57 protein-coding genes and 1 tRNA gene (2 of these 58 cut by a window edge) are annotated in these 56,526 nt (G+C 54.2%); 38 read left to right on the top strand and 20 right to left on the bottom strand.

Annotated elements, in window-relative coordinates:
• From FHI25_RS11395 to FHI25_RS11370, 6 genes are all read left to right on the top strand, one after another.
• Nucleotides 1–318 carry the 3' portion of a YceD family protein gene (locus FHI25_RS11395; protein ID WP_210517907.1) on the top strand. Its footprint begins 261 nt before the window's first position, so 318 of the gene's 579 nt are visible here — the last part of the coding sequence; its start codon lies beyond the left edge, outside the window; the stop codon is at nucleotides 316–318.
• Nucleotides 319–573: 255 nt separating this feature from the next.
• Complete coding sequence (gene plsX, locus FHI25_RS11390) at nucleotides 574–1,653, top strand: phosphate acyltransferase PlsX (RefSeq protein ID WP_063089467.1); 1,080 nt, start codon at nucleotides 574–576, stop codon at nucleotides 1,651–1,653.
• A gap of 41 nt (nucleotides 1,654–1,694) precedes the next feature.
• Nucleotides 1,695–2,666, top strand: coding sequence for a beta-ketoacyl-ACP synthase III (locus tag FHI25_RS11385; protein ID WP_063089468.1), 972 nt, complete (start codon nucleotides 1,695–1,697; stop codon nucleotides 2,664–2,666).
• A 155-nt stretch (nucleotides 2,667–2,821) separates the two neighbouring features.
• Entirely contained in the window at nucleotides 2,822–3,112 is a 291-nt protein-coding gene (locus tag FHI25_RS11380; RefSeq protein ID WP_008891097.1) for an integration host factor subunit alpha, read from the top strand.
• Nucleotides 3,113–3,124: 12 nt separating this feature from the next.
• A complete protein-coding gene (locus tag FHI25_RS11375; RefSeq protein WP_064781428.1) occupies nucleotides 3,125–3,607 on the top strand; it encodes a MerR family transcriptional regulator in 483 nt (160 codons plus the stop codon).
• 68 nt (nucleotides 3,608–3,675) lie between these two features.
• Nucleotides 3,676–3,752 (top strand) — tRNA-Pro (locus FHI25_RS11370).
• 46 nt (nucleotides 3,753–3,798) lie between these two features.
• Here FHI25_RS11370 and FHI25_RS11365 read toward each other — a convergent pair.
• Nucleotides 3,799–4,377: a histidine phosphatase family protein gene (locus tag FHI25_RS11365; protein ID WP_210517904.1), complete on the bottom strand. Its 579-nt coding sequence runs from the start codon at nucleotides 4,375–4,377 to the stop codon at nucleotides 3,799–3,801.
• Nucleotides 4,378–4,495: 118 nt separating this feature from the next.
• On the bottom strand, nucleotides 4,496–4,741 hold the full coding sequence (locus tag FHI25_RS11360; protein WP_063089473.1) for a hypothetical protein: 246 nt from the start codon (nucleotides 4,739–4,741) through the stop codon (nucleotides 4,496–4,498).
• 103 nt (nucleotides 4,742–4,844) lie between these two features.
• On the opposite strand from FHI25_RS11360, the gene cutA reads away from it, so the two are divergent.
• Both cutA and FHI25_RS11350 read left to right on the top strand, forming a co-directional pair.
• Nucleotides 4,845–5,201, top strand: coding sequence for a divalent-cation tolerance protein CutA (gene cutA / locus FHI25_RS11355; protein WP_008891093.1), 357 nt, complete (start codon nucleotides 4,845–4,847; stop codon nucleotides 5,199–5,201).
• A gap of 63 nt (nucleotides 5,202–5,264) precedes the next feature.
• A complete protein-coding gene (locus FHI25_RS11350) occupies nucleotides 5,265–5,828 on the top strand; it encodes a septation protein A (RefSeq protein WP_120226037.1) in 564 nt (187 codons plus the stop codon).
• An 84-nt stretch (nucleotides 5,829–5,912) separates the two neighbouring features.
• Here FHI25_RS11350 and FHI25_RS11345 read toward each other — a convergent pair whose 3' ends face one another.
• Nucleotides 5,913–7,118, bottom strand: coding sequence for a bifunctional 2-C-methyl-D-erythritol 4-phosphate cytidylyltransferase/2-C-methyl-D-erythritol 2,4-cyclodiphosphate synthase (locus tag FHI25_RS11345; RefSeq protein WP_210517901.1), 1,206 nt, complete (start codon nucleotides 7,116–7,118; stop codon nucleotides 5,913–5,915).
• A 116-nt stretch (nucleotides 7,119–7,234) separates the two neighbouring features.
• On the opposite strand from FHI25_RS11345, the gene ccsA reads away from it, so the two are divergent.
• The 11 genes from ccsA to FHI25_RS11290 all read left to right on the top strand — a co-directional run bounded on the left by ccsA (nucleotide 7,235) and on the right by FHI25_RS11290 (nucleotide 20,402).
• Nucleotides 7,235–8,041: a cytochrome c biogenesis protein CcsA gene (ccsA, locus tag FHI25_RS11340; protein WP_210517898.1), complete on the top strand. Its 807-nt coding sequence runs from the start codon at nucleotides 7,235–7,237 to the stop codon at nucleotides 8,039–8,041.
• 275 nt (nucleotides 8,042–8,316) lie between these two features.
• Nucleotides 8,317–9,327: a tRNA dihydrouridine synthase DusB gene (dusB, locus tag FHI25_RS11335; RefSeq protein ID WP_210517888.1), complete on the top strand. Its 1,011-nt coding sequence runs from the start codon at nucleotides 8,317–8,319 to the stop codon at nucleotides 9,325–9,327.
• 56 nt (nucleotides 9,328–9,383) lie between these two features.
• Nucleotides 9,384–10,529 (top strand): ATP-binding protein, encoded by a 1,146-nt coding sequence (locus FHI25_RS11330; RefSeq protein WP_008891088.1) that lies wholly within the window; start codon nucleotides 9,384–9,386, stop codon nucleotides 10,527–10,529.
• Nucleotides 10,526–11,974, top strand: coding sequence for a nitrogen regulation protein NR(I) (ntrC, locus tag FHI25_RS11325; protein WP_008891087.1), 1,449 nt, complete (start codon nucleotides 10,526–10,528; stop codon nucleotides 11,972–11,974). Before FHI25_RS11330 ends, ntrC begins: the two co-directional genes overlap by 4 nt.
• Nucleotides 11,971–14,247, top strand: coding sequence for a PAS domain-containing sensor histidine kinase (locus FHI25_RS11320; RefSeq protein WP_210517886.1), 2,277 nt, complete (start codon nucleotides 11,971–11,973; stop codon nucleotides 14,245–14,247). Before ntrC ends, FHI25_RS11320 begins: the two co-directional genes overlap by 4 nt.
• A gap of 47 nt (nucleotides 14,248–14,294) precedes the next feature.
• Nucleotides 14,295–15,674: a sigma-54 dependent transcriptional regulator gene (locus FHI25_RS11315; RefSeq protein ID WP_008891085.1), complete on the top strand. Its 1,380-nt coding sequence runs from the start codon at nucleotides 14,295–14,297 to the stop codon at nucleotides 15,672–15,674.
• 42 nt (nucleotides 15,675–15,716) lie between these two features.
• Nucleotides 15,717–17,096: a Trk system potassium transporter TrkA gene (gene trkA, locus FHI25_RS11310; protein ID WP_008891084.1), complete on the top strand. Its 1,380-nt coding sequence runs from the start codon at nucleotides 15,717–15,719 to the stop codon at nucleotides 17,094–17,096.
• Between the two features lie 62 nt (nucleotides 17,097–17,158).
• The gene (locus FHI25_RS11305; RefSeq protein WP_064789174.1) at nucleotides 17,159–17,845 is read left to right on the top strand and encodes an HAD family hydrolase; all 687 of its coding nucleotides are present in this window, start codon (nucleotides 17,159–17,161) and stop codon (nucleotides 17,843–17,845) included.
• 121 nt (nucleotides 17,846–17,966) lie between these two features.
• Nucleotides 17,967–18,224, top strand: a complete 258-nt coding sequence (hfq, locus tag FHI25_RS11300; RefSeq protein WP_008891082.1) for an RNA chaperone Hfq — start codon at nucleotides 17,967–17,969, stop codon at nucleotides 18,222–18,224.
• A complete protein-coding gene (gene hflX, locus FHI25_RS11295) occupies nucleotides 18,184–19,563 on the top strand; it encodes a GTPase HflX (RefSeq protein ID WP_210517884.1) in 1,380 nt (459 codons plus the stop codon). The genes hfq and hflX overlap by 41 nt, the downstream gene beginning before the upstream one ends.
• A 14-nt stretch (nucleotides 19,564–19,577) precedes the next feature.
• Nucleotides 19,578–20,402, top strand: coding sequence for an inositol monophosphatase (locus FHI25_RS11290; protein ID WP_349238008.1), 825 nt, complete (start codon nucleotides 19,578–19,580; stop codon nucleotides 20,400–20,402).
• A gap of 6 nt (nucleotides 20,403–20,408) precedes the next feature.
• On the opposite strand, the gene mazG is transcribed toward FHI25_RS11290, so the two are convergent.
• The 5 genes from mazG to ectA all read right to left on the bottom strand — a co-directional run bounded on the left by mazG (nucleotide 20,409) and on the right by ectA (nucleotide 25,408).
• Nucleotides 20,409–21,233 carry a nucleoside triphosphate pyrophosphohydrolase gene (gene mazG, locus FHI25_RS11285; protein WP_210517882.1) on the bottom strand — a complete coding sequence of 275 codons (825 nt, stop codon included), beginning with the start codon at nucleotides 21,231–21,233 and terminating at the stop codon, nucleotides 20,409–20,411.
• A 159-nt stretch (nucleotides 21,234–21,392) separates the two neighbouring features.
• On the bottom strand, nucleotides 21,393–22,898 hold the full coding sequence (locus FHI25_RS11280) for an aspartate kinase (protein WP_063089486.1): 1,506 nt from the start codon (nucleotides 22,896–22,898) through the stop codon (nucleotides 21,393–21,395).
• A gap of 83 nt (nucleotides 22,899–22,981) precedes the next feature.
• Complete coding sequence (locus FHI25_RS11275; protein WP_008891076.1) at nucleotides 22,982–23,383, bottom strand: ectoine synthase; 402 nt, start codon at nucleotides 23,381–23,383, stop codon at nucleotides 22,982–22,984.
• 66 nt (nucleotides 23,384–23,449) lie between these two features.
• On the bottom strand, nucleotides 23,450–24,733 hold the full coding sequence (gene ectB, locus FHI25_RS11270) for a diaminobutyrate--2-oxoglutarate transaminase (RefSeq protein WP_210517880.1): 1,284 nt from the start codon (nucleotides 24,731–24,733) through the stop codon (nucleotides 23,450–23,452).
• A gap of 126 nt (nucleotides 24,734–24,859) precedes the next feature.
• A complete protein-coding gene (gene ectA, locus FHI25_RS11265) occupies nucleotides 24,860–25,408 on the bottom strand; it encodes a diaminobutyrate acetyltransferase (RefSeq protein WP_008891074.1) in 549 nt (182 codons plus the stop codon).
• A gap of 322 nt (nucleotides 25,409–25,730) precedes the next feature.
• On the opposite strand from ectA, the gene FHI25_RS11260 reads away from it, so the two are divergent.
• Together FHI25_RS11260 and FHI25_RS11255 are read left to right on the top strand one after the other, a co-directional pair.
• Nucleotides 25,731–26,219 carry a MarR family transcriptional regulator gene (locus tag FHI25_RS11260; RefSeq protein ID WP_008891073.1) on the top strand — a complete coding sequence of 163 codons (489 nt, stop codon included), beginning with the start codon at nucleotides 25,731–25,733 and terminating at the stop codon, nucleotides 26,217–26,219.
• A gap of 197 nt (nucleotides 26,220–26,416) precedes the next feature.
• Nucleotides 26,417–27,355, top strand: a complete 939-nt coding sequence (locus FHI25_RS11255) for an MBL fold metallo-hydrolase (RefSeq protein ID WP_246879042.1) — start codon at nucleotides 26,417–26,419, stop codon at nucleotides 27,353–27,355.
• Between the two features lie 19 nt (nucleotides 27,356–27,374).
• Here FHI25_RS11255 and FHI25_RS11250 read toward each other — a convergent pair whose 3' ends face one another.
• The 3 genes from FHI25_RS11250 to FHI25_RS11240 form a co-directional block, all read right to left on the bottom strand.
• Nucleotides 27,375–28,469, bottom strand: coding sequence for a YeeE/YedE family protein (locus FHI25_RS11250; protein WP_210517876.1), 1,095 nt, complete (start codon nucleotides 28,467–28,469; stop codon nucleotides 27,375–27,377).
• 110 nt (nucleotides 28,470–28,579) lie between these two features.
• Nucleotides 28,580–28,942: a metalloregulator ArsR/SmtB family transcription factor gene (locus tag FHI25_RS11245; RefSeq protein WP_040823953.1), complete on the bottom strand. Its 363-nt coding sequence runs from the start codon at nucleotides 28,940–28,942 to the stop codon at nucleotides 28,580–28,582.
• Between the two features lie 113 nt (nucleotides 28,943–29,055).
• The gene (locus FHI25_RS11240; protein ID WP_210517874.1) at nucleotides 29,056–29,430 is read right to left on the bottom strand and encodes a transcriptional regulator; all 375 of its coding nucleotides are present in this window, start codon (nucleotides 29,428–29,430) and stop codon (nucleotides 29,056–29,058) included.
• Between the two features lie 120 nt (nucleotides 29,431–29,550).
• Between FHI25_RS11240 and FHI25_RS11235 the strand changes: the two genes are divergently transcribed.
• From FHI25_RS11235 to FHI25_RS11185, 11 genes are all read left to right on the top strand, one after another.
• Nucleotides 29,551–30,285 carry a cytochrome c biogenesis protein CcdA gene (locus FHI25_RS11235; RefSeq protein ID WP_210517872.1) on the top strand — a complete coding sequence of 245 codons (735 nt, stop codon included), beginning with the start codon at nucleotides 29,551–29,553 and terminating at the stop codon, nucleotides 30,283–30,285.
• 10 nt (nucleotides 30,286–30,295) lie between these two features.
• On the top strand, nucleotides 30,296–30,913 hold the full coding sequence (locus FHI25_RS11230) for a thioredoxin family protein (protein WP_210517870.1): 618 nt from the start codon (nucleotides 30,296–30,298) through the stop codon (nucleotides 30,911–30,913).
• A 196-nt stretch (nucleotides 30,914–31,109) separates the two neighbouring features.
• Entirely contained in the window at nucleotides 31,110–31,571 is a 462-nt protein-coding gene (soxX, locus tag FHI25_RS11225; RefSeq protein ID WP_210517868.1) for a sulfur oxidation c-type cytochrome SoxX, read from the top strand.
• Nucleotides 31,572–31,590: 19 nt separating this feature from the next.
• Nucleotides 31,591–32,046, top strand: coding sequence for a thiosulfate oxidation carrier protein SoxY (gene soxY / locus FHI25_RS11220; RefSeq protein ID WP_210517866.1), 456 nt, complete (start codon nucleotides 31,591–31,593; stop codon nucleotides 32,044–32,046).
• 20 nt (nucleotides 32,047–32,066) lie between these two features.
• A complete protein-coding gene (soxZ, locus tag FHI25_RS11215; protein ID WP_063089497.1) occupies nucleotides 32,067–32,393 on the top strand; it encodes a thiosulfate oxidation carrier complex protein SoxZ in 327 nt (108 codons plus the stop codon).
• Nucleotides 32,394–32,454: 61 nt separating this feature from the next.
• Complete coding sequence (gene soxA / locus FHI25_RS11210; RefSeq protein ID WP_210517864.1) at nucleotides 32,455–33,315, top strand: sulfur oxidation c-type cytochrome SoxA; 861 nt, start codon at nucleotides 32,455–32,457, stop codon at nucleotides 33,313–33,315.
• A gap of 118 nt (nucleotides 33,316–33,433) precedes the next feature.
• A complete protein-coding gene (gene soxB / locus FHI25_RS11205; RefSeq protein WP_210517862.1) occupies nucleotides 33,434–35,128 on the top strand; it encodes a thiosulfohydrolase SoxB in 1,695 nt (564 codons plus the stop codon).
• Between the two features lie 94 nt (nucleotides 35,129–35,222).
• Entirely contained in the window at nucleotides 35,223–36,518 is a 1,296-nt protein-coding gene (gene soxC / locus FHI25_RS11200; protein ID WP_210517860.1) for a sulfite dehydrogenase, read from the top strand.
• A complete protein-coding gene (locus tag FHI25_RS11195) occupies nucleotides 36,502–37,602 on the top strand; it encodes a c-type cytochrome (RefSeq protein ID WP_210517858.1) in 1,101 nt (366 codons plus the stop codon). The genes soxC and FHI25_RS11195 overlap by 17 nt, the downstream gene beginning before the upstream one ends.
• Nucleotides 37,602–38,048, top strand: a complete 447-nt coding sequence (locus FHI25_RS11190; RefSeq protein WP_210517856.1) for a hypothetical protein — start codon at nucleotides 37,602–37,604, stop codon at nucleotides 38,046–38,048. The genes FHI25_RS11195 and FHI25_RS11190 overlap by 1 nt, the downstream gene beginning before the upstream one ends.
• 49 nt (nucleotides 38,049–38,097) lie before the next feature.
• Entirely contained in the window at nucleotides 38,098–39,372 is a 1,275-nt protein-coding gene (locus tag FHI25_RS11185) for an NAD(P)/FAD-dependent oxidoreductase (protein WP_210517854.1), read from the top strand.
• Between the two features lie 27 nt (nucleotides 39,373–39,399).
• Here FHI25_RS11185 and FHI25_RS11180 read toward each other — a convergent pair whose 3' ends face one another.
• The 6 genes from FHI25_RS11180 to FHI25_RS11155 form a co-directional block, all read right to left on the bottom strand.
• Complete coding sequence (locus FHI25_RS11180; RefSeq protein ID WP_210517852.1) at nucleotides 39,400–40,521, bottom strand: AbrB family transcriptional regulator; 1,122 nt, start codon at nucleotides 40,519–40,521, stop codon at nucleotides 39,400–39,402.
• Complete coding sequence (locus tag FHI25_RS11175) at nucleotides 40,521–42,203, bottom strand: HAMP domain-containing methyl-accepting chemotaxis protein (RefSeq protein ID WP_008891056.1); 1,683 nt, start codon at nucleotides 42,201–42,203, stop codon at nucleotides 40,521–40,523. Before FHI25_RS11175 ends, FHI25_RS11180 begins: the two co-directional genes overlap by 1 nt.
• 34 nt (nucleotides 42,204–42,237) lie before the next feature.
• Nucleotides 42,238–43,776 carry a tripartite tricarboxylate transporter permease gene (locus tag FHI25_RS11170; protein WP_008891055.1) on the bottom strand — a complete coding sequence of 513 codons (1,539 nt, stop codon included), beginning with the start codon at nucleotides 43,774–43,776 and terminating at the stop codon, nucleotides 42,238–42,240.
• Nucleotides 43,769–44,257: a tripartite tricarboxylate transporter TctB family protein gene (locus tag FHI25_RS11165; protein WP_008891054.1), complete on the bottom strand. Its 489-nt coding sequence runs from the start codon at nucleotides 44,255–44,257 to the stop codon at nucleotides 43,769–43,771. Before FHI25_RS11165 ends, FHI25_RS11170 begins: the two co-directional genes overlap by 8 nt.
• Nucleotides 44,258–44,301: 44 nt before the next feature.
• Nucleotides 44,302–45,300: a tripartite tricarboxylate transporter substrate-binding protein gene (locus FHI25_RS11160; protein ID WP_210517850.1), complete on the bottom strand. Its 999-nt coding sequence runs from the start codon at nucleotides 45,298–45,300 to the stop codon at nucleotides 44,302–44,304.
• Between the two features lie 317 nt (nucleotides 45,301–45,617).
• On the bottom strand, nucleotides 45,618–46,298 hold the full coding sequence (locus FHI25_RS11155) for an IclR family transcriptional regulator (RefSeq protein ID WP_210517848.1): 681 nt from the start codon (nucleotides 46,296–46,298) through the stop codon (nucleotides 45,618–45,620).
• Nucleotides 46,299–46,417: 119 nt separating this feature from the next.
• Here FHI25_RS11155 and FHI25_RS11150 point away from each other — a divergent pair, with 119 nt between their 5' ends.
• Nucleotides 46,418–47,635, top strand: a complete 1,218-nt coding sequence (locus FHI25_RS11150; protein WP_210517846.1) for a CoA transferase — start codon at nucleotides 46,418–46,420, stop codon at nucleotides 47,633–47,635.
• Nucleotides 47,632–48,477: a citryl-CoA lyase gene (locus FHI25_RS11145; RefSeq protein WP_210517844.1), complete on the top strand. Its 846-nt coding sequence runs from the start codon at nucleotides 47,632–47,634 to the stop codon at nucleotides 48,475–48,477. Before FHI25_RS11150 ends, FHI25_RS11145 begins: the two co-directional genes overlap by 4 nt.
• A 26-nt stretch (nucleotides 48,478–48,503) precedes the next feature.
• On the opposite strand, the gene FHI25_RS11140 is transcribed toward FHI25_RS11145, so the two are convergent.
• Nucleotides 48,504–49,562: an ABC transporter substrate-binding protein gene (locus FHI25_RS11140; protein WP_246879041.1), complete on the bottom strand. Its 1,059-nt coding sequence runs from the start codon at nucleotides 49,560–49,562 to the stop codon at nucleotides 48,504–48,506.
• A gap of 209 nt (nucleotides 49,563–49,771) precedes the next feature.
• Between FHI25_RS11140 and FHI25_RS11135 the strand changes: the two genes are divergently transcribed.
• Nucleotides 49,772–50,437: a response regulator transcription factor gene (locus FHI25_RS11135; RefSeq protein WP_008891048.1), complete on the top strand. Its 666-nt coding sequence runs from the start codon at nucleotides 49,772–49,774 to the stop codon at nucleotides 50,435–50,437.
• Nucleotides 50,434–51,855, top strand: a complete 1,422-nt coding sequence (locus FHI25_RS11130; protein WP_210517841.1) for a sensor histidine kinase — start codon at nucleotides 50,434–50,436, stop codon at nucleotides 51,853–51,855. The genes FHI25_RS11135 and FHI25_RS11130 overlap by 4 nt, the downstream gene beginning before the upstream one ends.
• Before the next feature lie 38 nt (nucleotides 51,856–51,893).
• On the opposite strand, the gene FHI25_RS11125 is transcribed toward FHI25_RS11130, so the two are convergent.
• Both FHI25_RS11125 and FHI25_RS11120 read right to left on the bottom strand, forming a co-directional pair.
• The gene (locus tag FHI25_RS11125; protein ID WP_210517839.1) at nucleotides 51,894–52,628 is read right to left on the bottom strand and encodes a response regulator transcription factor; all 735 of its coding nucleotides are present in this window, start codon (nucleotides 52,626–52,628) and stop codon (nucleotides 51,894–51,896) included.
• On the bottom strand, nucleotides 52,609–53,814 hold the full coding sequence (locus tag FHI25_RS11120; RefSeq protein WP_120226053.1) for a sensor histidine kinase: 1,206 nt from the start codon (nucleotides 53,812–53,814) through the stop codon (nucleotides 52,609–52,611). The genes FHI25_RS11125 and FHI25_RS11120 overlap by 20 nt, the downstream gene beginning before the upstream one ends.
• Nucleotides 53,815–54,253: 439 nt before the next feature.
• Here FHI25_RS11120 and FHI25_RS11115 point away from each other — a divergent pair, with 439 nt between their 5' ends.
• On the top strand, nucleotides 54,254–55,366 hold the full coding sequence (locus tag FHI25_RS11115; RefSeq protein ID WP_210517837.1) for a substrate-binding domain-containing protein: 1,113 nt from the start codon (nucleotides 54,254–54,256) through the stop codon (nucleotides 55,364–55,366).
• 74 nt (nucleotides 55,367–55,440) lie between these two features.
• On the top strand, nucleotides 55,441–56,526 hold the 5' portion of the coding sequence (locus FHI25_RS11110) for a sugar ABC transporter ATP-binding protein (protein ID WP_210517835.1). It continues 480 nt past the right edge of the window; only the first 1,086 of its 1,566 coding nucleotides appear in the window; the start codon lies at nucleotides 55,441–55,443; its stop codon lies beyond the right edge, outside the window.

Below are 56,526 nucleotides of genomic sequence, written 5' to 3'. Positions count from 1 at the left end.
GTTGAAGATACGGTCGAGGTTCTTTTCTCACCGCATGTTTCCGAAGAAGACATGCCGTCAAACCCGGACGACCTTGAAAATCTGTCAGAAGCCGAATTGATGGCGCTGCTTGAACAGCCCGAGCCGCTTGTCGATGGCATGATTGATCTGGGCGAGGTTGTGGCACAGTTCCTTGCCGTTGCGATGGACCCGTATCCGCGCAAGGATGATGCAGAACTGCCGGACTCGATCCAGACCGAAGAAGAGGCCGACGCCGACAAACCCAACCCGTTTGCGCAGCTTGCAGGCCTTAAAGAACAGCTTGAAAAGAAAAAATAGTGGTCATCCGGGCGGGAACGTCTGATGATTAGGCTTGTTGAATATGCCGGTATTTACCGGCATTTCACGTTTTGACTGCACTATGATCGCGTTCACGCTGTTATGGTGTGGGCAGCCGGAATGTGCTTTACCTTGTATCTGGTGGAGAATTCCGGTAATTACGGGCGTTCCGGCCCATTGATGACAAGCTTTGCCTATTGGCTTGCCTGCCGGATATCCGGTTCAGAGATTTTAGAACAACCATAAGAGAATACGTTGCCTGAACAGGTTTGCATATCACTTGACGCGATGGGAGGAGACCACGCGCCTGAGATGGTTTTGGCTGGTGCCGAAATTGCGCTCAAGCGTTTGCCCCATCTCAAGTTTCTGATGTTTGGTGATGAAGCGAAACTCAAACCGCTTTTGGCCAAATATCCAACACTGGAAGCTGTCAGCGACATCCGCCACGCTTCGCAGGAAGTCATGATGGAAGACAAACCTTCCGTCGCGCTTCGCCAGCGCCGTGATTCCAGCATGCGTCTTGCCATCAACGCCGTCAAAGAGGGCGACGCTCAGGGTGTTGTGTCTGCCGGGAATACCGGTGCGCTGATGGCGATGGCCAAGTTCGTTTTGAAAACTGTCCGCGGCATCGATCGCCCGGCAATCGCCACCTATATGCCGACACAGCGCGGCGAGACGGTGATGCTTGACCTTGGCGCAAACATCGAATGTGACGAACACAACCTTGTACAGTTTGCCCTGATGGGTGAAGTGTTCACACGGATCCTGTTTGGCCTTGAAAAACCGTCTGTCGGTTTGCTCAACGTTGGTATCGAAGAACTCAAGGGGAATGAGTCGGTCAAGAAAGCCGCGGCGATTTTGCGCGACATTGATCTGCCGATCCGTTTTGAGGGCTTTGTTGAAGGGGATGACCTGGCCAAGGGTACGGTCGATGTGATCGTGACTGACGGGTTTACCGGCAACGTTGCGCTGAAAACTGCAGAAGGTACTGCGCGTCTGCTGGTGCATTTCCTGCGCGAAACGTTCAAAAGTTCGTTCTTTGCCAAGATCGGTTATCTTCTTGCCCGTCGTTCGCTTCAGCGTTTCCGTGATCGCATGGATCCGCGCCGTTATAACGGGGCCATGTTGCTTGGCCTTAATGGTATTGCGGTCAAAAGCCATGGCGGCACCGACGCGCTTGGATTTTCCAACGCTATCGGGGTTTGCCACGATCTGATCGTGAACAACCTCAATGACAGCATCAAGCACGAGCTTGCACTATTTGAAGAGGCCATGAGCGGTCTTGAAAATGCGGAGCAAGAAGACGTTGCCGTTCCTGTTGGTCAAGCCAACTGATTAACCCACCAGAAAAACAGAAAACCGGCGGTCCCCAAATCATGACAACTCGTTCTCGCATTATTGGTTGCGGTTCATATTTGCCTGCAAACGTTGTAACCAATGATGATCTGGCCAAGCGCGTTGACACGTCAGATGAATGGATTGTTGCCCGCACGGGCATTCGTCAGCGCCACATCGCAGCCGAAGGTGAAACCACCAGTGATCTTGCCTTTGCTGCTGCCAAAAGCGCGATGGAACATGCCGGTGTCACATCTGATGACATCGATCTGATCATTGTTGCGACCGCGACCCCGGACAACACATTCCCGGCAACAGCCACCAAGGTGCAAAATCGCCTTGGGGTCAAAGGGTTCGCCTTTGACGTGCAGGCAGTTTGCTCTGGCTTTATCTATGCGCTGACGACGGCGGATATGTATATCCGTAACGGTCAGGCCAAAACCGCGCTTGTCATTGGTGCAGAAACCTTTTCGCGTATCCTTGATTGGGAAGACCGCCGGACCTGCGTGCTGTTTGGTGATGGTGCGGGGGCTGTCGTCGTGCAGGCCGTTGAAGGCACGGGCACGATTGAAGACGTGGGTATTCTTGCCAACCGTCTGCATTCCGATGGCAGCAAGTATGAACTTCTTTATGTTGATGGCGGGCCATCTGCGACGCAGACCGTCGGGCATTTGCGTATGGAAGGTCAGGAAGTCTTCCGTCATGCTGTGACCAACCTTGCCAGCGTTATCCGCGAAGTTCTGGCCGATACCGGCCTGGAACCGGGCGATATTGACTGGCTGGTGCCGCATCAGGCCAACCAGCGCATTCTCGATAGTACGGCGCGCAAGTTTGGTATTTCCAAGGATAAGGTGGTTGTGACGGTTGATCGTCACGCCAACACGTCTGCGGCGTCAATTCCATTGGCACTGGCCGAGGCGGTCCATGACGGACGTGTCAAACGCGGTGATATTGTCGTGCTGGAAGCCATGGGCGGCGGTTTTACCTGGGGCGCATCACTAATGCGTTGGTAAAGTCGGACCATTTGTGCGGAATGACACAAATTCACGTGAAATTCTTATTTTTCACAACATTCCGTCAAAAAGCATTGTATCCTGTTGATATTGAGTGATTTCGCTACCAGATATAGCCTTGTAAATTAAGTCCCGTAATTAGGAGGCGGCCTGTCATGTCGGAAACAACGATTACCCGTGCGGATCTCGCGGAAGCCGTTTATCAGGAAGTTGGTCTGTCGCGGAATGAATCCGCCCAGCTGCTTGAAACTGTTCTCGATGAAATTTCATCGGCACTGATCAAGGACGAAGTTGTAAAAATTTCCTCTTTCGGAAGTTTCTCTGTTCGTCAGAAAGGTCAGCGTATCGGACGAAACCCGAAAACGGGTGAAGAAGTACCGATCCTTCCGCGTAAGGTGCTTGTCTTCCGGCCTTCACAGGTCCTGAAAGCCCGAATTAACGCTTAAGAAAAAGAAGTCATGAAAACGAACTTGGGGGCTGCGGCGGGAACTTCCCGCCGGACAGCAAAGTCTGACTCTGCTTTTCGCACAATTAGCGAGGCTGCAAAGGAGCTTGGTCTTCAGCAGCACGTCCTGCGGTTCTGGGAATCCAAGTTTCCCCAGATCCAGCCGATGAAACGGGCAGGGGGCAGACGTTATTATCGTCCAGAAGATATTGATTTCCTTGCCCATATTCGCACGCTGCTGCACGATCAGGGCTTTACGATCAAGGGGGTGCAAAAGCTCCTTGATCAGAACAAGGGCAAGTTGCCATCGGAAATCGCTGTAACCGGCCAGGACGCAGAGACGGGCGCATCGGATATGGCGCCTGGATCCACTGTGTCTGGAATGACCAGTGTCTCCGGTCCGGACAAAACAGCGCTGAAAGCTGTTTTGGGCGAACTCGAAGAACTTCAGGCGATCCTGCGCACAGGCCTGCAGGACGTTAAAAAAAATCCATAAAAACCATTTGCGTCTTTGGCGTGGCGCCGCTATTTATCGAGCCGCGCCAAACGGCGCAACTCTACGGTCGGAGCGTGGCGCAGCCTGGTAGCGCACCTGCATGGGGTGCAGGGGGTCGGAGGTTCGAATCCTCTCGCTCCGACCAATTATCTCCCCTTTGATATTATTGCGAAATTTCGCGTCTTGGGATGTTACGGCATCAGGCGCGCAAGCACTTTTAGTTCCTTGCCATCATCAGACATCCTGAACAGAATGATTTCACCGGACCGCGGGAAAATGTCGGTCAGGGCGGTGATGTTCACCTGATGGGTCACCAGTAACAGCTTTTCATCACCGGGAAGGCTGGCAAGCTTTGCTTTGATTTCGGCGGTCTGTTCGGATTCTGTGCTGCGATTGCGGAAAAAGGAATTCAGTGCGGGCTCCTCAGTCACCGGGCCAAGATCAAGCAACCGTGCGGTATCAACGCATCGGCACCACTGGCTTGTCAGGATTGAGGTTAATTCAATCCCCATTGCGCGGATGCGATCGCCTGTTTGACGTGCTTGTTGGCGGCCGGTGTCGTCCAGATTGCGCTGTGTCGTGCAATCGCCAAGGGTGAAGTTTGCCGGATCACCAGTGCCCGGCGCAATGGCATGGCGCATCAGGGCATGAACACCGTCAGACTGCCAGATCTGCCATGCTTCGTCGGAGGCGGTAGCCGCGTGCGGAAGGCATAGAAAAGCACCCAGAACGGTGACGACGCGGAACATAGTTCGCAGCGATATCGGCATGATCTTTACCCATCTGTTGCCATCAGAAAGATGAGTCTGATACCCGCAATCGTCGGGATCGGATCAGATCGGTCAGGATTTTGCGGGTTTGGCAGGCCAAGGGTATGGGGAGCGTGCGTTAATTGCCTGCGCTGGCGACCCGACGCCCTTCGTCAGTCAGCTTGCAGATCAGCCAATCGGGTTTGACAGGGTTGTCAAACCACGGTGCCGCCCAGCCATGATCAATACAGCTTCGAACCGTTTTTTCGCTGATCTGTTTGCCATTGCCGTCAAAAAGCGGCAATTTGCCACCGGGCTGGCTGAGACCACGGCGCAGCCATTCAAGCTGCACATCGGTCGGTTTCGAATGTTTTTTCCCCGCCATCGGTACTCCTCGCACCGTTATGATATGATTGGTGATACAAACATCGGATGTTAGGTCCTGACCCTGATCAGTGTGACGGATTATCAACCATGGAGCAATCGCAATGACGCCAGAAGAGTTCCAACCAAGTGAGATGTCATTTCTGTATGTTACGGTGCCTGACATGGATATGGCGCGTGTGATTGCGGGTGGTGCTATTCGCGAAAAACTGGCGGCCTGTGCCAATGTCTTGCCTCATATGACGGCGATCTACGAATGGGATGGCGATGTCGAGGAAGAAACCGAGGTGGTGGTTATTCTGAAAACGTCAAAAACCAAGGCGCTCGAATTGGCGCAATGGGTCGAAGATCACCACCCTTATGAGGTCCCCTGTATTCTTGAGCTCCCGTTGGGGCGAGGCAATCATGATTATGTTTCATGGCTGCAAACCCAGTTGGGATCCGGATCACGGCTGATGTGATTGCATCTGGTGGGTATGCCCCCTAGGATGGCGCAAATTTATTCCATGGGATGATACGAGTTAATGAACCAGCTTACCAAAATGGCCCTCGAAATGGGGCCGTTGGTCCTGTTTTTTGCGGTGAATGCAACGACCAACCTGATGACAGCAACGGCAGTGTTTGTCGCCGCCACCGTCGTCGCACTTGCGACGTCATACGCGCTGGCGCGAACCATCCCGGTGATGCCGCTGATCGGTGGGGTGTTTGTCATCGTGTTTGGCGGCCTGACGCTGTATCTCGATGATGAATTGTTCATCAAGATCAAGCCGACCATTGTGAACTTGCTGTTTGCCAGCATCCTGTTTGGCGGACTGGCAGCAAGGAAACTGTTCCTGAAGCTGGTTTTGGAAAGTGCGTTCAAGGCAACCGATGAAGGTTGGCGCATTTTGACCTGGCGTTGGGCGTTCTTCTTTGTGTTTCTGGCCGTGGTCAACGAAATCGTCTGGCGCAATTTCTCGACCGATACCTGGGTGGCCTTCAAGGTCTGGGGCATTATGCCGATCACCATGGTGTTTGGCATGGCGCAGGTGCCGGTGCTGATGAAACACCAGTTGCCAGAAGAAGAGGGCGACAAGGCAGCGTCCTAAGTTTCTGATGCGCGCATATATCCTTGAAATGCAAAAGGGCAGGATTTTGATCCTGCCCTTTGTTTTGTTGGTCTTCTCGGTTGATCAGTTGATCGGAAGGGCAACACTGACGGCCGCCTGAGCCGCAATGCCTTCTTCGCGCCCGGTAAAGCCAAGTCGTTCGGTCGTCGTGGCCTTGACGTTGACGCGGTCTACATCAATTCCCAGAATTTCTGCGACTTTTTGACGCATGGCAGGGGTGTGTGGCCCGATTTTCGGACGTTCACAGATGAGCGTCACGTCGACATTCACAATCCGCCCGCCACGCTTGCGCACAAGGTCTGCCGCGTGTCTGAGGAAGATGTCAGACGCCGCACCTTTCCATTGCATGTCGCTTGGCGGGAAGTGTTGGCCAATGTCGCCAGCACCAATCGCCCCCAAAATGGCATCGGTCAGGGTATGCAGGCCGACATCGGCATCGGAATGGCCTTCAAGGCGCGCGCTGTGCGGGACTTTTACGCCGCAAAGGATGCAATGATCCCCCGGCGCGAAGCGGTGAACGTCAAATCCGGTGCCAGCCCGATATTCTTCTTGCGACATGTGCGCTGTTTCCTTGTCTGTCGTATTTGCCCAGCTTTGCGCCCGGCCAAAATCATCCCGATGGGTGATCTTGTCATTGTTGGTGGTGCCGGCAACGCAGATCACATCAAGCCCGATGGCCTCAAGCAGAGCTGCATCGTCGGTAAATTCCTGGCCTTCGAATTTCTGATGCGCATCGAAAATCGTTTTGAAATCAAACCCCTGTGGGGTCTGCGCACGTTGCAGGGTTTCGCGTGCAATCGTTTTGGTGATGACGCCATCGCGATCTGCCTGTTTGATGGTATCCGCCACAGGCAGGGTGGGTATCGCCCCTGGATGGGTGCGAAGTGCTGTCATAACCCGATCAATCACGTCATCGGATATTCCCGGGCGTGCTGCGTCGTGGATCAGAACGATATCCGGTCCCTTGGACTCAAGGGCGCGCAATCCGTTCAGAACCGATTGCTGTCGGGTGTCACCACCTGGCACCGGCGCGGGGAGCAATCCGGTTTCATTCAAGGTCGCTGTTGCGCTTTCATACCAGTCCTGATGGGCGGGATTATAGACCACCTGAATAAGGTCGGGATCGGTATGTCGTGCAAAGCATTCGATGCAATGTGCAAGAATGCTTTTGCCGCCAAGCATGTGATATTGTTTTGGTATCGGGTCGCCAAATCTGCTACCGCTGCCGGCAGCGACGATGACAACGCCTGTTTTTTGGGTCATAAACATAAAGCCATGGCTTGTCGTGAGTGCGCCGCAGGCTATCTTTCTGCGGAGGTTTTGCCAAGTCGGCAAATGCAATATCGGGGTCGCGATTGATCCCGGAGACTGAAACGGGTTTCAAGATGCTTGCAGCATATATCCATATCCTTGCCCTGTTGCCCCTGACCGGACAGATCATGCGCCCTGAACCACGGCGTGATATCTGGCTTTATGCATCCATTTGTCTGGCGGCTGTAGGCACGATGGTGTTGCTGGGAGTTGCCGGCGAGGAAGTTCAGTCGCGTGGCTTTGCCGCAGCCCTGCATTGGTCGGAACTGACTGTGATCCTGATCTTTGGTGGTCTGGTAATTTGCAAAGGCCCGCATCAGGTCTGGCGATTGGCCGGGTATATTGGCGGTTATCTGCTTCTTTTCGCGGTTTTGGCGGCGGTCTTCCGGGTATTTGGCAACAACGTTGCTGAAACCGTGGATGGGCCGGCACTTTATTCAGGTTGGCTTTGGGCGCATATCGGCAGTTCACTGATCACCTATGCGCTTGTGACTTTGGCTGCGATTGCGGCGATGGCTTATGTCGTTCAGGAATATGCCCTGAAAAAACGCAAGCCGACCCGCTGGAGCCGACGTCTGCCGCCGCTGCGCGACAGTGAATACATGTTGGTCGGGTTTTTGAAATGGTCGGCCTGGATCCTGATCATCGGGATCATTTCGGGCTTTGCGCTTCGATATGTTGAAGGCCAGAGCCTGTGGGAAATCGACCACAAGATGCTTCTGACCTTGCTGGGTTTTGCGACCATTTGTGTGCTGATCTTTATCCATGAACGCTCTACCTTGCGTGGGCGCATGGCCGTACGCTTTGTTCTTGGCGCCTGGTTGCTTCTGACCTTGGCGTTTCCGGGCGTTCGGTTGGTAACCGGATATATCATCGGCTAGTCCGGAAACAGTGCGACCAGATAGCCCTGCCGGATTGTGGCTTGCTCAATTTTTACGATCATCCTTTTGATGTATGCATAATTGCTAGTCATTATTCAGGGACGGGCGCGCATTCCTGATCGGATGGTTAGTCCCGGCAATGTTGAACTTTCGTCGGATTTTCCTAGAATTTTCAGGTTTGAAACAACGATAATTGCATCAACAGGCTGAGAGTTGTTGCATGTCGTGGCCAGTTTTATTAATCTGCCCAAGTTTTAGGCAATTGGAATTCCTTCATGTCATTGCAGATCGGTTCTGTACATGTGCCAGAGAATGTTGTGCTGGCACCGATGTCAGGTGTGACTGACCTTCCGTTTCGGCAACAGGTCCGCCAATTTGGCGGACATCTTGTTGTGTCCGAAATGATTGCGTCGGATGCTATGACCCGCATCCAGCGGCATGAAAAAGAAGTCCGCAAAATGAACGGCGACTGTGCCGCCGAAAGCCCGCTTTCAGTTCAGCTTGCCGGCACCGAACCCGAAGAAATGGCCGAGGCCGCCAGGATGAACGAAGCCCGCGGGGCGATGATCATCGATATCAATATGGGGTGCCCGGCCAAGAAGGTGACCAAGGGCTATGCCGGCTCGGCACTCATGCGTGATGAAAAGCTGGCTGCCGATATCATCAAGGCGACGGTGGATGCGGTGTCGGTTCCGGTGACGTTGAAAATGCGTCTTGGCTGGGATGATGATAACCGTAATGCTCCGAAGCTTGCCCACATTGCCGAGGATCTGGGTATTGCGATGCTGACCATTCATGGGCGCACGCGCTGCCAGTTCTATAAGGGTGATGCCGACTGGGATGCGATTGCACTGGTCAAGGAAGCGGTTTCCATCCCGGTTCTTGGCAACGGTGATGTAAACACCGAAGAAGATGCCAAGGAACTGCTTGAACGATCGGGTGCAGACGGGGTCATGATCGGACGTGGGGCACAGGGGCGTCCCTGGTTCCTTGCACAGGTGTCACACTATCTTGCGACGGGGAAAAAGCTTCCGGCGCCAACACTTGAAGTTCAGCTCCAGACCATTCTGCGTCACTATGATGCGATGATTGATCATCATGGCCGTCAGGGTGTGCGCATCGCGCGCAAACATCTGGCATGGTATTGCAACAGCCTGAGAAATGCGACGGAATTTCGTCGCGTTGTCAATGTGTTGGATGATCCAGCCGAAGTCAAAAATCAAATCCGGTCGTTCTATGAACCGTTGATCGAAAACGAAATCAAACTGGATCAGGCAGCCGCCTGATTACCTCATAACAATAATATGGCGACGGTCAAAAACTGTTGTCGGGGAAGATATGCATGAGACTGGGATTTGGAAAAGGCAATGGGGTCGACCCGACCGGTGTTCTGAACGCGATTGCGAGTGCTGTTGTCGTGGCCAACCGGGATGGCAAAATCAAGTTTGTCAATCAGGCCACTGAGCAACTGTTTAACACCAGTGCCGCCGTGTTGTGCCGCAGTGACCTGACGGATTTCATCCCACAGGACAGCCCGGTGTTTTCCCTGATCAGACAGGCCGTTGATGAGGCAACTTTGGTTGCAGATCATAATCTTCTGATCGAAAGCCCTAAAATTGGCAAGCACACCGTTAACCTTACCGTCGGGTCCATGCCCGATGACAGCGATTGTGCGGTTTTGACCTTTGAGCCGCGGTCGATTGCGCAAAAGATCGACAACCAGTTGCTGAGTCGAAATTCTGCACGCTCTGTCAGTGCCATGGCGGCCATTCTGGCGCATGAAATCAAGAACCCGCTTTCAGGTATTCGTGGTGCCGCGCAATTGCTTGAGCAAACCAGCAACGAAGATGATCGCGTGCTGACGCGCCTTATTTGTGATGAAGCCGACCGTATTGTTGAGCTTGTTGACCGGATGGAGATTTTCTCTGACAAGCCGCTGGAGCGTGGGGCTGTCAATATCCATACGGTTCTTGAGCATGTGCGTCGTCTGGCGGAAAACGGCTTTGCCAAGAACCTGACTTTCGAAGAAATCTACGATCCGTCCTTGCCGCCGGTATTTGGCAATCGGGATCAGCTTGTTCAGGTGTTTTTGAACCTGATCAAGAATGCCGGTGAGGCAGTCGATCCCAAGGATGGTGTTATTACCATTTCGACCCGCTATCAGCATGGGATCCGCCTTGCCGTGGCCGGTGGTGACGCACGTGTTCACCTGCCGCTGGTGGTGTCGGTACGCGATAACGGGCCGGGTATTCCGCAAGACATGCGTGAAAGCCTGTTTGACCCGTTTGTGACGACAAAACCGACCGGATCAGGACTTGGCCTTGCGCTGGTTGCGAAAATTATCAATGACCATGGCGGTGTGATTGAAGTGAAAGATGTGCCCGGGGGAGGTGCAGAGTTTCAAATCATGCTGCCAATTTACAATCGGGCATTGGCCGAGGGGGCCGCTGATCCGATCATAATCAATAACAGGGAAGAAACCGCATGAGTACGAGCCCTGCGAGAATTCTGGTTGCCGACGATGATCGGGCCATTCGCACTGTCCTGACGCAGGCATTGTCGCGTCAGGGACACGAAGTCCGCAGTACTGGCCATGGCCGCACACTTTGGGACTGGATCGCCGATGGGGATGGCGATCTGGTAATTACCGATGTGATGATGCCTGACGAGAACGGGTTGGATATGGTGCCGCGCATTCGCAAGCTGCGCCCGGACCTTCGCGTTATTGTCATGAGTGCTCAGAATACGCTGATGACGGCGGTGAAGGCCGCCCAGCGCGGCGCGTTTGAATATCTTCCAAAACCGTTTGATCTTAATGAGTTGATGGGGATTGTTGATCGCGCACTTGAGACGCCGCAGGCCAATGAAACCGGTAAGTCCGAGGATGAGGAGGGCGATGATCGCCTGCCACTGATCGGCCGTTCGCCGGCGATGCAGGAAATTTATCGTGCGCTGGCGCGTTTGATGAATACCGACCTGACGGTGATGGTGACCGGTGAAAGCGGTACCGGCAAGGAACTGGTTGCGCGCGCACTGCATGAATATGGTGGACGCCGTCATGGTCCGTTTGTTGCCATCAACATGGCCGCCATTCCGCGCGAATTGATCGAAAGCGAACTGTTCGGCCACGAAAAAGGTGCCTTCACCGGTGCAAATGAACGCAAGGTCGGCCGGTTTGAACAGGCCGAGGGCGGCACGCTGTTTCTTGATGAAATCGGCGACATGCCGCTTGAAGCCCAGACCCGCTTGCTGCGTGTTTTACAGGAAGGTGAGTACACCCGCGTTGGTGGGCGCACGCCCATTCGGGTCAATGTGCGCATTGTTGCTGCCACGCACCGTGATTTGCGCAAGCTGATCCGTGAAGGCACGTTCCGTGAAGATTTGTTCTATCGCCTGAATGTCGTGCCGATCCGTCTGCCGTCGCTGCGTGAACGGCTCGAAGACATTCCGGAACTGGTCAATCACTTCCTGATGCAGGCCAGCGAAGAAGGTCTTCCGCGCAAGACGCTGTCGTCCGAGGCCATGGCGCGCCTAAAAGCGCACCGCTGGCCGGGCAACATCCGCGAACTTGAAAACATGGTGCGTCGCCTGACGGCACTTTATTCGCATGATGTCATCGGTGTCGATGTCATCGAGACCGAGTTTTCCGAGAACAATATCAGCGAAGCCGCACCGACTGCGGAACCACAGTCACTTTCAGAATCCATTGAACGCCATGTTCGCGAATATTTTGATGCCCATGATGACGATCTGCCTGCGAACGGTCTTTATGATCGCATTTTGCGGGAAATGGAGCGTCCGCTTTTGAACGTGACACTTGAAGCAACACGGGGCAATCAGGTCAAGGCCGCAGAGGTTCTTGGCCTTAACCGCAATACGCTGCGCAAGAAAATCCGTGATCTTGGACTGGAAGTCGTCAGGGGCACGAAATGAATAATACCGACCGTTCGATCTCCAACCGGTTCTTGCGGTCGGGCTTTGTACGGTTTCTGGGGCGGCTGGGACAGTCACGGCGTTTTGCGTTTGGATTGGTTACGGCTGCCCTTGTTTCGGTAACGGCGACCTATCTGGCGATGACCGGGACGGCGCCATTTCGGCCTGACCCGCGCCTGATTTTGTTACTGCTAAACATCGACCTTGTCTTGGTGTTGCTATTAGCGACGCTCGTGGCGCGCAAGCTTGTCCAGATCTGGGTGGAACGTCGGCGCGGGGTTGCCGGGGCGAAGCTTCATACCCGTATGGTTCTGATGTTCTCGCTGGTGGCGGTGACACCAGCGATTGTGGTTGCAATATTCTCGGCACTTTTCCTGCATTTCGGTATTCAGGGCTGGTTTAGCGACCGCATCAGAACGGCCGTTGAAGAAAGTATGGTGATTGCCGATGCCTATTTGCGCGAACACCAGGAACTGATCCGCGCGGATGCCTTGGCAACCACCAGTGACTTGCAGCGTTTCGGGGTCAATTTTTCGACCAGTCCGGACCGCATTTCGAACTTTCTGACTGACCAGGCGCTGGCGCGCGGGTTGCCGGAAGTGATGATGGTCGACGGATCCGGTCAGATTATCGCCCAATCCGAATACAGTTTCTCCTACGATGCCAATCAGGTTTCGGTGCCACCGGAAGTCTTTGACGAAGCACGGCAGAAAGACGTCGTGCTAATGATCGGTTCAAGCGATAACCGCATCCGCGCAATCGCCAAGATCCCAAGCTTTATTGATGCTTTCTTGCTGGTTGGTCGGTTTGTCGATCCCAATGTTCTGGATCGCATCGACAAGGCACGGCGTGCTGTTGACGCCTATGAAAGCCTTGAAGGTGAACGTTCGGGGATTGTGATTACCTTTGTCATGATCTTCGTTCTGATCTCCGTGGTGCTGCTTTTGGCGGCTGTGACGTTGGGGCTTATGGTGGCAACCCGTTTGGTCCAGCCTGTGTCGCAGTTGATTACTGGCGCGGAACGCGTGCGCGACGGAGATTTGTCTTTCCGTGTGCCGCTTGACGGGCAGGGGGATGAGCTTGAGGCGCTTAGTCGTGCGTTTAACCGCATGACAGCCCAGCTTGAAACCCAGCGAAATGAACTGATTGCGGCCAACCGGCTGAATGATGAACGGCGGCGCTTTACCGAGGCGATCCTGGGCGGGGTTACCGCCGGTGTGATTGGCCTTGATCCGGCACGCAAGATTGATCTTCCAAACCGCAGTGCATCGGATCTTCTTGGTGTCGATCTTGAGGATTACCTGGCACAGGAACTGACCGACGTTATTCCGGAGTTTCAGCCGCTGTTTGACGATTTTGCCCGCGACGGGGATCGCAGCAAGCCACGCCAGATCGAAATCCGGCGTGATGGGGTTAACCTGACACTGATGGCGCGTGTGACCGCGGAATGGGCCGATGATGGCACGGTGTTTGGCTATGTCGTGACATTTGATGATGTCACCGAACTACAGACCGCACAGCGTATGGCGGCCTGGGCTGATGTCGCGCGCCGTATCGCTCATGAAATCAAAAACCCGCTGACACCGATCCAGCTTTCAGCAGAACGTTTGAAGCGCCGCTATCTGAAACAAATCACCGACGATCAGGAAGTATTTACGACCTGTACCGATACGATTATCCGACAGGTGTCCGATATCGGGCGGATGGTCGACGAGTTTTCCAGCTTTGCCCGCATGCCATCGCCAACCATGCGATTGGAAAATATTGGTGAGCTGGTGAAAAGTGCGGTCTTCCTGCAAAAACAGGCACACAGCAATATCACTTATGATTTTGATCGCAGTGGCATCGAAGATCTGCAAATTTCATGTGATGCGCATCAGGTCAATCAATGCCTGACCAATACGCTCAAGAACGCGGCAGAGGCGATTGAAGGCCGTGAAAAGCCCGAAGAAGGTGAACTGCCACCTGGCAAGATCGAGATTTCAGTCGCGGTGTCGCCCGATAATCAACGTGTTTTCGTTGCTGTGTCGGATAACGGCAAAGGTCTTCCGGCAGAACATCGCGAACGTCTGACCGAGCCCTATGTCACGACCCGATCAAAGGGAACCGGGCTTGGATTGGCGATCGTAAAGAAAATCATGGAAGACCATGGTGGAGAGCTTATACTCTCCGACGGCGTTGAAAGCGGAGCTACGATTACGCTATCTTTCCCAAAGGTTGTAGAAGCCGAAATTGATAGTGTGGCTTCGGACGCACATTCCTCAGGCAATTGATTTAGTTGTCAAAATCGAAACAAGAAAAAGATTGATTTGGTCACGACATGGCGCACGACATTCTTATTGTCGACGATGAAGAAGATATCCGGGCTCTGATATCAGGCATTCTCGAGGACGAGGGGTATACAACCCGTCAGGCAGGATCAAGCCAGGGCGCGCTGTCAGAGGTTGCAGCACGCCGCCCAAGCCTTGTGGTGCTTGATATCTGGATGGATGAAAGCGATCACGATGGCATCGAGACGCTTAAGCTGATCAAGCGCGAGCACAGCGAAGTCCCGGTCGTGATGATTTCCGGTCACGGAAATATTGAAACGGCACTCGAAGCGTCGCGCATCGGCGCATATGATTTTATCGAAAAACCGTTCAATACTGACCGCCTGCTAATGGTGGTCGAACGCGCCATTGACGATGCGCGCCTGCGTCGTGAAAACCGCGAACTGACTTTGCGGGCCGGTGGTGATACCGAACTTGTTGGCAAATCATCGGTTTTGAACAACTTGCGCCAGTCGGCCGAACGGGTTGCGCGTACCGGCAGCCGCATTCTGATCCATGGTCCGGCCGGATCGGGCAAGGAAGTTGTCGCGCGCCTGATCCATCAGAAATCCGCCCGTGCGGAAGCACCGTTTGTCGTGCTGAACTGTGCCAATATTTCGCCCGACACCATGGAAGAATCGCTGTTTGGGGCGGTTGCGACTTCGGATCGTGAGGCGCGTACAGGTGTGCTTGAGCTTGCGCATGGCGGGACCTTGTTGCTTGATGAAGTGGCTGATATGCCGCTTGAAACCCAGGGCAAGATTGTCCGGGTTTTGCAGGATCAGACGTTTGAACGCGTTGGCGGATCTGTGCCGGTCAATGTTGATGTGCGCGTTATCGCAACGACTGCGCGCGATCTTGAACAACGCATCGCCGAGCAGAAATTCCGGCAGGACCTTTATTACCGACTGAATGTTGTGCCGCTTGAAGTGCCATCCTTGCAGCAGCGTCGGGAAGATATTCCGATGTTGGCAGAAATGTTCCTTGATCGTTATGCCGACGCGACCGGTCTTCCGAAACGGAAACTCTCGCCCGAAGCAATGGCAACCCTGCATGCCTATGATTGGCCGGGCAATGTGCGCCAGTTGCGCAATGTCATCGAAAGATTGATGATCATGGCGCCCGATGATGACGACAAGGTTGATCTGATCAGTGGTAAAATGCTGCCATCAGAGCTGTTTTCTGACGTGCCGACGTCGCTAAGTTTTGACAAGACCAGTGAAATCATGGCATTGCCGCTCCGCGAAGCGCGGGAGATGTTTGAAAAAGAATATCTCCAGACACAGATCGACCGTTTTGGCGGGAATATCTCCAAAACGGCAAGCTTTGTCGGCATGGAACGCTCAGCCTTGCATCGCAAGCTGAAAAGCCTTGGTGTGAACGGGCAATAAGCCCAAACTCATCATGGACTGTTGTGAACGGGAGAATTCGAAATGAAGGTCATCATTTGCGGCGCCGGGCAGGTGGGGTTCCACATTGCCAAATATCTGGCTGCGGAAAACAATGATGTAACCGTGATTGACCAGTCCGAAGAACTGGTGCGCAAGATTTCCGACACCCTTGAGGTCAAGGGCATCATTGGTTTTGGCTCGCACCCCGATGTGTTGCAGCAGGCAGGCGCCGAAGAGGCTGACATGCTGATCGCCGTGACCTTTGCAGATGAAGTCAATATGACAGCCTGTCAGGTTGCGCATTCGTTGTTCAACGTGCCAACCAAAATTGCCCGTATCCGCAGCCAGACTTATTTGCAGCCGGAATGGGCCAGCCTGTTTGGCCGTGAAAAGCTTCCGATTGATGTGGTGATTTCGCCCGAGATGGAAGTCGCGCGCGCGGTTGCACGCCGCCTTCAGGCACCCGGTGCGTTCGACATGATCCCGTTTGCCGATGACAAGGTCAAAATCCTTGGCATCCGGTGTAGCGACGATTGCCCGGTGATCAATACACCGTTGCGTCAGCTCCATCAGCTTTTCCCGGATCTCAATATCTCGATCCTTGGCATGATCCGCGGTGACAAGGCGGTCTATCCCAAGGGCGATGACCAGATGCTGGCAGGCGATCTTGTGTATCTTGCCGTATCAAGTGATCAGGTGGATCGCGCAATGTCGGCCTTTGGTCACGAAGACCCTGAAGCACGCCGTATTGTGATCTTTGGTGGCGGGAACATCGCGTTGTTCCTGGCCGAGGAAATCAACAAGAACTTCCCTGGTGTGACCACCCGACTGGTCGAAGCCGATCCGGAACGCGCGCGCTATGTCGCACAGAAACTGCCAAAGAAAAGCGTTGTTCTGCGGGGTGACGTTCTTGATCCTGAACTGCTTGAAGAAGCCAATGTCGGTAATGCCGAGGCAGTTGTTGCACTGACCAATGATGATGAAACCAACATTCTGGCATCACTTTTGGCCAAACGGTATGGCTGCCCGCGTGCGCTGACTCTGATTAACAAAAGCACATATAACTCGCTGGTTTCCGAACTTGGCGTGGATGTGGTGATCAGCCCGCGTATGACGACGGTGTCGACCATCCTGCATCATGTACGCCGTGGTCGTATTCGTGCGGTGCACAGCTTGTCAGAGGGCTTTGGCGAGGTTCTTGAGGCAGAAGCCCTTGAAACTGCACCAATCGTTGGCAAGGCGATCAAGGATATCGCGATGCCGGCGAGCGTGGTGTTTGGGGCCATTTTGCGCGATGGCGAAGTTGTGATGCCGCGCGCCGCCACCGTGATCGAGGCCAACGACCGGATTGTCGTATTTGCCGGTTCGGAACAGATCAAGAAGGTCGAAAAGATGTTCGCTGTTCGTCTGGAATACTTCTGATAATCAACCCGCTATCGTAATCCTCACACAATATATTCCTGATCCTGCCACCGGAAGTTCAAATGTCTGATCAATTGCCCCATCCGCCAAAGGCCGTCATATTTGACTGGGATAACACCCTTGTCGATAGCTGGGGGACGATCCAGGCAGCGCTTAACATGACATTTGACGACTTCGGGCTTGAGACATGGACGCTTGAACAAACCAAGCAGCGTGTCGCGCGCTCGATGCGTGACAGTTTCCCGATCTTGTTTGGTGAAGATCGCTGGGAGCAGGCCAAAGACAGCTTTTACGGTCATTTCCAGTCTATTCACCTTGAAACCCTGATGCCGCTGGCCGGTGCGCATGATTTGTTATGTGCACTGCGTGATAACGGCACCTATATCGGGGTGGTCAGCAACAAGAACGGGGATTTCTTGCGCAAGGAAGCCGATCACCTTGGGTGGACACCATTTTTTGGCCGGATTGTCGGTGCAACCGATGCCGCCAAGGACAAACCGGCACCCGATCCGGTGCATATGGCGATGGGCGACTCTTCGGCGCCGCAATATGAGAATCTGTGGTTTGTTGGCGACAGCGTGGTCGATATTCAGTGCGCGCGCAACGTCGGGGCGACTGCAATTCTGATTGGCGATGAAATTACCGGTCACGGCGATACGCAGAATTCCGCGACTCTTAGCCCTGATTGGCATTTCGCTGACTGCGGGGCGCTTGTAGGGGTTGTAAAAGGCTTCTCGAAAGTCTTATAGTTCATAGAGGTCATTAAAAATGGGGCCGGAATCGTGACAGACCTTTAAGTCGACGGTTCCACATTTTCCTTGACCGCCCGAAACCAAAAAAACGCTCATAAAAGAAGGCTAGGTCTAACCGATGGCGGAAAAATCACAGAATGTTCAGGACGTCTTCCTGAATTATTGCCGTAAAAACAAAACGCCGGTTACCGTGTTTCTGGTCAACGGAGTCAAATTGCAGGGCATCATTACCTGGTTTGACAATTTCTCTGTTTTGCTGCGGCGCGATGCTCATACCCAGCTCGTATACAAACATGCGATTTCGACGGTAATGCCGACGACGCCGATCAAACTGTTTGATCCGAGCCAGCCTGCGACGGAAGAAGAAAATAGCTGAAGAATCTCTGACTTCGGGGGGCGGCGATACGCCAGAAGCTCCCCGGGTCCTAGTTTTCCACCCGGAACTAAAACGCGCAGACCAGACCGGTGCTTGGCGCGACGCATCGTCGCGTCTCGAAGAAGCGGTCAGTCTTACGGGTGCACTTGATTTTGAAGTGGTGGGCGCGGAAATTGTGCCCATCGCGAAATTGCGGCCTTCAACCCTGTTTGGCAAAGGCGTTACCGAACGTCTTGGTCTGCAGATCAAGGCCATTGAGGCCGACATTGTCATGATCAACGGCCAGCTTTCCCCGATCCAGCAACGTAACCTGGAGCGCGAATGGAAATGCAAGGTCATTGACCGGACCGGCCTGATCCTTGAAATCTTTGCTGATCGCGCGCGGACGCGTGAAGGTCGTTTGCAGGTTCAACTGGCACTGCTGAGCTATCAGCGGTCGCGCCTTGTCCGGACCTGGACGCACCTTGAACGTCAACGTGGTGGGCGTGGCTTCCTTGCTGGTCCTGGTGAACGTCAGATCGAGATCGACCGTCGTTTGATCGGTGACAAGCTTGCCAAGCTTCGTCGTGAGCTTGAGGAAGTCAAACGGACGCGCGAACTTCATCGCGAAGCACGCCGTCGTGTGCCGTATCCGATTGTGGCGCTTGTCGGTTACACCAACGCCGGCAAATCGACGCTGTTTAACCAGCTGACCGTGTCCGAGGTGTTTGCCGAGGACATGCTGTTTGCGACGCTTGATCCAACCATGCGTGGTTTGATCCTGCCAAGTGGTCGCAAGGTTATTCTGTCCGATACCGTGGGCTTTGTGTCCGATCTGCCGCACGATCTTGTCGCGGCGTTCCGCGCAACGCTTGAAGAAGTTCTTGAAGCCGACCTGATTGTCCATGTCCGCGATGCGGCTTCACCGGAAACAGAAGAGCAAAAGCTTGATGTGCTTGAGGTTCTTAAGGAGCTTGGGCTTAAAAAGGCGATTGACGGTGAGGAACTTGTCGAGGCGCTGAACAAGATCGATCAGCTCAAAGGCGAAGAACTGCAAGCCGTTTCGGAATATTCTGCGCGCCATGACAATACGATCGCGATTTCAGCCATCAAAGGCACGAATTGCGATGCATTGCTTGGCCTGATTGAAGACCGGTTGACCGAAGATATGCCGGTGTTTGAACTTCGTGTTCCGTATTCGGATGGCAAATCGCTTGCGCGGCTTTATGAGCAGGGCGAGGTTTTGAAACGCAACGAAGGTGCCGACGGCATTTCGGTTCAGGTGCGCGTCGATACGACCCGCGTTGGTCGTTTCGAAGACTGGTGTGCCAAGGCCGGGCTCGATATTCATCTGGTTTGATAGGGAGAGAGTGCGTGGCGATTAAAGTCGATATGGATAAAGTGACCGAAATTATTCGGGAAGTATCGGCTGCTGAGATTGCCCCGCGTTTTGGTCAGTTGGATGATGCCGATATCGATACCAAGACCCATGCGATGGATCTGGTGACGATTGCAGATACCGAAGCCGAACGCGTTCTGACCCGGCGCCTAACCGATCTTTTGCCGGGCAGCCGTGCACTTGGCGAAGAAGCCGCCCATGAAGACCCGACTTTACAGGAACGGATCTTTGCCGGCGATGATCCGTTCTGGATCATTGATCCGGTTGATGGCACCAAGAACTTCGCCCATCACAAACAACCGTTCCGTTGCATGGTCGGCCTTTATTCTGGTGGTGAAACCGTTGCTGCCTGGATTGTTGATCCGATTGAAGGGGCGGCAACCGTTGCAGAATTGGGGTCGGGGACGCGTTACCAGGATCAGGGGGTTTCGGTGCGTTCCAACATCACCAAGGCGTCTGATGCCAAAGGTTTTCTGATTTCATATGCCCGGGACCGCATCAGCAAGCATTACGGCCATCTCGATTTCTTTGCCGATGTTGCGCATTATTCCTGCTGTGGTGCCGAGTATGAGGAAACGGCGCGTGGTGCGTTTGATTTCTGTGCCTATCGGACACTTAAACCCTGGGATCATGCGCCGGGCACATTGCTGGTGCGTGAGGCAGGTGGTTATGCGCGCTATATCACCGCCGACAAGAATAATGAATATAACGCCAATGCCACGGCGGCAGGGCTTTTGTGCGCCAGTTCCGAGGAGCTGTGGGCAGAAATCAATGAAATTCTGATACCGCTCTTTACCTGAGCGTGATCAGACCTGACCGCGTTCGGTCTTTTTCGCCAGATTCCAGAGACTATCCATTTCAGCCAGATCGGAGTCCGCAGCCGTGCGACCGTCGCGTGCCAGTTCATCTTCGATGAAGTGGAAGCGTTTGGTGAACTTGTGGTTCACGCCGCGAAGCGCCACTTCGGGGTCAACACCGATCTTGCGCGCCAGATTGGCCATCACAAACAACATATCGCCAAGTTCATCCTGCAAACGGGCCGGATCCGGGTTTTCGGTCATCTCGGCTTTGAGTTCGTCGATTTCTTCGTGAAGCTTGTCAAAGACTTCATCGGTGCTGGGCCAGTCGAACCCGACACGCGCAGCCCGTTTGGTCAATTTTTCCGCGCGCATTAACGCGGGCAGGGCGCTTGCGACCCCATCAAGGGCGCTGTGGCGTTCGTGGCCTTTGTCTTCTGCCTTCCGGGCGCGTTCGGCGGCCTTGATCTTTTCCCAAGTCTGATTGACGCCATCGGTCGTCGTGGCATCCCCGTCGCCAAATACATGCGGATGGCGGCTGATCATTTTTGAAACGATGCTGTTGGCGACGTCTTCGAACTCGAAATGACCGGCTTCCTTCGCCATCTGGGCATGGAACACCACCTGCAACAGCAAATCGCCCAACTCGTTGCAAAGCTCTGGCATGTCATTGTCGGCAATCGCATCAGCCACTTCGTAGGCTTCTTCGATGGTGTAGGGGGCAATGGTGGAGAAATCCTGTTCCAGATCCCACGGGCAGCCACCATCGGGATTGCGCAGCTTTGCCATGACGTCGAGGAGTTCGTTGATGGCTTTGCTGTTATGCGTGGTCATGGTCGATGTCCCGTCTGTTTTGCTGGTGTGCCCCGTTTATCCTTTAAGTCCTATCGCGCTGCATCAAAACTGACAAGCATATGATCAAGGCAAAACAAAACCCGCAAGGCCAATGCGGCGCTTGCGGGTTTTGCTGTGATGTTCGGATGCCCTTTTGGCCTATGCAGCCTTGAGCTTTTCCTGTTTTTCGGTGCTGTCATCCTTGGTTTGCTTGGATGATGCACTTTCTTCTTTTTTGCCTTCGACGAGGCCGCGATGCAGGGCGACGATTGCCTTGTTGAAGTCGCCTTCGGCAACAACAAACTGCAGATCAACGCGGCGGCTCGGATAGTGGGAGGCCACCAGTTCAACACCGGCATCATCAAGGATCGATACCGCGCGGGCGAACAGACCCGGCTGCTCGATATTGGCACCAATCACTGAGACAATCGCGACCTTACGAGTCTGAACGGTTGCCTCTGGCTGATTCGCCTCGATCTCGTCAACACAGCGGCGGATCTGCTTGAGCGGTGCCGACACGTAATGCGTAATCGTATTGGCATTCAGGTTCTTGGTGACGGTCGGAACCTTGTAACGTTTCAGAACGTTCAGGATCGCTTCCTCGCCACCTGGAACACCAACCATATCCTGATTGAAGACTTCAATCTCGAACGCGGTCGGAACGCCAGTCACGATTTCAACACGGCTGTTTTCCGGCTCCCAATGATCGTCAATAACTGTGCCCGGGTGTTCCGGTTCAAAGGTATTGGCAATCCGCAGCGGAATATCGTTCTGACGAAGGCCTTTGGCTGCGCGCGGGTGGATGGCTTCCATGCCCATGTTCGACAGCTGGTCGGCCACGTCATAGCTGGTGCGGCCAATCGGGCGCACAGCATCTTCGCCAACGATGCGCGGATCGGCACTCGACAGGTGGAATTCCTTATGAATGATCGCTTCGCGCGCTTGGGTCAGGCAGGCAATGCGCGAGAAGGTCACTTCACTGTAGCCACGGCCATAGATGCTCATCAGGCCTTCGCTGCACTGGGCATAGCCCGTCGCAATGGCAAGCTGCTTGGAAAGGTCGATGTCATCAAACACCTTTCCAATGCGACCATCAAGGGTAGAGGCCTCTGGCTCACGCCAGCCCGAAAGATCGGCAAAGACCGCATTTACACCCTTGGCGCGAAGGAGCAGCATGGTGTTGTGCGCACTATGCGCTTCACCAATGGCTGAGAGCATTTCACGTACGGTCAGAAGATGCTTTTCAAGCTTGAAGTGACCGAAGCTGCACAGGCGATGAAGATCCATCAGGCAGCTGCGCGTGCCTTCAATGCGTTCCTGCACAAAGGCATTGGCAAGCTTCAGTTCCGGCGCGTCGCCAAAAATTTCTTCGTTAATGGCGCACATCTTTTCGGAGACCTTGGTCAAGGCATCGCCCCAGGCCCAATCGGTTTCCGAGCCGGCGTAAAGCTGATAGACGCCCGGTTCACCGGTCTTTTTGTTTTCCAGCAAAAGGTCGGTAAAACCGCCATATGCCGAAACAACAAAGACACGGTTGTAAAGTTCGTCTTCCTTACGGTTGCCGACAAGAATGTTGTCCATGACCGCATCAACCTGGGTCATCGACGTACCGCCGATCTTGTGAACGCTATGCCCTGCGTCCTTGTTTTTCTGGGCTGAAAGCATGTTGCCTCCTTTAGGGGCGTTTCCTTTAAAGAATATGCTTTAAATGGTCGGGCTGTCGTTAGGTGCCGCCCGACCAGAAATTGTTAGCTTGCGAGTGCTTCGCCATCGAGCGGATAAACACCGTTCTCGTCATGCACTTCACGGCCATTCAGCGGCGGGTTGAAGGCGCAGGCAACAACCATGTCCTCGGTGCCGCCGCGCAGATAGTGGCGGTCATGCTTGTCGAGGATGTAAACCGTGCCCGGCTCGATCTTGTATTTCTTGCCGTCAGCAATGGTTTCGACTTCGCCGTTACCCGAGATGCAGTAAACCGTCTCGAAATGGTTGGCGTAACAGATCTCGGTTTCGGTGCCGGCATAAATGGTGGTGATGTGGAACGAGAAACCCATGCCATCTTCGGCAAGCGACAGACGGGTGCTTTCCCAGTTGTCCGAAACGACGCGGCGACCGGATGCTTCACATTCTTTCAAAGTACGAACAATCATCTTTAACTCTTTGATATAATTAAGTTGTGGGGCCGGGCGACGCGGTTAAGCGTCGCCCAAACTATGTTACTCAGCGGCTGCTTTGGACGGGGAAACGTCCTTGCCCATGGCTTTGGCGGTTGCCAGTTCAAGGATTTCCAGTCCATGTGCCAGATCCTGCTTGGAGATGATCAGCGGCACAAGGCATTTGACCACTTCATCTTCCGGACCACTGGTTTCGATCACAAGGTCATGCTTGAAGCATTCCTTGGTGACCTTGGATGCCAGCTCGCCGCTTTCAAAGCAGATACCCTGCATCAGGCCGCGGCCCTTGCGATAGAGTTTGCCATCGCCATAGCGATCAATAATTTCATCGAGGCGCGTTTCAAGGAACGCAGCCTTGTCGCGTACATCAGCAGCAAACTTGTCATCTGACCAGAAATGGTCAAGCGCAGCAGCGGCAGTCACAAACGCGTGGTTGTTACCACGGAAGGTGCCGTTGTGTTCGCCCGGATGCCAGACATCGAGTTCCGGCTTCATCAGAACCACGGCAAGCGGAAGACCATACGCCGAAAGCGATTTCGACAGCGTGATGATGTCCGGCTTGATGCCAGCAGGTTCGAAGCTAAAGAACGTACCGGTACGGCCACAGCCCGCCTGAATGTCATCAACAATCAGAAGGATGTCATGCTTGCGGCAAACCTTTTCCAGGTTCTTGAGCCAGCCGAAGTCAGCGGCATTCAGGCCACCTTCACCCTGAAGGGTTTCGACGATCACGGCTGCGGGCAGAGCGATACCGCTGGAGTTGTCCGAAAGGACACGGTCCAGATACTCGGTGGTATCAGCACCGTCACCCATGTAACCGTCAAACGGTACGGCAACAGCGTTATCAAGCGAGACGCCAGCCGCGCCACGATGATGTTCGTTACCCGTGATGGCAAGCGAACCAAGCGTGCAACCATGGAAGCCGTTGGTAAACGAAATCACGGTTTCGCGGCCCTTGACGCGACGGGCCAGTTTAAGAGCGGCTTCGACGGCGTTGGTGCCGGTCGGGCCAGTAAACTGGACCTTGTATTCCATGTCACGCGGCTTGAAGATTTTCTCTTCGAGCGCTTCAAGAAACGCTGCCTTGGCCTTGGTGTGCATGTCCAAACCATGGGTGACGCCGTTTGATTTGATATAATCAATCAGCTTTTCCTGCAGGAAAGGATGGTTATGGCCATAGTTCAGCGTGCCGGCGCCAGCAAGGAAATCAAGATAGCGGTTGCCATCGACGTCGGTCAGCCAAGCGCCTTCAGCACTTTCAAAGGTTACGGGGAAGGAGCGTGCATAGCTCTGAACTTCCGATTCAAGGCGATCAAATACAGTCATAGTTCCCTCTTTCAGATTGGGAAAATCAAGTCCACCTGTCATACCGAACGTTCCGGCGTGCCGGATGTTCCGGAAATGGTCGATGCCATTTCGCGTATGACAAGTGGGGAAATTAGGTCAGCCGGATTAGGCGGCGACGCGTTCGACGTCTTCGCGCTCGAACGGACCGATCTGCCAAAGAATTTCGCTGGCAGCGGCGCCTTCGAAGTGTGTTTCGCGTTCAAACTGGACCTTGCGCTTAACATCAGCACCCAGTTCGCGCGCAACGGAACGGAAGACACCCTGCGACGGTGCGTTCGTCGAGGTGATCGTTGTGTTCAGCTGCGAGACGTTGTGGCAGGACGGACGATCCAGAATATCAAGGATCAGACGCTTCGCCAGACGCAGGCCACGGGCCTTGGGCGAAACTGCCACCTGCCAGATGAAAAGCTGTTCGGGCTGGTCGGGGACGATGTAGCCCGAAACGAAACCGACGGCTTCGCCGTTCAGTTCGGCAATCGCGCACGTGCCTGAGAAGTGCGAGCACTGCAGCAGATTGCAATACATCGAGTTTTCATCCAGCGGCTTGCAGTCGGCAATGAGGTTATTCACCGCAGCGCCGTCTGTGGCCTTGGGTTTACGGATAATCAGGTTGGCTTTCTGGCCGGTATTGCCGTTTGTGTTGGCAATTTTCATCGGTCTGCCTGCTCTGTTATTTCGATACACGATCATTTATGTCGCGAGAGATGTATAGAACAACGATACAAATTGATCAACCCCTTCTCTGTGACTTTCCTGTGAAACTCCGTAAGTTGCTGATAATAAGTTAAACATTGATATATCGCCCTTCGATAAGGATAATATTCTTTCGATGAAATATTGTTTCCTGAGTATAGCGATAATCGATGGAATAAATGATCGAAATTCGATATAAAAGTGTCTTAAAGCGTTGCGCAGCCGCGGGTCCGAGGCTAAAACAACGCTTGCTATAGAAACGAAAAACGTCCGGAAAATAACAATGGATAAATTGCATGAAGCGTTGATCTCCATCCGCCGCATTTTGCGGGCGAGTGATATCCACGCCAAAAAGCTTGGTAAGGTGACCGGGCTTAAAACATCCCAGCTTCTTGTTTTGCAATCGCTTGAGGAATTCGGTGAGATGACGGTTGGCCAGATCGCGGCCAAGGTTAATCTGGCCCAGGCATCGACCACGGCGCTTGTCGACAAGTTGCAGGCGATGCGGCTTGTGACACGCGAGCGCGGAGACACCGACAAACGCAAGGTGTTCGTCAGGCTTACAGATCAGGGCAGGGCAATTCTGGACCGCGCGCCGATGGCGCTTCATGACCGTTTTTCGGACAAGTTCAACAATCTTGAAGAATGGGAACAGACGTTTCTCATCGCCGCCCTGCAACGTGTTTCAGGGATGATGGATGCCAGTGACATCGACGTCGCACCCGTTCTGGACCACGACGAGATTGTCGAAAGGGCGGTAGATCGTCACTGAATGCAGCGAGATCAATGTTTCCTTTAGTGCATTGCAAATAAAGAAAAATCACACGGCGTTGGCTAGGTGTCGTACCCGCGGTTTGGTGCGGTATCCTGGGCTGTTGGCGCGTGGAAAACTCCGCCCGGTATGTTTTTAGGTTGACCAAATCAACCATGAGTGCATTCATTCAAAAAAACATATATGTGGAGGATGCAATGTCTGGAAACAATTCCTGGTCTCGTCGTGATGTTCTGAAATCGTCGTTGTCACTGGCGGGTATGGGGGCGGCAGGGTTGTTTCCCGCGGCTGCGTCAGCGCTTGGTTCCCTGGAACTTGGTGCATCAGACATCACGGTCATATCGGATGGCAATCTGATGTTGCCGTTGTCTTTTGCCTTTCCCGATGTTTCGCAGGATGAACTGGTTGCGTTGCTTAAGGCCGAAGGGCAGTCAACGGATGCGTTGCTGCCCGATTGCAACATCACCGTTTTGCGCCGTGGTGATCGGGTGGTGATGTTTGATGTTGGCGCTGGCCCGAATTTCATGTCGTCAGCCGGCAAGCTTATGGACAACATTGATGCGGCCGGTGTCAGCCCGGACGAAGTGACCGATATTGTGTTTACCCACGCGCATCCGGACCATCTATGGGGGCTGATTGACGATTTCGACGAATTGATCTTTGCCGACGCCCGCTATCACATGAACCGGATCGAGTGGGAATACTGGCAGGCCGAGGATACGCTTGAAAAAACGCCCGACGCGCGCAAAAGCTTTGTGGTCGGGGCGCGCAACCGGATGGCCTTCCTTGAGGACCGTATCGAGTTGTTTGATTATGGCGCAGAGGTGGTAGCCGGTGTCGAGGCGGTCGATACCGCCGGTCACACACCCGGGCATACATCTTTCATGATCCATGACGGATCAAGCAGCGCACTTGTGGTGGGTGATGCCATAACCAATGTCGCCGTATCCCTGATCCATCCAGAATGGCCAAGCGGATCTGATCAGGATGCCGAAAAGGGCATTGCCACGCGCAAGATGCTGCTCGATCGGCTTGCCGTCGATGGATCGCGGATTATCGGCTTCCACATGCCGCATCCGGGCCTTGGCGTGATCGAGCGGGCAGGTCCGGCATATCGGTTTGTTGTGGTGGGATAATCGCTGCGTGGGTCTTGGTTTAACCGTGCTTGCGCATCGATATTGCGCGCAGGAATCCGAACGGTGATCCTTCAAGAAGAACGCCAAGACCGACCCGTGCCCCGATGGCAATCGAGATCATCACAATCGGCGAAGAAATTGCCAGTGTGGAAAACGCGCTGACACCTTGGCCGATGGTGCAGCCAAGGGCGAAAACGCCGCCTGTTCCCATCAAAAAAGCACCCAGCAGGTGGCGACCGAGTTCGCGGGCGTCGTCGCAGGCTTCCCAGCGCATGTCGTTGCTTTTCCAAGCTGCCAGTGCCGCGCCCAGAAACACCCCGATCACCAATCCAACCCCGTAATCGGGCAGGGCCCCGGTAACGGTGATGATCTGCATGATTGTATCCCCAACCGGGGTGACAAAGGATCCCGCCTCGATCTGGGTTTCAACAAAGCGATATTTTGCAAAGCTCGTCGTCCAGACCCAACCAAGCGAAATGCAGGCACCAATGGTGATGGCGCCAAGCGCCTTGGCACGTTCGGCACGGAAATCAGAACTGCGAAAGACCCACCAAAGCCCGATGGCACTGATCAGCAGGGCGATTGGATAGTGCAGATCAAGTCCACTGGCGTGCGAGGCGATCGCGCCAATCGATTGCGATCCGGCTGAGGTGAACTCAATCGACAGCGGATCAAGAAACCAGACACGAGAATGACCCGTCACGCCGCGAAGGGCAGCAATGGCGGCCAGTCCGATACCGGTCAGGACGACCAGCGCACGCAGATTGCCACCGCCCAGACGAATGATGGCGCCAAATCCGCATGTGCCGACAAAAGCCATGCCAAAGCCAAACATCAGCCCGCCCAGAATGCTGCCTGCAATCGGCAGGGTCGGGGTGATGTAGAAACTGTTTGAAAGATCGATAACGCCAAGCGCGATAAACGTTTGGGTGCAGAACAGTGCGGTGATGGCCGCCAGCACCCAGGCACGCAGACCGATGCTGTTGGCGGCAAACCAATAGCGTTCAAGGGCTGCCATCGTGCAGAAATGTTGTCGACGTGCGACAAATCCCACCACGATGCCGGTCAAAACACCGACAAGCGGCAGGGCCCAGGGATTATCCAAACCCAGCATGACGTTTTCCTCCCGCCTTGTTGATTGTAATTTTTTGCCAAGGCGTCGGCGGAATCGTGACGTTTTTTCTGTTCTAATTCACGGAAGCTTTTTCGATCAGCAGTTGTCGCCTATTCGGCAGCGGCTTTTTCTTCATCGCGGACCGGTGCACAGAACAGGTCATAAAGCGTGCCAATGATGGTCGCCATTTCCGTATCGACAATGCGGTAATAGATCATGCGGCCTTCGCGGCGGGCCGAGACCAGACCATCAATGCGAAGCCTTGCCAGTTGCTGGGATACAACGGCCTGGGGCATGGACAGAATTTCTTCGAGATCGGATACCGACTTTTCGCCTTCCTGGAGGATGCAAAGGATCAGCAAGCGTGTCTCATGCGACAGCGCCTTGAGCATCTCGCTGGCCTTGCGCGCCTGCTTGAGGAGAGCTTCGGCTTCGGTCGAGTCCATGTTTTGCTTGAAACGTGGTAGGGCCATCGTTTGCTGTGCTCGTCGGTTAAAGGGCCAAAGCCATTAGATGTCCGATTATACCAGACATCAAGGTCAATACACGATTGGATACTGTGCTTCAAACCGAATATACAGTTTTCCTAATCGTTCGGCAATTGCGAGAGCATCTCGTCAAGCATCGGCCAGAAAAAATTATCGCCGGGATAACCGCGCAGACGGGCGACTTCCCGGTTGTTGCTGATTAACACGAATGTCGGTGTAACACGTTCACGCGCGATGTGATCAAGGTCTTCGGGCCATTCATGAATATCAACACGGCGAAGAGGGGCCAGTTTGCCCTGATCGGTGTTGGGGTAGGCTTCGCCGATTTCCTGATGCCAGCGCACACACCATGCGCATCCCTTTTGTTCAAGCATCAGCAATTCGGTCGCCAATGCAGAGCCGATCCACATCTGTGATGCGAAAATCATGGTTGGGATGAGCCGGAACGCCCCGGAAATGTGCGGTTTTTTCATATGTCTGGATTCTACATAAAGTTATGATTGAATTATATATATGAAAAATACTATTCTTTGAAGAGGCGCTGATAAACAAATTCCAAAATCAGATACCCACAGCGCCGGGAGGAACATGAATTGCTCGATATTGGTTTCGGCGCAGCCTTCCTTGCGGGGGTGTTGTCGTTCTTTACGCCATGTGTTTTGCCGATTGTGCCGCCATACCTTGCCTATCTGGCAGGGGTCAGTGTTACGGATCTTGATGATCGTGCGGTCGCAAGTGCGAAGTCACGCCAGGTGTTTTTTACGGCATTGGCCTTTGTCGCAGGTTTTAGCACGATTTTCATCGCCCTTGGTGCGACGGCAAGCGTCATCGGCCAGTCACTGGCCAGCTATTTTGACATCTTATCGATCATTGCCGGGATCATGATTGCGATCATGGGCCTCCATTTCATGGGGGTGTTCCGAATATCGCTTTTGTATCGCGATGCGCGGGTCAATGTTGCGAAAAAGCCAGCGGGGCTTGTCGGGGCCTATGTGATGGGGCTTGCCTTTGCCTTTGGCTGGACGCCGTGCGTAGGGCCGGCACTGGCCGCGATCCTGTTTGTTGCCGGGGCGGAAAGCACGGCATTGCGCGGGGCAGGGTTGCTTGCGGTGTATTCGCTGGGAATCGGTTTGCCCTTTGCGCTGGCGGGGCTTTTCGCCGGGCAGTTCGTTGGCTGGTCCCGAAAATTCAAACGACACATGCACACTGTTGAACGGGCGATGGGGGTCTTGTTGGTGTTGACCGGTGTCTTGTTCATGACCGGGCAGATGTCGGCCATCGCCCAATGGTTGCTTGAGACTTTCCCTTCGCTTTCGACCCTCGGATAGGAGTTGCGTCATGACTATGCGTCATCTGTTGCGTGGAGTGCCTTTGGCGAAATATCTGGTCGCCGGTTTGCTGGTAATGAGTTGGTCACAAGGATCGCACGCGGAAACCGTGGGCGAAGATGGTCTGCACAAGCAGGACTGGTTTTCGATCACATTTCGCGACATTGCCGACGATATCGCGGCGGCCCGGGATGAAAACAAGCGTCTGGTGATGATCTTTGAGCAGCGCGGCTGCATCTATTGCGCCAAGATGCATACCGAACTGCTGAGCGATCCAGAGGTATCCGGCTACATCAAGGAGAACTTCAAGGTTGTCCAGTACAACATGTTTGGCGACGAAGAAGTGATTGATCTCGATGGCGACGTGCTGAGCGAGAAAACCGCCGCCCGCAAGTGGGGCTATGTCTTTACCCCGACCATCGTTTTTCTGCCTGAAGAAGCACCGGAAGACGGCAAGAATGCCGCCGAGGCCGCGGTTGCGACCATGCCGGGCGCGTTTGGCAAATGGACGTTCCTGAATATGTTTCGTTGGGTGAACGAGAAGGGCTACGAAACCGACGAGCACTTCCAGAAATATCATGCCCGCATCATTCAGAAGCTTCAGGAAGAGGGGCGATTGGGGCAGTAACAACCCCTTGTAATGCGTGCATAATTGATAGTTCAGTACATGAAACATTAAAAATATCATATTTATGTGTTGAATTAAAAGTTGAGTTTGAATAACTTGAACTAAAGGCGCCGTCAGAGCCGCCAGATGTCAGACCGGGGATGTTCATATGCCACACAGAGGGCAGGGGCATCGTCACAGGAGGAACCACAACGCCATGTCTTGGAAACCAAGAACCTTTCTTGCGTGCCTGATCGTTGGCCTTCCGGCCCTTGCCGCAGCTGATGCACTTGCACCTGCCGATGTCAAATTCGATGACATGTCTGTATCCCAGTCATTGACCAGCCAGCCGGGGGACCCGGAAAACGGGCGTAAGGTCTTTACCAATCGCAGCCTTGGCAACTGTCTGGCATGTCACGCCGTCAAAGATCAAAGCGACCAGCTGTTCCACGGCGAAGTCGGGCCGCCGCTTGACGGTGCTGCCGACCGCTGGAGCGAGGGCGAACTTCGCGCCATCGTGGCTGATGCCAAAGAAGTTTTCTCCGAAGAGACGGTTATGCCGGGTTTCTATTCGCTGAATGTCGGCATCAATGTCCGCGAAGATCTGGTCGGCAAAACAATCCTGACCGCGCAGGAAGTTGAAGATGTCGTGGCCTATTTGGCGACGCTCAAAGAATAACAACCATCGAGGAACCAAGATGAATCTCACACGACGCCAAATGCTTTGTGCATCGGTCGGTGCAGCTGCAGCCGGAGTGTTCGGCTTCTCGCTGTCCGCCTCTGCCACGCCGGAAGCCACAGCCGAAAGCATCAAAAACTTTGCCGGTGGTAAAGAACCCGCGATGGGCAGTGACCTGACCCTGACGACGCCGGAAATTGCCGAAAACGGCAACACCGTGCCGATCGAGGTGTCTGTGGCAAGCCCGATGACGGATGACGATTACGTTGAGTCGGTTGTCATCTATGCCGAAGGCAACCCCAACCCGGATGTCGCTGTATTCCACTTCACGCCGATGAGCGGTGCAGCCGAAGCGAAAACCCGCATGCGTCTTGCGAAAACCCAGAATGTGGTTGCGGTCGCAAAGACCAGTAAGGGGCAGGTTTTCATGGATAAAAAAGAAGTCAAAGTGACCATCGGTGGTTGCGGCGGCTGATCGGATCGGGAGAAAGTCAAATGGACAATATCAAGCCGCGTGTAAAAGTGCCGAAATCCGCATCGGCTGGTGAGATCATCACCATCAAGACCCTGATCAACCATCCGATGGAATCAGGTTTGCGCAAGGGCAAGGATGGCAATCTCATCCCGCGCCAGATCATCAACAAGTTCACCTGTGAATTTAACGGCAAGCCCGTGTTTTCCTGTGAACTCGAGCCGGCAATTTCCGCCAACCCCTATATCGAGTTTTCCGCCAAGGTTAACGAGGCTGGAACATTCAAGTTCAGCTGGTTGGATGATGACGGTTCTGTCTACGAGACTGAAAACAAGATCGCCATAAAATGATTCGGGACGGGTCCTTGATCCAGGTGATTACGGGCCCGCCACTGTATCGGGAGGGAATGTCTTGAGAAACCAAATCATAGCCAAAGCTGCTGCGGTTGCCATGACCGCACTTGTCCCGGGGATTGCGTTTGCCGGTGGGCCGGTTGACGATGAACTCGTCATTGACGGCGAAATCCAGATGATCACCCGGGCGGCACCGCCAGAAGGTCACCCGCTTGACGAGGTGCTGTCAGGCTGGCTGTATCGAACCGAAGAAACGCGCCTTTTGGAGACCGATACCTTTGAAAATCCCGGAATGCTTGAAGTGCAGGACGGTGCGGATCTTTGGAATACGGTTGACGGAAGTGCTGGTAAATCCTGCGCATCCTGTCACGGCGATGCCGAGGACAGCATGGCTGGTGTCGGGGCACGCTTCCCGAAATGGGATGAAGCATCCAACCGCCCGATCAATGTGGAACTTCAGATCAACAAGTGCCGCACCGAAGAGATGGGGGCAGAGGCCTATAAGTTTGATGCCCCTGAGCAAAAGGCGTTGACCGCCTATGTCAAACATCAGTCTTTGGGCACTCCGGTCGCCATCGATCTTGCTGAAGGGCACATGCAGAGCTGGTGGGAGAAGGGCAACGAGCTTTATTACACCCGGACCGGGCAGCTCAATCTTTCCTGTGCATCCTGTCATGAACAGAACAATGGCAACTACATTCGCGCCGACCATCTCAGTCAGGGCAATGTCAACGGGTTCCCGACCTATCGCCTGAAGCAGGCCAGTCTGGTGTCACTGCATAACCGTTTCCGCGGTTGCATCCGTGATACCCGTGCGGAATTCCCGGCTGCATTTTCTGACGAACTGATGGCGCTTGAGGTCTATGTGACCTGGCGTGGCACCGGCTTGTCCGTCGAGACACCGGCAGTTCGCCAATAGGACCCAAAAGTTACTACAGGGGTGATTGGCTTATCCTCCCGGTTGCCCCGCCTTTCTTCCTTTAAATGCGTCGGCCGCGTTGCCGAACAGGTGAATATTGCCCGGAGGCCACCAATAAATGTTTTCGCGCCGTGAATTCTTACAATGGGCTGCTGTGACCACCGCAGCGACCGGCTATATGGGCAGTTTGACCCGTGTGGCTGCCCAACAGCGTCTGACCCAGGACGATCTTTTGAAGTTTGACAGCAAAGGCAGTATTACGCTTTTGCACTTCACCGATGTTCATGCCCAGCTAAAGCCTGTCTATTTCCGCCCACCATCAGAAAATTACGGTGTCGGGGCGTTTGAAGGCATTCCGCCACATCTGGTGGGCGAGGAATTCCTGTCCCACTTCGGGATTAAGCGCGGCAGTCCGCTCGCCTATGCTCATACCATGGTCGATTATGTCGATATGGCGCGGACGTATGGACGCCTTGGCGGCCTTGATCGCACCGCGACGCTGGTCAAGGCGATCCGCGCGGAACGCGGGGATAGCAACGTTCTGTTCCTTGATGGTGGTGACACCTGGCAGGGGTCCTATACGTCGCTCAAGACCAATGGGCAGGACATGGTTGATTGCATGAAGCTGCTCAAGCCGGATGCGATGGTCGGTCACTGGGAATTCACCTTTGGCGAAGACCGGGTCAAGGAGATCGTTGATGATCTTGGTTATCCGTTCCTGGCCAGCAACGTTTTTGACACGGAATGGGACGAACCGGTTTTCGAGCATACCGCGTTCTATGAAACTGGCGGGCACAAGGTCGCAGTGATCGGGCAGGCTATGCCCTATACCCCGATTGCCAATCCGCGCTGGATGATTCCGAACTGGTCGTTTGGTATTCGCCCGGAAGTCATTCAGGCCAATGTCGACGCCGCACGCGAGGCCGGGGCCGCTGTTGTCGTCCTGTTGTCGCATAACGGATTTGATGTGGACCAGAAACTGGCAACTGTTGTGAACGGCATTGATGTCATCCTGACCGGCCATACCCATGATGCCGTGCCCGAGGCGATCGAGATCGATAACACGTTGCTTTTGTCATCTGGATCACACGGCAAATATCTGGGACGCGTTGATCTGGAAGTTAAAGACGGGCGCGTAACTGGTTATAATTCAGCACTTATTCCGGTGTTCTCGGATGTGATTGATCCCGATCCGGAAATGGCCGCCAAGATTGACGAGGTCCGTGCACCTTATGAGGACGAGTGCAATCGCGTTATCGGCAAGACATCTGGTCTGCTGTATCGCCGCGGTAATTTCAACGGGACATGGGATGACCTGATTTGTCAGGGCATCATGGAAGAACGAGATGCCGAGTTGGCATTCAGCCCGGGCTTCCGTTGGGGCACGACATTGCTTCCGGGTGACGATATCACCATCGATGATCTTTATAACCAGACCAGCATGAACTACCCGTCGGTTTATCGTCTGGAATTCACTGGCACGCAGATCAAGGAAATCCTTGAGGACGTTTGTGATAACCTGTTTAACAAGGATCCGTTCTTCCAACAGGGGGGTGACATGGTCCGTGTCGGCGGCATGGCCTATAGCTGCGCACCCAAGGAAAGCATCGGCAACCGTATCTCGAACATGACGATGATCAAGACTGGCGAGCCGATTGAAGCGGATCGCAGTTATGTCGTCGCAGGTTGGGCATCCGTCAACGAAGGCGTTGAAGGACCAGCGGTCTACGATCTGATGGAAAATTACATCACCCGTCACAAGGTCATTGATATTCCACGCAATGACACCGTGAAAGTGATTGGAATGAACTAGGCAAAATCACCTGGCCGGTTCCAATCACCGGGCAGGGCATTTTTCGCCTCAATATATATAAAATTTCGAATGTGTAGGGAGGGCACCAAGAGCCATGTCCAAACAACCTCAGAAAGATAAGAATTTTGTGCCAAGTCGGCGCAGCTTTCTTCAGGGTGGTCTAACAGCCGCCGGTGGGGCGGCGGTTGCCGCAATTGGCGGCGGTGCTGCGTTGGCGGCCGGAACCCCGGATCCGGCGATTACGGAGCTCAAGGACTGGAACCAGTATTCCGGTCCGGGCGTGGATGCCGCACCTTATGGTGTGCCGTCACCTTTTGAATCCCATGTCGTACGTCGCGATGTGCCATGGCTGACCGCCGATCCGATATCATCTATCAACTTCACACCGTTGCATGAACTTGACGGCATCATTACGCCAAATGGTCTTTGCTTTGAGCGTCATCACAGCGGGGTCGCCGAAGTGGATCCGGCCGAGCATCGCCTGATGATCAATGGTCTGGTCGACAAGCCGCTTGTCTTTACCATGCAGGATCTGATGCGTTTCCCGCGTGAAAACCGGGTCTACTTCCTTGAATGTGCGGCGAACTCTGGCATGGAGTGGCGTGGTGCGCAGCTTAATGGCTGCCAGTTTACCCACGGTATGCTGCATAACGTGATGTATACCGGCGTCCGCCTGCGCACACTTCTGGAAGAAGCCGGTGTTAAACCAGCCGGGAAATGGATCCTGGCCGAAGGTGCTGATGCATCGGGAATGGGCCGTTCGATCCCGATTGAAAAGGCGCTTGATGACTGCCTGGTTGCTTTCAAAATGAATGGCGAGGCCTTGCGTCCCGAACAAGGATATCCGGTGCGCCTGTGCGTTCCGGGATGGGAAGGCAATATGTGGGTGAAATGGCTGCGCCGGATCGAGGTCGGCGATAAGCCATGGCAGCTCCGCGAAGAAACGTCGAAGTACACCGATCTTATGCCTGATGGTCGTGCGCGGCGCTTTACCTGGGCGATGGATGTCAAATCCGTCATTACCAATCCAAGCCCGCAGGCCCCGATCACCCAGGGCCGTGGCCATACAATCATTACCGGTCTTGCATGGTCTGGCCATGGCAAGATCAAGCGCGTTGACGTGTCGATTGACGGTGGCCGCAACTGGCAGCATGCCCGGATTGACGGGCCGAGCCTTAGCCGGTCGCTGCATCGTTTCTATTACGAGTTCAATTGGGACGGATCGCCGCTTTATCTGCAATCGCGTGCCATTGACGAACAGGGTTACGTCCAGCCGACAAAGGACGCCCTGCGCGCGGCACGCGGCGATAACTCGATCTATCACAATAATGGAATCCAGACCTGGTATCTGAAGTCGAACGGAGAGGCGGAAAATGTCGAAGTTTCTTAAGTTTACCGCAAGCATCGTTCTGCTTGGCGCAGCATGGACAGCCAGTGCCAACGCGCAAGATGCAGAGGCAGGCGAGAAGGTTTTCCGCAAATGTGCCGCCTGTCATGCCGTAGGTGAAGGGGCCAAAAACAAGGTCGGACCGGAACTCAATGAAATCTTTGGGCGCGTTGCCGGGTCGCTTGAGGATTTCAAATATTCCAAGGCGATGAGCAAGGCCGGTGAAGAAGGTTTGGTCTGGGACCACGACAGCCTGACCGAATATCTGGCGAAACCGCGCGACTATATCAAAGGTACGAAGATGGCCTTTGCCGGCCTGAAAAAGGACGACGAGATCGCCAATGTGATCGCCTATCTGGCAACCTTCTCGGAAAGTGCAGAGCAAGCCGCAGCGGAACCTGAGTCCGCACCGGCATCAGAACCTGTTGAAACCGCATCTGTGTCGGAACCTGCTGTGAATGCAGCGGATGCAGTGATCCCTGAGCATGGTGTTTATCATCTAGGCCGCGAAGCACTGCCCGAAGAAGTTGCAGCATGGGATATTGATGTTCGTCCGGACGGTGTCGGGTTGCCTGTTGGCAGTGGTACGGTTGCCGATGGTGGCGTGCTCTATGATGAAAACTGTGCGGTGTGTCACGGCGTGTTTGGTGAAGGTGAGGGACGCTGGCCGGTATTGTCGGGGGGCTTTGATACCCTGACGGCGGATCGTCCGGTCAAGACCATCGGGTCTTATTGGCCGTTCGCTTCGACGATTTTTGACTATGTCCATCGGGCAATGCCGTTTGGTAATGCCCGGTCGCTGAGTGCGGATCAGACCTACGCAATTACAGCTTACCTGTTGTATTTGAACGACATTGTCACAGAAGAGGACTTTGAGTTGTCCAATGAAACCTTTAGCGAGATTTCGTTGCCGAACGAAGAGAACTTCTATCCCGATGATCGTCTGGAAGAGCCAAATTTCGCGACCAATGTTGAACCCTGCATGGAAAACTGTGGCGACGGTCCGGCCGAGATCGTGATGCGCGCGCGTATTCTTGATGTTACCCCGGACGGCGATGAAGAAAACGGTGCCGGGGGGATCGATTAATGCGTGACTGTCACCGGCAACATCATGAAACGGATGGTGGCAGGGTTTTGACAGCGCGCGTGTTTCGGGTGCTGGGCATTGATAAGATCTGGCTGTGTGTTGCGTTCGGGATCTTCTTGATCCCGAACTTTTCGTTTGCGGAGTCCGGTGCGGAGAAACCGATACCGTCTTTGCCATTGGGTGAGGCCATCGGGCAGGTATTGGCAGTGCCCGGTGATGCGGATTACGGCGCTTATCTGGCGACAGAATGTGTGACATGTCATCAGCGACAAGCTACCAATCATGCGATCCCGGTGATCGACGGTTTGCCGCGCGAGTATTTTGTCGAGGCGATGCTGGAATACAAATACCGCCTGCGCGACAATTCAGTGATGCAGGCAATCATGGCAAGCCTTGGTATGGAAGAATTGGCAGCGCTTGCGACCTATTTCTCGACGAAGGACTAAAGGTTGGAGTTTGTGAAACGTCGTTAATCAACCGATCAGGAACAAGAAAATGAGCAATGTCACAAGGCGAACGTTCAACAAGTTTCTAGGTGCCGGTGCAGGTGTCATGGCAATGCCGGGCATTTTGCGCGCGCAGGGCCGTAAGAATGTCGTGATTGTTGGCGGCGGTGCCGGTGGGGCAACGGTGGCCCGTCATTTGGCCGAAAAGGCCGGTGGGGCAATCAACATCACCCTGATTGAGGATTCCGAGAAATACACGACCTGCTTTTTCTCCAACCTGTATCTGGGTGGCTATCGCGATTTTGCTTCGATCACGCATGGCTATGATCGACTGATCAATGATTATGGCATTCGCAAAGTAACAGCCCGGGCAGAAGAAATTGATCGCACGGCCCAACAGGTGCGCACATCAACCGGGGAAACCATCCCCTATGACCGGCTGGTCCTGTCACCGGGTATTGATCTTATATTCGATAGTGTTCCGGGATATTCGGCGGAGCTGGCGGAAATTGCTCCCCATGCCTGGCAGGCGGGGCCACAGACGCAATTGCTTAAATCAAAAATTGATGGCCTTAAAAATGGTGATCAGGTGGTGATGGTTGCGCCACCCAACCCGTATCGCTGTCCGCCGGGCCCGTATGAACGCGTTTCGATGATCGCCCATACGCTTAAGGCACGCGGGCTCACTGACTGCACGATCGTTGTTCTGGATCCGAAGGAGAAATTCTCCAAACAGGGACTGTTTGCAGAAGGGTGGGAGAAATACTATCCGGGCATGGTGGAATGGTATGGGCCCAATATCCACGGTGGTATCAAGGGTGTCGATGTAGAAGCCGGAACAGTGGAGACCGATTTTGATACCTTTGGCGGTGCGTTGCTCAACATCATTCCGGCACAGCAGGCCGGGAGCATTGCAATCACGGCAGGGCTTTCGGATGACAGTGGATTTTGCCCGGTGGATGCCGAAAGCATGCGGTCCAAACGCGATCAGAACATCTTTGTCATCGGTGATGCGTCCATCGCGGGCGCCATGCCAAAGTCAGGATCTGCTGCCAACAGTCAGGCGAAAGTGGTGGTGATGCATCTGATGGCGGATCTGATGGATGCGCGGGTCTTTCCGGCGCGTTATCTCAATACGTGCTGGAGCCTTGTCGAAACCAATGACGGGATCAAGGTCGGGGCGCAATATGTCAATGTTGATGGCGCGATCGCCAGCACGTCATCCTTTATCAGCCAACCTGATGAAAGTGCCGATGTCCGCCGGCATACATTTGAGGAATCTGTTGCCTGGTATGACGGGATCACCAAGGACATGTTTGGCTAATCACACCTACGCAGTGGCAGAAACAGATTAAATTTGCCGTGCGGCTTTCTTTTGCATGTGGCGCTGAAACCACTTGGCAAGGAGCGGCGCCAGCAACACGATTTCGAAAATGCGCACGATATGATGAAAGGCGACAAAGCTCGGTTCGACATTGAGTGCGAGCGCAATCAATGACATTTCGGCAACGCCACCCGGCGCAAAGGCCAGCAATACGGCAATGAAATCAAGATCCAGCCATTGCGATACGAACCATGCAACCCCGCCCGTAAAGGCCAGGACAACAAAGGTTGCCAGGACAGAATAGCCCGCAAGGCGAACAAGGACGGCGATTTTGACGCCCGAGAACCGACTGCCGATGGCAGAGCCAAGGATCAACAAGCTTCCGGCAAGCAACCAATCAGGCAGGTTGCCCTCGACGATGCCCGATACATGTAAGACCATGCTAGCCGCCATCGCACCGGTCATGTAGGCAGCCGGGATGCGCAGCTTGCGAAAGACCAGCACTGTGATGATCGCGCAACCGGCGGTCAAAAGTCCTTCGTTCAGTGTCATTTGAACCGATTGGCTATCGCCATGGCCGTTTGCCACAACGCCTGTGATCATCAAAACAATCAGTGGTGCGGACATCACCAGCAGCAAAACACGCAAACCCTGCGTCAGGGCGATTTCCTGTTCATTGCCGCCAGCAGCGGCACCAAGAACGACCATCGGTGTCAGGCCACCTGGAGTTGCGGAAAACAGCGCTGTGGCAGGATCCAGGCGGGCAATGCGGGAATAGAACCAGGTGATCACGAATGTGATGATCGGAACATATAGCAGAACCGCGATCATGCTGATCGGCCACTTTGCGGCCTGATCAAGCGTATCGGGGGTAAAGGATGCGCCAAGGAAAATACCAATAACGCCAAGGATGCCAGAGCGAAATTGCATCGGGACACCCATCGGCACGCGCAGCAGGCTGGCGATAAAGGTGGCCAGCATCGGGCCCATCATCCAGGCCAGAGGCATATTGATGAAATGGGCGATCAAGCCGCCAATAAGGCCAATCCCCAAAGCAATCGACAGTTTTTTGAAAAACTGGGGTGTCAAAACACCGGAAAGTCGGTTGATCCAATGGGCGCCTGGGCGACCATCCGGTGTTCTCTTCATTATGCTTCGGCCTTGTTCTTCTCGATTTGTTCAAGGAAGCCATCAATAGCGTTGCGCAGTTTGGTGGCTTCGTCATTCAATGTGCTGGTGGCACGCGTTACGTTTGCAGAACCGTTATGTACGCGGGCCGTTTCGTTATCTAGCGCACCAACCGCCTCGGCCACGGTTCGCATGCCACCATTGGCATCCTGAATGCTGTCAGAAATACCGGCTGTTGAGGCCTGTTGTTCTTCAACAGCTGCGGCGATGGCAGCGGCTGACTGATCAACCTCGCCAATAACATCGGCAACACCGTGCAAGGCATTGACCACGTTATCGGTAAGGCCGCGGATTTCTTCGACCTGACTTGCGATATCTTCGGTTGCGCGTGCGGTCTGAGAGGCAAGGTTTTTAACTTCGCCCGCCACAACGGCAAAGCCCTTACCGGCGTCACCGGCGCGTGCAGCCTCAATCGTGGCATTCAGGGCAAGCAGGTTGGTCTGGTTGGCGATGTCTTCGATCAGGCTGACGATATCACCGATCCGCTGGGTGGCGTTGGTCAGCTGTTCAAACAGGGCGCGTGACTGTTCGCTTTCGGAACGTGCACGTCCGGCAACCTCGGCCGAGTTTTGGGCCTGTTGGCCGATTTCAGCAATGGCTTCGGACAAGCTTGCGGTCGTCTGCGAAACAGCTTCGATGTGATGAAGAACTTGCTCGGAATGCTGGTTGGCGTCGGCGGACCGTGCGCTGGCAAGGGTTGCGATCTGTTCCATGTCGCTGGCAGATCCGTTGAGCGAGCTGAATTCCTGATCAAAACCGGAAAGGGCTTCCTGAACGACGCGCTGGAAATGATTGGTGGCGTCGATCAGGTTTTGCTGGCGCTGTCTTTCAAGGCCACGCACACGTTCGCGTTCCTGACGCAGGACTTCTGCTTCCTTCGACTGATCCCGCAGCACCATGACAGAGCGCGCGACCTTGCCAATCTCGTCAGCGCGTTGTCCGCCGCGAACACTCACATCAAGATCGCCATTTGAAATTTGTTCGATCAATTCGGCAAGGTCGGTCATGGGCCGTGAAATGCGCCGGGAGACAAAGACCGACACAACAACCGCAACAACGACAACAATCAGTGCAACGATGACAAAGACACGCTGCAGGGCTTCGGCCTGCGCATAGGCATCGGCAAACGATGTGGTGGCAATTTCATGTGATTGGGCAAGGATATCGTTGAGTGGCGCCTGAAGGGCCTGGAAGGTTTCATCTGCCTGGGCAATGACTTCCAGCGCGCCATAGATGTTCATTTCGCTTTCAACAAGGAACTGGTTCACCTGTTCCATGTATTTCGCATAGTTCTCGGTAAAGGCATCACCACCCACAGCGGCAAGACGCTGGGCAAGGGGGGCGAGTTCTTCTTCGAGTTTGGCGACCTGTTCGCGAAGATCGGGCACAACAGCAGCATTAATGCCGTTTGAGTCCCAAGTCAGAATACGAAACAGCGATCCGTGCGCCTCATTCAGGGCGTTGCTGAGTGTTAGCGCATCGGATCGCCGTTCATAGGCTTCAACGCGAAGGCTGGTAAGGGTGTCTTTTTCGCTTTCGAGGGTTGCCACCGTGGCAATCCCCATGGCGACAATGACGATCATCAGGAAGACCGGAACCAAAAGGGTTTTGGGACCAATCGACAGATTATCAAGAAACCGCATTACCAATATCCTTCATGTCGCTCAGAGGCAGATCTTAGAGTTCACCATCATTGGGAAGCGCTGATTTGCGGTTTGCCAACCAGCTGCGCAGATTGCCGATCAACGGGGCTGCAAGGAACAGAATGCTGATCAACAGGATCACAAGCGTGATCGGGCGTTCCCAAAGGAATGAAATTGAACCGTCACTAATGGCCAGTGCACGACGGAGGTTTTCCTCCATCATCTTGCCAAGAATGAAGCCGAGCAACATCGGTGCCATCGGATAGTTCAAAAGACGCAGGCCGATCGCAATTGCAGCTGCAATCACCATCATGTGGATGTCCATGGTGTTAAAGGTCACCAGATAGACACCAACCAGCGAGAAGAACAGAACGAACGGAACAAGAAGCTGCTGGGGCAGGGCCAAAAGACGCGAGATATACGGGATGAGTGGCAGGTTCAGAACCAGCAGGACGATATTGCCGATATACATCGAAATGATCACCGACCAGAACACGTCCGGCTGTTCAACAAACAGACGCGGACCTGGCTGAACGCCATAGGAAATCAGCGCGCCCATCATCACAGCCGTGGTGCCCGAACCCGGAATACCAAGGGTCAGAAGCGGTACGAAGGAACCGGAACACGCAGCGTTGTTTGCGGTTTCCGGTGCCGCCAGACCACGGATGGAGCCCTTGCCAAAGCCGAGCTTTTCCTTCGCCGAGGCAATATTGCGTTCCATGCCGTATGCAAGGAAGGATGCAATCGTTGCACCGGCACCCGGCAGAACGCCGGTAAAGAAACCAAGAACCGACGAACGGCCAATGACCGGGATCATGATCTTGACTTCTTCCTTCGACAGCTTCATCGAGCCCAGGCTTTTAAGCGCCTTTTCTTCCTCGGAACGCGTGTCCTTGGTCGGACGCAGGATCGACAGCAGGGCCTCTGAAAGGGCAAAGGTCGACATGGCCAACAAAAGGAAGCTGATGCCATCGACAAGATCCATGCTGCCAAAGGTAAAGCGGGCAACCCCAGCCGCCGGGTCGGTGCCGATGGTCGAAAGCATGATCCCGAACAGGGTCATGGTAATCGCCTTAAGAACCTGTCCCTTGCCGGCAAAGGCAGACACAGCCGTCAGGCCAAGCACCATCAGTGCGAAATAGTCACCCGACTGGAACGAAAGCGAAACTGATGCCAGTGCCGGAGCGGCCACCAGCAGGAAGATCGCAGCAATCGTACCACCAGAGAAAGACGAGTAGGCTGCAATGGCCAGTGCCTTGCCAGCTTGGCCCTTTTGGGCCATCGGGTAACCGTCAAAGGCGGTCGCAACTGTTCCGGCAACACCGGGCGCATTGATCAGAATAGAAGAGGTCGAGCCGCCAAAGATTGCCCCGTAATACACGCCCGCCATCAGGATAAGGCCGGTGGACGGATCAAACCCGTAGGTGATCGGGATCATCAGGGCAATGGCAGTGATTGGGCCAAGACCGGGAAGCATCCCGATAAAGGTGCCTGCGAAACAGCCGACCGCAACCATCAACAGGTTGATCGGCATGACAGCGGTCGAAAGACCGGAGAAAATTCCCTCAAGCATCGTTTGACATCCAACCGAGATAATAGAAGAAATCGCCCGGGGTCAGGTAGATGCCCATGGCATAGAGCAAGCCCCAGAAAGCAAGCGTGACACCGACAGCCGTCAGGATCAGAACCAACGGACGCCGTTCGCCAAGCGTATAGAAACCGCCCATCAGGAAGAGCGATGTTGAAATCGGGAAGCCCAGCTGGCGGATGGTCAGGCCATAAAACACCATCAGTGCCGCCAGGATAACAACGCGTTTCCACTTAAGACCGCGGAAAGCGTGTTCGAGGCTGCCGGCCTCTTTGTTGGTCGGCAGCACCAGTTGGATGAAGGAAACCACACCAAGCAACCATGCAAGGGCGTTAGGGAGGGTTCTGGCATTGAACGGGGCATCCTCGTCGCCAAACAGCAGCGGGATGTCATCGACATAGAAGCCATATATCAGCGCAAGGCAAAGAAATAGCAGCGCGCCGAATTTGTCGCGATTGATGGACATGGCGTGGTTTCCTTCGGAGGTCTTTTTACTTGTGTATTAACGGCTTATTTCAGGAAGCCAAGGTCGCGCATCAGGTCGCCAACGACCTTTTCCTGCTGTTCCATGAAGGCAGAAAACTCAGCACGCGGCTTGTAGATTTTTTCCCAGCCATTGCGGGTACGAACGGTTTCCCATTCTGGGGTTGCCTGAACGTCCTTGAGGATCGCAGCGTAGGCATCCGCTTTTTCAGCTGACAGAGACGGCGAACCAAAGTAACCGCGCCAGTTGACGAATTCAGCATCAATGCCGAGTTCACCAAGCGACGGAACGTCCGGAGCAGCTTCAACGCGTTCTTTCGAGGTTACAGCCAGAATGCGAACCTGACCTGCCTTGGCAAGTTCAAGCAGTTCACCCAGACCGGTCGATAGAACTTCGGTTTCACCCGACAGAAGGCCAGCGATTGCTTTGCCACCTGCGTCATACGGAATGTATTTTACCTGTTTGGCATCGCCGCCGCCCTGCTGAACAGCATAGGCTGCAACGATGTGGTCCATACCGCCACGGACCGAACCGCCACCGAACTTGACCGAAGACGGATCAGCTTTGACCGCGTCAACAACGTCGGTGAAGGACTGATACGGGCTGTCGGCCGGAACAGCGAATGCTGCATATTCAGCAACAACGGCTGCGATCGGGGTCAGGTCGCGGAACGACTGCGGGAAGACACCGGTCAGCGAACGCACGATGATCGGGGTGGAGTTGACCATCAGGGTGTTGTCAAGACGATCAGCAGCTTCGATCATGTAGGCAATCGCCTTACCGCCGCCGCCGCCAGACATGTTTTCGTAGGACGCGGTGCCAACAAGACCCGATTTGGTCAGGGCTTCACCGGTACCACGTGCCGTGCCATCCCAGCCGCCGCCTGCGCCGCCCGGAATGACGAAGTGAATTTCGTCGATTTCTGCAGCTTTGGCATCCATTGCACCAAATGCAGCAGTCGAAACAGCAACAGCCGTGGCTGCTGCGATAAATCCGCGACGCGAGAACATCGACAGTTTGTTCATCAGGGTCTCCTCCAGACACTAAAGCAATTTCCCAGCCACCCGAATAGTGGCAAGCCGATCAATGGAACAAAGCACCAGCAAGGGGAGTCCGAACACCGCTTTCAGAGGCATGAATGCCCACCTGACCCCGGAAATTGACCTGACCTCCCTTGCCGAATTTTCTTCTTGTTTGTTCCGGGGCCAATTTATGACTCACGGATCGGCAGTGGCGGGACGGTAACAGCCAAACCTGTCACCAACCTGTCATTGGCAAAAAATGGGTGAAAAAACTTCACATGATTTATGCGTTAACGGCAAAGATGGGCGGCCGTTTGTGATCATGAAGACATGCGTTTACCGCAATCCGCAGCACGTGATTGCAGCGAAGCCAGGCATTTAAGTCGCTTTTCCGGGGTGAACCGACTGATCGGACCAGAAAGGGCAAGTGCGCCAAGCAGGTGGTTCTGCCGATCCAGTACCGGAACGGCAATCGCCGAAACGTCCGGATCGCGTTCACCTTCGCTCAGGGCAAACCTGTCCTCGAGGACCTGTAACGAACGGTCATCGACGCCATCACCCCATGCGCGGATGACGTGGCCAGCAGCCCCGAATTCACAAGGAAGAATAGCGCCTTCTTCAAGATGATGTCGCAGGCTGCTGGAGGAGTTTTCGCGAAACAAGCACAGGCGATTAGGACCTTCGGGGACATAGAAAGACGCGGTTTCACCGCTTTCCGAAACAAGGATCGAAAGGTGTGGGCGGACGATATCGTCCATGCCGTATGATCGCCGGTAAATGGAGCCAAGACGCCAAAGTGCCGGGCCAAGGCGATAGCGGCCACGACCGGAAATCATCAAAAAACCACAAGACTCCAACGTTCCCGCCAGTCTCGAGATGGTGCTTTTATACATTCCGGTACGCTCGGACAGGTCCTTGAGTGACAGGTCATGGTCCTGATCGGTGAAGGCATCAAGAATTCCCAAGGCGCGCTCAACCGCTGTAACGTTTTGTTCTGACATGGATTTACCTGCTCCGGTTCTCTGGGGTGCTGCCATGGCTGGGCGAACATCATTTTCCCTAGGTCCAAAATTCTATATAATAGAATATAATTCTACCAGACAGAATTTAGGAAATATCCATGAGCGGACCAAAATCTCTTTCCGGAATAACGGTTCTTGACCTGACAAATGTGTTGGCCGGGCCGTTTTGCTGTCACCAGCTGGCCCATATGGGGGCGGATGTCATCAAGGTCGAAGCGCCGGGGCGTGGTGATCTTGCCCGCCAGCTTGGTGCCGACATGGAGCTCAATGAAAAGCTGATGGGCGTTTCATTCATGGCACAAAACGCCGGTAAACGTTCGATCACGCTGAACCTTAAGGATCCGCGCGGGAAAGAAATCCTGAAAAAGCTCGTGGCCAAGGCCGATGTTCTGGTCGAGAACTTCCGTCCGGGCGTGATGGATCGTCTCGAGCTTGGCTATGATGTGCTTTCAAAGGTTAATCCGGGGCTTGTTTATTGCGCGATTTCCGGCTTTGGCCAGAGTGGCCCGATGAAGAAACTTCCCGCCTATGACCAGATTGTTCAGGGCCTGTCGGGCATCATGACCATCACCGGCGAGGAGGATAAAGGGACCTATCGCGTCGGGTATCCGATGGCCGATACCATTGGCGGCATGACTGCGGCCTTTGCGATCAGTTCAGCGTTGGCGGGGCGGGCCATGGGCAACAAGGATGCCAAGGGCAGTTTCATTGATATTTCGATGCTGGAATCGGTGATTGCCACGATGGGTTGGGTGGTCTCGAACTATCTAATTGCCGGCAAGGAGCCGACCGCCAATGGCAATGACAACTTCACGTCTTCACCATCTGGCGCCTTTACCACGTCCGATGGCCAGATCAACATTGCCGCAAACAAGCAGGAACAATTCGAGGCCCTGTGCGGTGTTCTTGGCATTGAGGCGCTGATCAAGGATCGGCGGTTTGTATCGCGCAAGGAACGGCTCGAAAACAGATCGGCTTTGACCAACCTGCTTGAAGACGTGCTGGTGACACAAGAAACCGATTACTGGGTCGAAAAACTTAACGCCGTTGGCGTTCCGGCCGGTGCTGTCCTGACCGTGCCACAGGCGCTTTCGCTGCCACAGATTGCTGATCGCGGGATGCTGGCGGCGTTTGAAAATGTGCCGGGTGCCGATCGGGATATCCGTATCCTTCGGACCGGAATCAAAATGGATGGTGATGCACCGTCGGTAAGTGCACCGCCGCCGGAACTTGGACAAGACAATCAGGACATCCTGTCGTCGCTGGGCTTTTCCAATGATGAAATCGATAACTTTGCCAAGGAGGGCGTGCTGTGAGTTCGAAAACCGTTGAAGACGTTGAAAACGAAGTGCGCGACTGGTGGCAGACCGGCATCATCGATATGGAGCCGGGCAAAATCCATTATGGCGGTTACGCGATTGAGGATCTGATCGGCAATATCAGCTTTCCGACCATGATCTGGTTGATGACACGTGGCGAATTGCCATCAGCACCGCAGGCCAAGCTGCTTGAAGCCGCCCTTGTTTCGGCCATCGATCACGGGCCGCAAGCTCCCAGCATCGCCATCGCCCGCATGGCGGCGACGTGTGGCGTTGGTCTGAACAATGCCATGGCCAGTGCGGTTAATGTGCTGGGTGATGTGCATGGCGGTGCGGGCGAGCAGGCCGTTGCCCTTTACCATGACATCGCAACACGTATGGATGCCGGGCAGGATATGGCCGCAGCAGTTTCAGACGGCCTTGATCATCAAATCGCTGAGCATGGCAAACATGTGCCGGGCTTTGGCCATCGGTTCCACCCGGTTGACCCGCGTGCACCACGGCTTTTGGCGCTCGTACGCGAGGCAGCAGAGGAAGGTCATGTGCCGGGTCGGTATGGCGAAATTGCCAGCACGATCGAGGCAGAGCTTTTGGCGCGTAAAGGTAAACGGATCCCGATGAACATCGATGGTGCAACGGCGGTCATATATGCCGAACTGGGATTTGCGCCGGAATTGGCGCGTGGGCTGTTTTGTCTTTCGCGGTCGGTCGGCATTCTTGCCCATGCATGGGAACAAACCCAACAGGGTGGCCGCAACAAGGGACCGATCCCGCGCCGGATGATCTGGAGCTATACCGGTCCGGATCGTCGTCCGGTACCCGATAGTACCAAGTCTTAACAAGATAAGTGGTTGGGCAGGGTGCGTTATCTGCGGTTCAGCAGTGCATCCTGCCAGCGGCGCAGGAAGCGCTGGCGCTTGGCCTGATCAAGGTAAACCAGCAATCCAGGCCCGACCGGGAAGGAGCGCACGCGTTCGCCATATCGGTCAAAGATCAGCGACGAGAATGTGCTGGGCGGAACGTCGGCGCGTACCGGGTTGAAGTTGCCTTCATTTTGCAAAACGCTTTGGCCCTTGATCGACAACATGAAATCAAGGAACCGACCGCCAAGGTCGGGGTTGCGTGCGCCACGCGGAATGATGGCGATCCTTGAATAAACGACGATAAAGTCGTCGGGCAGTATGACGCCAAGGTTCGGGTTCCGCTGGGTAAAGGTTTCCGCATACGATCCCAGCAGGTTATAGCCCAGCACCACCTGACCGGACGCGATTTTTTCAAGCATTGGAGATGTATTGGAATAAAGCTTTACCTTCGCCTGACCCAGAATGCGGACAAAATCCCAGATACCGGGGAAGAATCGTTCATCGCGCGCCAGAAATAGGAAGCCAACACCGCTGCGTTCAATGTCATAGGTCGTGACTTTTTCGCTCAGCAACTCGTCGTGGTTGACAAGCAGCCGGATAAAGTCTTCGCGGGTTCTGGGCGGTTCAAGTTCGTTTTCGCGGAAAAACTCGCGGTTATAGGCGATGACGGCGGGTTCCTGCGTTACGGCGAAGGCTTCGTTGCGCCAGCGTGCCCAATGCGGCAAAGCGTCTGTTTCACTGCTTTGATAGGAGGTGGCATATCCGTCATTGGCCAGTTTCATCTGCAGATCCATCGAGGAGCTGATGATCAGGTCCGCGGTTGGTTCACCGTTTGCCCGCTGGCTTTGGGTAATGTCATACATCTCAAGCGTTTGCAGCTGATGATATTCAACGCCAATAAACGGGTTATCTTGTTGAAACGCTGCGATCACCGGGACAAAGGCACCGATATCGGCAGAGCCATAGATAACGGCCATTGGTTGTGTGCTGGTCAGCAGTGACTGTTCTGGATCGGACGCCTGGGACGAACGCAATGCCGGATAGGTGAAAACTTCGGCCATCGCAGAAGAAACTTGCATCGCGAGGGCGATGAAACATAAACCAATACAGATACGGCCCGAAATCATGCTGCAATACTCTGTGTCGCGGATGGTCATTGGCATATGGTGCCGGGGCGAGGATATCGCTTGTTCTTGAATCCCTTTGCCGGGAAAATGGCAGAACAGAAATTACCTCTGTCGAGGTTTATCAGGGAAAAGTCGCGCAAACAATGAGAGTCCTTGTTGTCGAAGATCATGCCGCACTGGCAGATGGAATTGCAGGATCCCTGCGACAGTCTGGCTATGCGGTCGATGTGATCGCCGATGGCGAGGAAGCTGACGACGTTCTGCGTACCCAGGAATATGGCCTGGTGGTACTTGATCTGAACCTTCCGAAACTTGACGGACTTGAGATCCTCAAACGTTTGCGTCATCGCGGAGCCGAAAGTGCGGTTCTGATCCTGACCGCGCGCGGTGACATCGAAGACAGGGTCAAGGGACTTGATCTTGGTGCGGATGACTATCTGGCCAAACCGTTCGAACTGGTCGAGCTTGAAGCACGGGTGAGGGCGCTGATGCGGCGCAATGCCGGGACGCATAACACCCAGCTTAAATGTGGAAAGCTCAGTTTCGATACAGTGGCGCGACGGGTAACGGTTGATGGCACGGATGTCGATATTCCAAAGCGTGAGCTTAATATCCTTGAAATCCTGTTGATGCGGGTCGGCCATGTCCTGAGCAAGGAGCAAATCGTTGATCAGTTGGCCGGGTTTGAAGACGATATCAGTGCCAACGCGGTCGAGCTCTATATCAGTCGATTGCGCAAACGGGTCGAGGCGGCCGATGTCAAAATCCAGACCGTTCGCGGTCTTGGCTATCTGTTGAAAAAAACATGAAATGGCGTAATCGATCGCTTCGGCGCAGGCTTGTCATATCGCTGCTGATCCCGCTTTTGGTGGTCAGTTCCCTGATGCTGCTTGAAGTCCGCAGTAACGCAGTTAATTCGACAAACCAGGCATTTGACCGTGCACTTTTAAGTTCTGCATTAGCCATTGCTGACCGGGTTGTTTTGATTGGTGGCAAGATCGAAGTGGACGTTCCCTATGTCGCGCTTGAGATGCTTACAAGTGCGGCGGAAGACCGGGTTTTCTATCAGGTCAGTACCGCACAGGGCGAATTCATTACCGGCTACGAGGATCTGCCACCTGTGCCGGAAAAGTTCCTGCCATTGCGTGAAGAACCGGTTTTCTACGATGCGGTTTATAACGGCGAGACGGTGCGGATTGGCGCGCTTTCACGCTATGTGGCGAGTGTTCGCAAAGCGACCCGTTTTCATGTGTTGGTTGCCGAAACCATGGGAACCCGCACAAGGCTTAGCGAAGATATTCTTGCCAGTGCCGCCGCGCGCCAGATCTTGCTGATTGTCATTGCCGCCATGATCGTCTGGTTCGGTATCGGTCAGGGCCTGAAGCCACTTGCAAGGCTTGAAGAGGCGCTTAATCGCCGTTCTCCGAGTGATCTCAGGCCGATTTTGCACGATGTGCCGATTGAGGTTCGCCATCTGGTGGGCGCCATCAACCAGCTTTTCGGGCGGTTGGAAAACAGCCTGAAGACCATGCAACGCTTTACTGCAGATGCTGCGCATCAGCTTAGAACGCCATTGGCCGCACTTCGAACCCAGGCCGAACTTGGTCAGCGTGAGAAGGATCCCGAGAAAATCCACCAGATCATGGATACCATCGCGGCCTCGACCCGGCAGACATCGCATCTGGCCAATCAGTTATTGGCATCCGCACGTGCCGCACCCGAAGGCCTTGCGGGTCGGCCGTTTGACAAGATTGATCTTTGTGAAATTACCCGTGCAGTAACCGGATCAAAAGTGCCGGTCGCAATCGAACGGGGCATTGATCTTGGATATGAGGGGATCACCGATCCGGCGTGGATTATGGGTGATGCGACATTGATTGAAGAGTTGCTTAAAAACCTTGTCCATAACGCACTGACATACTGCCCAAGTGGTAGTGCCGTGACCGTTCGGCTTGAACAGAATACTGTCAAAAACAAGGTGACATTGACCGTCGAAGATAACGGCCCGGGTATTCCGGTCGAACACCGCAAGGATGTCTTCAAGCGGTTCTACCGGATCAATGATGCCGGATATGACGAGGGATGCGGACTGGGACTTTCCATCGTCAAGGAAATCGCTGCACGCCACGAAACCAAGGTTAAACTGACGCAACCCAAAGAGCATAGCGGGTGCATCTTCAGTATCAGTTTCGATATGGCACCTTTGGACGAGCGCAAAGAAAACTGATTGCCCAGTTCTGCTGATTGTTGGTGCCGAACAAGAACCTAATCCAGCGGTACTGGTTGACCGGCAAGCCAGGCGGACAGTTCCTTGTTGGCGCTTATCAAGCCCTCACGATTGATGACCTTTCGGGCGATGGCGCTGGAAACAGCGCGTGTGCGTTTGTTAAGCACAATGCCCATTTTGTTCTGGTCTTGTGACTCAACTTCAAGCTTGTCATAAAGCGACAGCAAGCGGTTCTGGACGGTACGGAGCGATAGTTTCCGGCGCATGGCAATTGCCTTGTCAGGAAGTCCCAGCGCCAGATCAAGCAATATCAGATATTCGAATTCCGTCAGCGCACTGCGCGAGCGCATCTGCTGTGCCTGGATCTGGTGAACTTCGCGATCCACAACAATCTGTGCTTCGATAAGGACGGCACGCAAAGCCAGTCGCATCTTGTCTGGTGTTGCGGTTTTCAGCACATACCCATAGGCCGCTTGATCAGGAACGATACGGGTGATTCCCCGCAGATATGCCTCATCCGAATAGTTCGACCAGAAAAGTATCCTTGTGTGGGGGCGTTCTGCCCAGATCGTTCGCGCGGCTTCAATGCCGTTATGTTCCTTCATGCGCAAGTCCATTACGACGGCTGAAATCTGATGCATATGTGCAAGTTTTTCGGCCTCCTTGCCGTTGTGGGCAACAAGGATTTCGTCAAATTCCGGCAACGCGTTTTCAACGATTTCCATCAGGAAATCCGCGTGCATGTTGTCATCTTCAACCAGCAATATTTTCATTGATCGTTTCTCCTTGTTGTCTGGTCGCTTGATGCAACTGAATTGTTATTTGTGTGCCGTCGGAAGTTGAAAGGTCATATTTTGCACCGATCAGGCGGGCGCGTGTTTTCATATGTTCCAACCCACTGGACGGTTTTCTTGGATGGGGCTGGAAGTTTCCGTTATCCGAAACCCGGATCGTCAGGCAGTCATCCGGGCTTTTGGTAATCAAGACTGAAACAAGTGACGCATTCGAATGCAGCACGGCATTGTTGATGGCTTCCTGACAGATGCGAAAGACTGCGATGCGGGTTGTTTCGGGCAATAGGTCAATCGCCCCATCTGTTTGATCATCGACCTTGAAGCGCATTGCGCTGTCATAGCTTACAGCCCGTTCCAGATGCGTCTGCACAGCGTGGTGGAAGCCAAACAGGTCAAGAATCGATGGGATCGAGGTATCAATGATATCGCGCAGCCCCTGAATCATGTTTTGGACTTGCTGCTGCAGCCTTAGATACTGTGCCTCACTAAGGCCCGGGCGAAGATCCCGTGCGATGCGTGTTAGATCAGCCAAGGTTTGATCATGCAGGTCCATGCCAATGCGCTGGCGTTCGGCCTCAAGCGCGTCGGTAAGGCTGAGTGCACCAAGTCGCAGACCTTCTTCGCGTGCAAGGATTTCAGCCCGAATGATCGCTTCCTTGTTGGCCTTTTCGTTGGCGCGCAAGGCATAGAAATACGGGGCCAGCATGTCGGCCAAAATGCGCATCTGTTCAAGGTGGCTCTGGTCGTAGAAATCTTCCTTTTTCGAAGAACAATTCAACGATCCAACGACTTCACCCAGCACCTTCATGCCGACACTGACACGGCTACGAAGTTCGTGGTCAATAATCGGCGCACTTACCGCGCCCGGGAAAAGGAAACGGGGATCCTCAAGGGCATTTCCCGTCAATAGATGGTCGGTCTTACCCAGCAGAATGTCGCGGATAGGCGCCTTACGCACATGGGAGCGCATCTTGCTCCAGGCTGTTTCGACGCCAACCTCATAGGCTGTTGCCCACCTTTTGTCCGTGTCAATCAAGCACACATCAAGGTGATCAAACTCGATAATCTTCTCGATCTCGGTTTTGACCGAGCTGAGCGCCGAGTGAATATCAAGGTTCCCCGCAAGCAAGTTGGAGATGCGAAGGTAATGAGCAAGATCCGACATGAGTGGTTTCCTCCAGCTCTTCGATAATATTCACAGGCATTTCGCTTGTCTTGCGGGAACCCGCAACTTGGATGCGTAACACCGTATGCGTTCTGCGGAAACTGCTCTTTACGATTTAATCGGAACTGATGAAGATTGCGTCATGGTTTGGTGCCTGGTTTTCAGGCATTGACCAAACTTTGCCGCACGACGGCAAAGAGCCAAACAAAAACAATAAGTCACATGCTGACATCAGGGGGGAAATCTCGGTTCACGTCAAAACGGCGTGAGAACGAAATTTCTCTGAACATACCAGAAGAACCGACCCTTGTGATCTGTGATCAGAAGGCTCGTCGTCGGCATGCGACAAACGAGACGTCAAGAACTTGCACAATGCGGGCAGGGGCGCTGACCTGCTGAGGAAGCGATAAAGAACAGCGCATCCAACGGGAGGACTACCATGAAAAAATTACTGACGATGACGACAGCGACTGTCGCATTGATGATGACTGCACAAGTTGCGTTTGCCGGGCCGAACACTGTTGCTGGTCCGGGTGCCGATCCGGCGTGCTTCACACCGGTTTCCGATGATACTGCCTATTTCCAGTGGCCTGCGCGCGAAGGGCCTTACAAGATTGCGCTTGTAAACGGCTTTATCGCCAATGACTGGCGCGTTCAGATGATTGCAGTCGCAAAGGCCTATGCCGCACAGCCGGAAGTCGCGGCCGAGATCGAAGAATTCAAGGTTGTGTCGGTTGGTGAGGACATCGCCGCACAGATTGCTGCGGCCAACAACTTTATCGATCAGGGCTTTGACGCCATTATCATTAACGCCAACAACACGCGCGCATTCGGATCGGTGGTGCGTAAAGCCAACGAAGCCAATGTCGTCGTTCTGTCGTTTGACAACGTGATTGATGATCCCAACCAGATCGCGATCAACGTTGATCAAAAAGGACTTGGAATGTCGGCCGGTAAGTTCCTTTTGGAACAAAGCGGTGATGGTTCGGCCAAGTTCCTGCATGTCCGCGGTCCGGCTGGCCAACCCGTCGACATCGCACGTAATGAAGGTTTCCATGAGGTAATCAAGGAATCCGGGCGTGATATCGAAGTCGTCGATGTTGTCGGCAACTGGGCGCCTGGTGACGGCCAAAAAGTAACTGCGGATGCCATTGCTGCCGGCGGTGTGTTTGACGGTATTTATGTTCAGGGCGGCTCACAAGGTGTTGCCACCGCAATGCTCGATGCTGGCGTGTTCAAGGCCCCGATTTCTGGTGAAACCGAGAACGCATTTCGTCAGCTTTGCAACAGCGCAGAGCTGAGCTGCCAGTCGGGTGGAACGGGGCCGGCACAGTCATCTGTGACCATCAAAACCGCCATCGCAGCCTTGAAGGGTGAAGTCGTTCCGTCAGAAATCGCGCTTCCGACCTCGATTTCCTATTCCCCGTTCAAGGAAGGTGTCGAGATGTTCCCGAAACTGCCGGGCAGCTTCTTTGCGGGTAACAATTTCGAAGCCTGTAACATTGGCTTCACGGCTGAAGAAATCGCGTCTCAGACAGGCGAAAACAACTAACAACAATAAACGTCCGGGTACCGTCGATGCCGTGCATGGCGTCGACGGTATTCAATAAAGTTAGGAAAACTGCCGTGTCAGAGAGAAAATCTCCTTATCTGTTATCGATGTCGGGCATCACCAAACGTTACGGTGGTGTCCGCGCACTGGAAAATGTCAGCTTCGATACGCACCGCGGATCAATCCATGCGCTGCTTGGTGAAAACGGCGCAGGGAAGTCGACGCTGATCAAGATCCTATCGGGCGTTGTGCAGCCCGATAGCGGAACGATCGAACTTGATGGCAACACCGTAAGCTTTGCCAATCCACAACAGGCCAATGATCTGGGCGTGTCTTGCATTTTTCAGGAATTGTCGCTGCTGCCGGACCTGACAGTAGCCGACAACATTGGCATTACTCGTCCGCCACTTAAATTCGGAATGATCGACTATCGGGCCCAGCGCCGCATCGCCGAAGAGGCCCTTGCGCGTGTCGGCGGCGAAAACATCGATCCGATGGAAACCGTCAGCAATCTTTCACTGTCACGGCGTCAGATGGTTGAAATCGCCAAGGCACTGGCACGCAACCCGAAAATTCTGATCTTGGATGAAGCGACGTCTGCCCTGACAGCGGCCGATGTCGATAAGGTCTTTAAGATGCTTCATCGGCTTCGCGATGAGGGGATGGCGATCATCTATATTTCGCACCGCATGCCCGAAATTGCTGAACTGGCCGATACCTGTACGGTTTATCGCAATGGCACGAAAGTCGAGACATTCAAAAACGGCACAAAATCGGACAGCGCCGTTGTCGAGATGATGATCGGTCGCGAATACAGCAGTGTCTATCCGGCAAAAAGCACCCGACCCACCGCAACCAAGCCGATCCTGAAGGTCTCAGACTTTTCCTGGAACGATGAACTTAATGGCATCGATCTGGAAATGCGCCCGGGGGAAATCGTTGGGCTCGGCGGTTTGGATGGGCAGGGGCAACGACAACTGCAATTGGGGCTGTTTGGGACCCTGATCGGGTCGAGCGGATCGGTGGAAATCAATGGCGCGCCGGTAAAGTTGAACAGCCCGAAGATGGCGAAGTCAGATGACATCGGCATTGCTTTGGTGCCCGAAGACCGCAAATACGAAGGCCTGATGTTGTCAATGACCGTACGTGAAAACCTGTCC

Source organism: Thalassospira sp. ER-Se-21-Dark (genome assembly GCF_017922435.1).
In the GTDB taxonomy this organism is placed as follows: Bacteria; Pseudomonadota; Alphaproteobacteria; order Rhodospirillales; family Thalassospiraceae; genus Thalassospira.
Note: the sequence above shows the minus strand (reverse complement) of the source record. Positions and strands in the feature narration are given on the sequence as shown.

Excerpts from the sequence above, each read along its gene's own strand:
- FHI25_RS11330 (WP_008891088.1), top strand. The coding sequence starts at position 9,384 with ATGAGACTGGGATTTGGAAAAGGCAATGGGGTCGACCCGACCGGTGTT.
- FHI25_RS11150 (WP_210517846.1), top strand. The coding sequence starts at position 46,418 with ATGAGCGGACCAAAATCTCTTTCCGGAATAACGGTTCTTGACCTGACA.
- FHI25_RS11360 (WP_063089473.1), bottom strand. The coding sequence starts at position 4,741 with ATGGCGGGGAAAAAACATTCGAAACCGACCGATGTGCAGCTTGAATGG.
- FHI25_RS11315 (WP_008891085.1), top strand. The coding sequence starts at position 14,295 with ATGGCGCACGACATTCTTATTGTCGACGATGAAGAAGATATCCGGGCT.
- FHI25_RS11185 (WP_210517854.1), top strand. The coding sequence starts at position 38,098 with ATGAGCAATGTCACAAGGCGAACGTTCAACAAGTTTCTAGGTGCCGGT.
- FHI25_RS11375 (WP_064781428.1), top strand. The coding sequence starts at position 3,125 with ATGAAAACGAACTTGGGGGCTGCGGCGGGAACTTCCCGCCGGACAGCA.
- FHI25_RS11240 (WP_210517874.1), bottom strand. The coding sequence starts at position 29,430 with ATGAAAAAACCGCACATTTCCGGGGCGTTCCGGCTCATCCCAACCATG.
- FHI25_RS11280 (WP_063089486.1), bottom strand. The coding sequence starts at position 22,898 with ATGCTTTCAGCCCAGAAAAACAAGGACGCAGGGCATAGCGTTCACAAG.
- FHI25_RS11170 (WP_008891055.1), bottom strand. The coding sequence starts at position 43,776 with ATGCTTGAGGGAATTTTCTCCGGTCTTTCGACCGCTGTCATGCCGATC.
- cutA (WP_008891093.1), top strand. The coding sequence starts at position 4,845 with ATGACGCCAGAAGAGTTCCAACCAAGTGAGATGTCATTTCTGTATGTT.
- FHI25_RS11345 (WP_210517901.1), bottom strand. The coding sequence starts at position 7,118 with ATGTTTATGACCCAAAAAACAGGCGTTGTCATCGTCGCTGCCGGCAGC.
- soxZ (WP_063089497.1), top strand. The coding sequence starts at position 32,067 with ATGGACAATATCAAGCCGCGTGTAAAAGTGCCGAAATCCGCATCGGCT.
- FHI25_RS11365 (WP_210517904.1), bottom strand. The coding sequence starts at position 4,377 with ATGCCGATATCGCTGCGAACTATGTTCCGCGTCGTCACCGTTCTGGGT.
- FHI25_RS11195 (WP_210517858.1), top strand. The coding sequence starts at position 36,502 with ATGTCGAAGTTTCTTAAGTTTACCGCAAGCATCGTTCTGCTTGGCGCA.
- FHI25_RS11250 (WP_210517876.1), bottom strand. The coding sequence starts at position 28,469 with ATGCTGGGTTTGGATAATCCCTGGGCCCTGCCGCTTGTCGGTGTTTTG.
- FHI25_RS11260 (WP_008891073.1), top strand. The coding sequence starts at position 25,731 with ATGGATAAATTGCATGAAGCGTTGATCTCCATCCGCCGCATTTTGCGG.
- FHI25_RS11140 (WP_246879041.1), bottom strand. The coding sequence starts at position 49,562 with ATGGCCGAAGTTTTCACCTATCCGGCATTGCGTTCGTCCCAGGCGTCC.
- FHI25_RS11130 (WP_210517841.1), top strand. The coding sequence starts at position 50,434 with ATGAAATGGCGTAATCGATCGCTTCGGCGCAGGCTTGTCATATCGCTG.
- FHI25_RS11255 (WP_246879042.1), top strand. The coding sequence starts at position 26,417 with ATGTCTGGAAACAATTCCTGGTCTCGTCGTGATGTTCTGAAATCGTCG.
- FHI25_RS11155 (WP_210517848.1), bottom strand. The coding sequence starts at position 46,298 with ATGTCAGAACAAAACGTTACAGCGGTTGAGCGCGCCTTGGGAATTCTT.
- soxY (WP_210517866.1), top strand. The coding sequence starts at position 31,591 with ATGAATCTCACACGACGCCAAATGCTTTGTGCATCGGTCGGTGCAGCT.
- FHI25_RS11175 (WP_008891056.1), bottom strand. The coding sequence starts at position 42,203 with ATGCGGTTTCTTGATAATCTGTCGATTGGTCCCAAAACCCTTTTGGTT.
- FHI25_RS11160 (WP_210517850.1), bottom strand. The coding sequence starts at position 45,300 with ATGAACAAACTGTCGATGTTCTCGCGTCGCGGATTTATCGCAGCAGCC.
- FHI25_RS11350 (WP_120226037.1), top strand. The coding sequence starts at position 5,265 with ATGAACCAGCTTACCAAAATGGCCCTCGAAATGGGGCCGTTGGTCCTG.
- ntrC (WP_008891087.1), top strand. The coding sequence starts at position 10,526 with ATGAGTACGAGCCCTGCGAGAATTCTGGTTGCCGACGATGATCGGGCC.
- FHI25_RS11275 (WP_008891076.1), bottom strand. The coding sequence starts at position 23,383 with ATGATTGTTCGTACTTTGAAAGAATGTGAAGCATCCGGTCGCCGCGTC.
- FHI25_RS11120 (WP_120226053.1), bottom strand. The coding sequence starts at position 53,814 with ATGTCGGATCTTGCTCATTACCTTCGCATCTCCAACTTGCTTGCGGGG.
- soxX (WP_210517868.1), top strand. The coding sequence starts at position 31,110 with ATGTCTTGGAAACCAAGAACCTTTCTTGCGTGCCTGATCGTTGGCCTT.
- ectB (WP_210517880.1), bottom strand. The coding sequence starts at position 24,733 with ATGACTGTATTTGATCGCCTTGAATCGGAAGTTCAGAGCTATGCACGC.
- FHI25_RS11190 (WP_210517856.1), top strand. The coding sequence starts at position 37,602 with ATGCGTGACTGTCACCGGCAACATCATGAAACGGATGGTGGCAGGGTT.
- FHI25_RS11135 (WP_008891048.1), top strand. The coding sequence starts at position 49,772 with ATGAGAGTCCTTGTTGTCGAAGATCATGCCGCACTGGCAGATGGAATT.
- FHI25_RS11380 (WP_008891097.1), top strand. The coding sequence starts at position 2,822 with ATGTCGGAAACAACGATTACCCGTGCGGATCTCGCGGAAGCCGTTTAT.
- FHI25_RS11320 (WP_210517886.1), top strand. The coding sequence starts at position 11,971 with ATGAATAATACCGACCGTTCGATCTCCAACCGGTTCTTGCGGTCGGGC.
- FHI25_RS11125 (WP_210517839.1), bottom strand. The coding sequence starts at position 52,628 with ATGAAAATATTGCTGGTTGAAGATGACAACATGCACGCGGATTTCCTG.
- soxC (WP_210517860.1), top strand. The coding sequence starts at position 35,223 with ATGTCCAAACAACCTCAGAAAGATAAGAATTTTGTGCCAAGTCGGCGC.
- ccsA (WP_210517898.1), top strand. The coding sequence starts at position 7,235 with ATGCTTGCAGCATATATCCATATCCTTGCCCTGTTGCCCCTGACCGGA.
- FHI25_RS11245 (WP_040823953.1), bottom strand. The coding sequence starts at position 28,942 with ATGGCCCTACCACGTTTCAAGCAAAACATGGACTCGACCGAAGCCGAA.
- FHI25_RS11230 (WP_210517870.1), top strand. The coding sequence starts at position 30,296 with ATGACTATGCGTCATCTGTTGCGTGGAGTGCCTTTGGCGAAATATCTG.
- FHI25_RS11115 (WP_210517837.1), top strand. The coding sequence starts at position 54,254 with ATGAAAAAATTACTGACGATGACGACAGCGACTGTCGCATTGATGATG.
- FHI25_RS11180 (WP_210517852.1), bottom strand. The coding sequence starts at position 40,521 with ATGAAGAGAACACCGGATGGTCGCCCAGGCGCCCATTGGATCAACCGA.
- dusB (WP_210517888.1), top strand. The coding sequence starts at position 8,317 with ATGTCATTGCAGATCGGTTCTGTACATGTGCCAGAGAATGTTGTGCTG.
- trkA (WP_008891084.1), top strand. The coding sequence starts at position 15,717 with ATGAAGGTCATCATTTGCGGCGCCGGGCAGGTGGGGTTCCACATTGCC.
- soxB (WP_210517862.1), top strand. The coding sequence starts at position 33,434 with ATGTTTTCGCGCCGTGAATTCTTACAATGGGCTGCTGTGACCACCGCA.
- ectA (WP_008891074.1), bottom strand. The coding sequence starts at position 25,408 with ATGAAAATTGCCAACACAAACGGCAATACCGGCCAGAAAGCCAACCTG.
- FHI25_RS11385 (WP_063089468.1), top strand. The coding sequence starts at position 1,695 with ATGACAACTCGTTCTCGCATTATTGGTTGCGGTTCATATTTGCCTGCA.
- FHI25_RS11165 (WP_008891054.1), bottom strand. The coding sequence starts at position 44,257 with ATGTCCATCAATCGCGACAAATTCGGCGCGCTGCTATTTCTTTGCCTT.
- FHI25_RS11305 (WP_064789174.1), top strand. The coding sequence starts at position 17,159 with ATGTCTGATCAATTGCCCCATCCGCCAAAGGCCGTCATATTTGACTGG.
- mazG (WP_210517882.1), bottom strand. The coding sequence starts at position 21,233 with ATGACCACGCATAACAGCAAAGCCATCAACGAACTCCTCGACGTCATG.
- hfq (WP_008891082.1), top strand. The coding sequence starts at position 17,967 with ATGGCGGAAAAATCACAGAATGTTCAGGACGTCTTCCTGAATTATTGC.